Here is a 57,671-nt window from a genome sequence, read left to right as displayed (position 1 = left end):
TACCGAATTTAATCATGATCCCATCTTATGGATAAAGAAAATCAAGGCAGCAAGGAAAAGCGGGCTCGATACTTATGCCAATGAATCTTTAGAACTTTTGCAACAATGGGTAAGTCCAGAAGACCTTGCAAGCCTCCAAAACTCAAACTATTGATTCACATTAACGTTTTTTGTGTAGGCGGAAATTTATTTTCCACCCCAAAATATTAACTTTAGCAAAACCCCAGCCATGACGAAAATTATAGAAACTCACGAAATCAACAAAACATACAGAATGGGCTCTGAAATTATTCAAGCACTCAAATCAGTCTCCATTACTGTAGACAAAGGAGAATATGTAGCTTTCATGGGGCCTTCTGGTTCGGGAAAATCAACGCTAATGAATATTATTGGCTGTCTAGATACTCCTACATCAGGCACTTATGTCTTGAATAATAAAGATGTTTCTGACATGACCGAAAATGAATTGGCAGAAATTAGAAATAAGGAAATCGGATTCGTATTTCAGACTTTCAACCTCTTACCTAGAGCAAGTTGCTTAGAAAACGTGGCGCTTCCATTGGTTTATGCAGGTTTGAACAAATCCGACCGGGAAGAAATCGCTTTTCAGGCACTTTCAAATGTAGGGTTAGGGGATAGAACTAAGCACCGTCCAAATGAACTTTCTGGTGGTCAGCGTCAGCGTGTAGCTATAGCAAGAGCCTTGGTAAATACACCAAGTATCATACTTGCCGATGAACCAACTGGTAACTTGGATTCCAAGACCTCTCATGGTATCATGGAACTTTTTCATGAATTGCACTCAAATGGTAATACAATAATCATGGTTACGCACGAAGACGACATTGCTCATTATGCACATAGGGTCGTAAGATTGCGGGATGGATTGGTGGAATCGGACACAATAAATCCGAATCCTACCCGAGGAATTGCAATGCATGTCTAATCACACCTTATAATTTCAAATAGATTCTTATTTTTGTCCTAAGAGAATCCAGGGCAAAGAGATGAAAATCTATACTAAAACAGGCGATCAAGGAACCACATCATTGTTAGGCGGGGCACGTGTCTCTAAATCTAACTTGAGAATTGATGCCTATGGCACTGTAGATGAGCTCAACTCATACATTGGCTTACTTCGCGACCAACCAGTAAATGAAAAAAGAACTGATTTTCTTAAAGAAATTCAGGACCGTCTATTTACACTTGGTGCAGATTTGGCCACAACTCCTGGTAAAAACAAAGTAAAAAAACCAGATTTGCACCAAGAAGATATAGAGATTCTGGAACAGGAAATGGATCAAATGCAAGGATTGCTCCCACCTCTCACAGCTTTTATACTTCCCGGTGGACATCAATCCGTTTCATTTTGTCATCTTGCACGTACAGTTTGCCGTCGTGCAGAGCGAATTGCAGTGGAGCTGACTTCTATGGAACCTGTTTCTGAATTAGTCATTCAATACCTAAATCGCCTCTCCGACTTTCTTTTTGTACTTGGCCGCATAATGGCTTATGAACTGAAAGTGGATGAAGTAACCTGGAAACCCAGAAATTAATAATTAGCTACCTGGCTCAGCCAGATTAAAGGCAAAACCAATGAAGACACAACTTGCCCTACCGATAACTAAAGTTCAAAACTCTAGATTAGCGGAAATAGACTTTTCCAATTTAGTTTTTGGACGTACGATCAGCGATCACATGTTTGTAGCCGATTACAAAGATGGTGAATGGTGTGACCTTAGAATCGTCCCTTACGGCCCTCTTAGTATAAATCCTGCCAACGCCACACTTCATTATGGTCAGTCTATTTTTGAAGGCATGAAAGCCTATAGAAATGAAAATGGAAAGATCTTGGTTTTTCGTGCGGACGCAAACTGGAAGCGATTAAATGTATCGGCTGAGCGTATGTGTATGCCTGAGCTGCCTGAGGAGATTTTCATGGAGGGTCTTACCCAACTAATTGATTTGGATAGAAAGTGGGTACCTACAGCAAAAGGTGCCTCGTTGTATGTAAGACCATACATGTTTGCTACGGATGATTACATAGGAGTTAAACCATCCGATACTTACAAATTCATTATCCTCACTTGCCCCGTAGGAAATTACTACAACAAGCCTGTGAGTGTGAAAGTTGAAACGACGTTTACCCGAGCAACTGAAGGAGGCACTGGTGCTGCAAAAACAGCAGGAAACTACGCTGCTTCTCTTTACCCTGCACGCCAAGCTCAAAAGGCCGGATACGACCAGCTTCTCTGGACTGACGGCAAGTCGCACAGCAAAATAGAGGAGAGTGGAACAATGAACATCATGTTCAAAATCAACGGTAAGCTGATCACAGCGCCTACGAATACAGGAACAATTTTGAAAGGAATCACACGAGATTCAGTAATTCAACTTGCAAAAGATTGGAACGAACCTCTGGAAGAACGATTCCTGACAGTTTCAGAGCTTGAAGCAGCATTGATAGACGGAACACTAGAAGAAGCATTCGGAACTGGTACTGCAGCAACTATCGCACATGTGCAGCGAATCAATGTAAATGGTAAAGATTACATGCTTCCAGGAAAATCTGAAAATGCATTTTCACACAGAGTATTGGCGGAACTAGACGGAATTAAATATGGCGATGTTGCCGACCCACACGATTGGATTATTTCGATCTAAAAATTTAATTGCACTTCTCTTAAAAATGGCTGTCTAACCACAATAGACAGCCATTTTTTATTCAGCATAGTGAGGAGCGTGCACACTAAGTATTTTGAGCTTTTTCAGCCCTCCGGGCAAAGCCCATTCAATTTCCATCCCCTCTTGAAAGCCAATTAACGCAACTCCTAATGGAGAAAGAATAGATAGCCTCTTTTCAGCAATATTGCCAAACTTAGGCAAAGTCAATTGAAATTTTAATAGTTGGCCAGAAGCTAGTTCCTGAACTTCGAAATGAGAATTAATTCGAATCACTTGCGGTTCAATTTTATTCTCCGAAACTAGTTTGGCTTTTTCGATTTCTCTTGCGAGCAAAGCTATCTCCTTGGTAATCAAATGTGAAGGAGTATTAACAATCAATTCTTTAATTGTATTGTAGTCCGATTTTGTGAGTATTGGCTTCATAATTTTTAATAATAAATAAAGTGAACACGAGCTAAATGCTCAGATAAAGAAGTCTTGAAAAATTGCCCTGCTTAAGTAATAATCAAAATCACTGAGGGCTAAGAAATAAAGGCTTTGCTCTTTTGGATTGATACACATATCCTCCGACTACTGGACGAGGTAGCAGAAAAAGTATTGGAGACGATATGTACAATGTTTGAAGACAAAATGATCCAGTTTCAGGCAGAAAAATCAAACTATAGAAACAAGCATTTTTCTTCCTAGATCTTCATACGGATTACCACTATAGGGGTTCTTTGTATTCCATTTAAAAATCTCGTCTAATTGAAGATTATCATAAAATCGACATGCGCAGAAGATTAGTACTAGAAAGCGATAGATAATTATTTGATGCAAAATGAGCTACTCACTAAATTTCCGGAAATTCCAGCATGATTTTTCCTCAATTTGTTTTTATTTAGAGTAATGAAAAACCTAGTAGTCATTTTTCTCATGTTCTCCTCAACTCTATCTTCTTTTGCGCAGGGAACAGATTTCATACTTCTTAAGAGAGGGGCAAAACAAAAATCCCAAATTCGGTATTACCCAGGCGAGACTATTACCTACAAAAGCACAAAAATAGACTATTTCGTTACCGATGTAATCCAAAGCATTGACCAAAACTTTATTTACCTCAGTGAAAATATTCTGTCGCCAGAGACTATTACCGAGATAGACATTCGAGATAAAGATCGTAGAAATGGAACCTTGAGGGCGCTCAACGTCCTAACGCTCAGTGCCGGAATTATTCTACTTGGAGCTGAATCCATCAATAGTATTTACCACGACAACGAATTCTCAATCAGCAGTGGCGTAGGACTTACATCAGGGATCTTGTTGGGAGCAGGAGTAGCATTGCTTCCTTTGCGCTATAAAATATTTAAGAATACAGGACGAAATAAAATCCAGCTAATCCAAATGCGAATGGATTAATCAAGGATTATTGGTATAAGCAGATATTTTTTCGGACTTTTGCACCCTAAATTTTAACCTAGACAGATGACTTCAGAACAACTGAAAGACTTGAAAGCCCGCACATCGGCTTTGAGGAGGTATCTTTGACTACGATCGTAAGATTGCCGAAATAGAAGACCTAGAGGCCGTATCGGCCCAGCCTGACTTTTGGAACAATCCAGAAGAGGCAGAAAAAAGCATGAAGCAGATTCAGGCAAGGAAAGCTTGGACGAGTTCATTCGAAACGCTCAATAAAATAATCGAGGATCTCGACGTATTGTTTGAGTTCTACAGTGTAGATGAAGTTTCTGAAGAAGAAATGAAAGCCGAGTACATCAAAGCCGAGGCTGAGGTACAAGAGCTAGAGCTAAAGAAAATGCTCTCTTCGGAAGAAGATCAACTGAATGCAGTATTAGAAATCAACCCTGGTGCCGGAGGTACAGAAAGTAATGACTGGGCCTCAATCCTTATGAGAATGTATATCATGTGGGGTGAGAAAAACGGCTACAAAGTGAAAGAGGTGGATTTGCAGCCTGGGGAAGTAGCCGGTATCAAATCCTGTACGCTGGAATTTGAAGGGCCGCTCGCTTATGGATTTTTAAAATCCGAAACGGGCGTTCACCGCTTGGTTCGAATCTCTCCATTTGATTCAGGAGGAAGAAGGCACACGTCTTTTGCCTCGGTGTATGCTTACCCAGAAGTAGATGATTCCATAGAAATCGAAATTAATCCTGCAGATGTGGAGTTGCATACTTCTAGATCAGGCGGAGCTGGTGGACAGAACGTGAACAAGGTGGAAACTAAAGTTCAATTGACTCACAAGCCGACCGGGATCGTGGTGGTTTGTCAGATCGAGCGTTCACAACTTGCCAACCGGGAGAAAGCCATGCAGATGTTGAAATCGCGTTTGTTTCAAATGGAGTTGGAGAAGAGAAATGCTGAAATTGCAAAAATCGAATCTTCTAAAATGCGGGTAGATTTTGGTTCGCAGATCCGAAACTATGTACTCCACCCTTACAAGCTGGTAAAAGACAACCGGACTGGACATGAAACTTCAGACACACAGCATGTCTTGGACGGGGGATTAAATGAGTTTATGAAAGCTTTCCTGCTCGCGCAAAGTGAAGAGCAGGCAAGCAAAGACTAATATATGAGGCCAGGGTTGAAATCCTGGCCTTATTTCCTTTAAGGGTTCCGATGAAAACAACCACTTCATTTTTCACTGTAGATTTTTCCCTACTCTGTTTGAGTTCATTTTTGTTTTTCTCTTCTTTCAATATGATTATCCCCGAGCTACCAGCGTACCTAACTTCGCTAGGCGGGGAAGATTATAAAGGATTTATCATCGCTTTATTCACACTCTCAGCTGGACTTTCCAGACCATTCAGCGGCAAACTAGCTGACAAAATCGGAAGAATTCCCGTGATGATGATTGGGGCAAGCGTTTGCTTTGTGGTTGGAATGCTCTACCCCCTTATGAGCTTTGTTGGTGGATTTTTATTTTTACGATTTGCACATGGCTTTTCTACCGGCTTTACTCCTACTGGTGCTTCAGCTTATGTTGCAGATATTGTCCCTTATCAAAAACGGGGCGAAGCGATGGGACTATTTTCGCTTTTTGGATCGATGGGAATGGCAGCCGGACCAGCTATTGGCGGATGGCTAGCCACACTCTTCTCTATAGAAACTGTTTTCTATGTATCAGCCTTTACCGCAATATTTTCTATTCTGATTTTACTGAAACTCAAAGAAACTCTACCAAACAGAGAGCGGATTTCATGGAAAATGTTTCAATTGACAAAAGATGAAATTATAGAAAAAAGAGTGCTTGTACCCTCTGGAATACTTTTTCTATGTGCCTTTTCTTTTGGTGTGGTGTTGACAATTATTCCCGATTTCTCCACCCATCTGGGGATCGAAAATAAAGGGCTTTTCTTTGGAGTCTTCACGCTCTCTTCCTTAGGAATTAGACTGTTGGCGGGTAAAACTTCCGACCGCTACGGAAGAATCCCCGTAATGCAGGCTGCAAGTGTAACCCTTGTTTTTGCAATGATCTTAATTGCTTTTGCAGAAAGTAGATTTGCTTTATTAGGATCTGGTGTACTCTTCGGCTGTGCGGTCGGAATGTATAGTCCTACCACGGCTGCTTGGGTGGTAGATCTATCACTGGATCAGTTTCGAGGACGCGCTTTAGCTACGATGTATATAGCACTGGAAGCTGGAATAGGTATTGGAGCACTGGTTTCAGGTTTTCTTTTTGCGAATAGTCCCGAGAACTTTAGGCTGGTATTTCTTACCAGTGCTGGCTTTGCAGGACTTGCGTTTGTTTTTCTACTTTTCATCAAAAGAGAAAAGCGAAATTTAGAAACCACTTGATCAATATCCCAGATGCTTATTTACTCGTGGAATTGAGTAAATCTCCTTCTGGCGACCATTGTAATAAGTCACTTTTTGACCATCAAATAAAGCTCCCTCTTCCAGCATAATTCTCACATCTTTATTCCATTCGGGCACAAATACCACTGCATTCAACTCTATAGCATAGCCTGTATTTGCGTGAAGGGGAAAGTCACCTGCACCTGGGGTATCTCCTTGGTTATCCCACATCCCTATGGTAGGTCCGGCTGAATGTCCATAAAAGCCAAGTGGATGAGTATATATGCTACCACGGATTCCCTCAGCATCCAATACATTTCGGGAAGCCCGAAGAATTTCATTTCCTGTTTTACCTTCCACGAAATTTGAAGTCAAAATATCCTGAACTCTGTTCCCTTCACCAAAAGCTTTGTTCAAATAGTCAGGAACCTCAATTTCTCCTGCTTTCAGGACATATGCCATTTCCTGTGTATCTGTATTCAATCTAAGATAAGTAATCCCAAAATCCACATGAAGCAAATCACCTGGTAAAATCACCGATTCTGGAGACTTGGTAGCAAAGTTTCTGTTTTGCTCATTATTGGCAGGATCTGCACGTTGAATATCCACAGATGGGTGAAACCAAGTATCCAATTTCAGTTCTTTGATTTTTTCTCTATACCACCAGACTACATCTTCGGTCGTCGTCACACCCGGTGTGATTACTGCTTCAGAAAGCCCTTCACTTACAATCCCATGAGCAATTTCTTGAATATGCTTGTAAGTAGCCATTTCAGGCTCTGTTCTAGTTTCCAACCACCGGACAGCGAGAGTCTGTGCCGAAACAACATTTGACTGAAGATTTTGCGGTAAATATTCTAAAAAAATTTGGTACTCATTTGTTGTCAAACCATCAGCATGTCCATAATCTTTAGCATAATTCAATCCTATTTTTTTTGGGTTCTTTGAAGAGATTAATTCCATCAAAGCCTTCCATTGATCTGGCTGATCCTCTGGATCCCAGGCTTTTTTGAAAGCCTTGCCCACATCGTATCTTGCCACAGCATAGGTTTCCACAGGAGCATTTTCGGAAGACTGATACATCACCAAAATAGTTCTCCTCCTCGCGGCCATCCAAGTAGCTGGAAGCATGGTTCGGATCACTGGATCCTCATTGTATTCTCTGGAAATCACTACCCACATGTCGATTCCTGTCTCGGTCATTAACTGCGGAAGTAGATTTTTTATCCGGTAATCTAGCCAGCTATCTATTACATCAGCTTGTTCGCGCTGAGTCAGCACAGCCACATTTTGAGAATGGCTAACATTGGATGAAAGAATTAAAGAGCATACGAAGAATAGCTTTTTGATCATATTAGGATGGATTAATCCTGAATATATAACAAAAAGAAGAAATTGGAAGAGGGATTAGGATTGAGAATACTTAGGCAGTGACGGTCGGCTTATTTGCAGCAATCATCCGGTTACTCAACTTATGAAAGCGATAGAATAGTACTATCGCCGTTAAACTCAGGCCAATCAATAAACCATACCAAATGCCTTTTTCAGCCATTTCTAGTTCAAAAGCCAAGAAGTAACCTAATGGTAGACCGATAACCCAATAAGCCACCAACGTAATTACAGTAGGAAATTTGACATCCTCAAGACCTCTCAATACTCCCAAACCAGCAACTTGGATACCGTCAGAAAGTTGGAACATTCCGGCAATGATGAGCAAGGAAGCAGATAATGCCACCACCTCATCATTATCAATATATAGCGTAGGAAGGTATGATCTCATAAAAATGAATAGCAGTCCTGTAACTGCCATGAAAACGAGAACCATCCCAAAGACAACCATTCCTGCTTCACGCATTCCTTTGAAATTATTCCGGCCAATCTGATTACTCACACGTATCATCCCCGCAGTACTCAGTCCAGAAACCATCATGTAACTAATCGATGCCAAATTAATAGCAATCTGGTGGGCAGCAAGTGCGTTGACACCTATCCACCCCATCATTATAGCAGCAGCGCTGAATGCGCTAACTTCGAAAATATATTGGAAGCCGGTTGGTACACCGATTTTCAAGATCCTATTCAACAATAAAAATCTCAGCTTACCTATTCCCAGCTGGAGATTAAATACGCTGTATCTTTTTGATCTCATTACGTAGATCCCCATCATAATAGGCATTAATATTCTGGAAATTAACGTAGCCAGTCCGGCTCCGTTGAGCCCCATTTCTGGCGCACCTAGATTCCCATAGATCAGCACCCAGTTAAGGAATACATTGATTAGATTACAAAAAATTGTGACATACATCGCCTGCTTGGTCTGGGATAAACCCTCGGCAAATTGTTTGAATGATTGGAAAATCATAAAAGGCAACAGAGATGCAGTGATTATAAAGAGGTATGGAATCGTAAGGGATACCACTTCTTCCGGCTGATTTAAGAAATGTAAACCTTTTGATAAACCCACAACAACTACGGTAAGAAGCACTGCCGTGGCAATATTAATCCATAGTCCATGCTGAAAAAGATGGCCAATTCTCTTGAATTTCCCTTTGCCTTCGGCTACTGAAACCAGAGGGGTAATTCCAATCGAAATCCCCATTCCAAACATTAGAAGCACGAAAAATATACTATTGCCCAAAGACGCTGCTGCCAAGGGCACTGCACCCAAGTGACCTACCATCATACTATCCGCTACCCCTACAGACACTTGACCTAATTGGCTCAAGACTACCGGAAATGCCAGATTGAAAGTAATGTTAAAATGATCTTTGATCGTCATGTTATAAATTTAGAATCCTGGCAGCCTTAAGAATTCCAGCAATGCTGATTCCATCAGTGATTTCTCCATTCATTACCATTTCCAATGCTTCAGCAAAAGGCAATTTCTTTATTTTAAGAACTTCTGTTTCCTCAAATTCAGTTTCTCCTTGAATTAGGTTTTCTGCTAGATGAACATACCCTACTTCGTCTGTTACTGAATTTGAGGTATGAATCTTCATGATTTCTGTCCACTTCAACGCTGTTAATCCAGTTTCTTCCTTCAATTCACGCTTGGCACTTTCCAACAGATCCACATCTATTGGCCCTCCACCCATTGGAATTTCCCATGAGTATTCGTCCAGTGTATATCGAAACTGACCAATAAGCCAGGTATTGCCATCTTTGTCGATAGGAATGATGCCCATAGCTCTATTTTTAAAATGCACTCTGCCATAAATACCATCGTTGCCAGCAGGGTTTATGATATCATGGTGCTCTACTTTAATCCAGGGATTTTCGTAAATCGGATTAATCTTCTTGGTTTTCCAGGGATTTTGTTCCATTTGTTCAAAAAAAAAGGGTGACTTACGCCACCCTTTATAAATTAGTAAAGGCTGATTAAGCCGGGATAGGCATTACTTTAGAATCCTTGAAAGTAGATAAAATTACCATGGATTGCATGGAATCTACTTCTTTGATTTCAGACACTTTCTCAAGCATCAAATTCTGGTATGAGGTAATATCTTTTGCAATAATCTTTAGGATAAAGTCACCTGTACCTGTGATGTGATGACATTCAATCACTTCAGGAATAATATTGATTTCACGCATAAATGCATCAATATTTCCTTTATTGTGACCTATCAAGCTCACCAATACGAAAGTACTTACACCTAAGCCGATCTTTTCTGGATCAAGCTTAGCATGATAGCTTTTTATGATACCTGATTGCTCCAATTTCTTCACACGCTCTAAGGTAGGAGCAGGAGAAAGCCCAATATCTTTTGACAATTGAGCATTTGTGATTTTGGCATTGGCTTGGAGGATTTCCAGAATCTTCCTATCAATTTTATCGAATTTTATTCTTAAGCTATGATCCATGATCTCTTGCATTTACAAAATTTTATATGGTGCAAAGTTAATATATTTGATGATTGTTTTAAACCGTTCATCAGAATTTTAAAGAGGAAATTCGAAATTTTCTTAAGATTTCAAGGCCATTATGCTAACAATCCTTTCAAAATTGCTTGTGTCCTTTGAAAAATTCAAATTATCTCCTGTTACATTGGAGTAAAACGTCCCTTTTTCTATTAAAGTTTATTCTTTTTGATAAAATCCCTAGCTTCTTGATGAGCAGGGTGTTTTCGCTTGGCGTACTTCTTCACATCCTTAAAGTACTTTTTAGCTAAAGTCTTGTTTTTTTCCTCTGTCGCTATCTTTCCTAATTGTAATAATGAATGCAAATAATAACCACTTTCCTGAGACTCAGACTCCTCACCAAAGGATAACGTTTTAAGGTAATATTTCTTAGCTTCTGCCCGATTTCCCATACGCTCATTGAATTGAGCAATGTAAAATGCTGCATATCGCCCACTGTTAGATTCATAGCCGGGCATCTTTGAATCTATCCGCTCTAGAATTTCCATGGATTGCTGGACAGATTCCGTCCATCGCCCCACAGTGTAGAGATGCCGCGCATAAGACCTGTGGAAATATGGATTATTGGGAAATTTATTATGCAAATAATCTGAAATCTGAAGTGCTTTAAATGGCTCCTTCTCTTCAGAAGCATAAAGCCTAAATAAAAAATACTGCGCTTCTACTCGGGTATAGAATGCATTGGATGCAACCTGCTCCAGTTGCTGTAAGCCAAGGGCTTTGTCCCCTTTTGGAAAAAGCGCCATTACTGGCCTCAAAAGCGGATAATTTTCAGGAATCCATTCAGAGAAATAATTAAAAAGAGCATCTCCCAACAGCAATTCTGGATTAAACTCTTCCTCACCCCTACTCAAATTCATATACTTCAAAGCATTTTTTCCTGCCCAAGCTGCTTTGGTCCAGCTCTTTCTTTCAGAATATAATCGAGACTGAAATCCATATCCCGCTGCTAAAAAGAAAGCCGCCTCCTTATTAGTCTCATCATCGTCAAGCATCACCTCAGCTTTTTCGATAGATCTGTCCAAGTACTTGACAAAAGTTGCATCATATTTTTCATTGGACACATCAACTTCGATCCTCCACCAATAGCCCAAAGCAACCAAAAACTCTGGCAGGGGGTGATCTGGATACTGAATAGCAAGCACAGCAAAGTCCCGCTCAGCAGTCGGGAAATCAAAATTGTACATGCTGTTGATCGACTTGGTAATCCTAAACTGAAGGCCCCTGTCCAGCAATAAATACTTAGAAGGCGCAAAGATCATAGAATCCGATTCTGCCTCCTGCGCCCCAGCAACTCCAAGGCTAGTAAACCAAAAACAAAGAATCATCGCGATTCGTGCTAACATATATTTCTTCCTTTTTAACCCTCAAAATTAGAGGTATTCCCAAACAAAATTTTAGATTTGAGCAAGATTCATCACAATAATGGCTAAAATTTTAACTCCAGAAGGACAACGTCTGAAAGAACTAATTGATTTCGATAAACGAGTTTATTTTTTAGTATTGGTATTTTTGTTTCTGCTGATCAGATATCTAACCAACACGTTAATTCTTGAAGCTATTCCAGATTACAACAATTTGGAAGCCAGAGGTGATTTCATGATTTTCCACATTTTCAATGCCCTTAACTATCTCTGGACACCTTTTGCATTACTTTGGAAATTCACGGTTATTTCCTTTCTCTTCTGGCTGGGTGCATTTCTGATAGGCTACAAAGTACCCTATAAAGAATTATGGCAGTTTGCCCTTATTGCTGAAGTAGTATTTATTTTCCCAGAACTTGTTAGACTTTTAGTTTACATATCACCTTCAACTGGAGTGACTTACATAGAAATAGATGAATACAGAGCGCTTTCATTGCTCTCACTCCTATGTCCAGGAAATGTAGCGCCCCAATATCACTACGCTTTTGCCACTGTCAATATATTTGAGATAATCTACGGAATAGTATGGCTATATGGTTTTCATATGATCAGTCGTAGGCCATTTATGGAATGCGGTCTTGTCGTTTTTGTAAGCTATTATATCCCCTTGGCAATATGGCTCACTTGGTACATTATGGTTTACAGAGGTTAGTCAATTTACAATAAAAAATGGATCAGCAAATACTGACCCCTTTCCCTAATTTGTTACGTATTCAACTATTCAACTGGATTTCCAAATCGACTACTAGCTTTAATAAATGTAGGTTACAGAATATTCTATCAGCATTAAATTCAATAGTATATTCTAAATTGGGTATTACATTGACATCAACTCTGTAGCGATAATATAAACACCCATCACGAGTACAAACCAACCAAACCCTTTTTTGAGTGCTTTTTCATTAATTTTTTTAGATAAGGAACTACCGATGAATATTCCAACTATAGATAACCCAGTAAAAATCAATAGCAATTTCCAGTCGATTATTTGATTGGAAACATCTCCTAAAAATCCGATTAGTGATTTGGCTGCAATAATCAAAAGAGATGTCCCCACGGCCATTTTCATCGGAAGTTTAGCCAGAAGCACAAGTGCTGGGATAATTAAAAATCCTCCTCCTGCACCTACTATGCCAGTAATCAATCCCACTACCACTCCCTCCACTGCAATCAGTGGTATATTAAACTTAACTTCACTTTCGTCGTCAGCATCAGACTTTCCATTACCCTTAATCATGGAATAAGATGCCGCCAGCATAATCAACGCAAAGAATACCATGATGCCAATGCTTTTGGTTATCTCTGCACCTCCTAATTCAAATAATGGATCTGGAAGAGCTGGTACAATAAATTTCCTTGTTAAAAAAACTGCGATAAAAGAAGGTATTGCAAATACCAAAGCGGTCTTGTAATCCAACAGTTGCTTCTTCATATAGGTAAAAGAACCAATTAGCGAGGTGCTTCCTACCACAAAAAGTGAGTAAGCCGTGGCCAATACGGGATCAATACCTAAAATGTAAACGAGTACGGGGACAGTCAAAATAGACCCACCACCTCCAATAAGCCCCAAACTTATGCCTATGATAACTGCCGCTGCATAACCTACCAATACAATAATTTCCATTATAAATTTCTCAAATTTAACATTACAAAAGTACCAGTGATACTTCAGGCAAGAAGTGACAAATGTTACACTGGTTTTGGATAGATTAATGCTCAGGAAATATTTTCAAGAAAATTGAGAACCCTCTAGTTGCAGATTAATTCTGACTACATCTATAGAATAGGTAATATTCCTCTACAATTGACTAAATTAATATAAGTAAACCTGAGACCATGAAAATAATTATCCCAATTGATTTTTCTGACAATTCTACAAACGCATTAGAGTTTGCTTTAGCTCTCGCAGGAAAAAAAGATGGCGAAATAATTCTAGTTCATGTGATAGAGGCCGTTTTTGATTTTGCCTCACAGGCTTCTATTGCTATGGAAAGTATGCATAATGATGCTGAATCCCTGATGCAAAAGACATTGGAAAAATATCAAACCTCCAAACTAAAGTTCACTACAATTATCAAAGAGGGGACTGCTTCTATTTCTGTAGCTAGGATTGCAAGAGATATGAATGCTACCTTGATCGTGATGGGAACTCAAGGTTTAAGTGGTATTAAGGTTGCATTGATTGGTAGCACCACTATCAATCTTATTAGAGAATCGTCTGTCCCCGTTTTGGTTGTTCCCACAGAATCAAATGCTTCTGAAATAAGAAAAGTAGCGCTAGCCTTAGAATTTGCGACTCATGAAGAAAAGTTTATCGACTGGGTTATAGATATGAGCATAAGATGGGGACGAGGAATAGAATTCGTCCACGTGCAGACAGCTGCGGACTTTGAAGAAGAACCTGGAATCAAAAAATTAGAGGATTTCATAGCAACACATCATCCGGGATTACCCGTGAAAATCCACACTTTTTATGCTAAAACACCTGTGGAGGGGTTAGACCAATTTTTAGAAGAAAACGAAAAAGTAATTCTTGTAATGTGTCATGAACATAAAAACCTATGGGAACAGGTTCTCAGCCGCAGTCAAACCATACAAATGGTTTTTCATTCTAAAGTCCCTCTGCTTGTAATGCCTTGATTATTTACTAATCAACTCCTCAAAATCATCACGAATATAGATCACATTTCTCCCCAACTCAATCCATTTCTTTCTCTCCAATTGCTTCAAAAGTCGGGATACCACCTCTCTGGAAGTAGTTAGTTCGTTTGCAATTTCCTGATGTGTGGTATGCAGTTCATTGGTCTTAAGTTGCTTCATTCTAGTCACAATGTACCTCATCAAACGCTCATCCATCCGCTTGAATGCTACTGCGTCCAGTGCAACAAGCAATTCCTGGAAACGGCTTTGATAAGTATTTGATACAAATTCTTTCCATTGCTTAAAATCATTAGAGAATTGGTCAATAGCGGTAATAGGTATGGCGACAATAGTGGCATCTTCCTCCACCACTGCTTTAATCTCACTAGGTTTTGAAGAGGAGCAACATGTCAATGACAAAGCGCAAGTCTCTCCTGCATCCAAAAAATATAGGAACAACTCTCTTCCTTCATCGTCCATACGGGATATTTTGATTGAGCCATCCAGGACTATAGGAACCATTTTAATAAACTGTCCAGGCTCCATAAGCACTTTACCGGCCTCCAAATCTATGATTTGACCCTTAGCCAAAATCTGCTCTAGCAATGCAGGATCTGTAAAATTTGGTAAAGCTTCTTTTAATTCTTCTGTTGTCATATCATATATAAAAGATGGCGAATTTAAGAATCTACGGTTTTTCTCCGAGTGATTTATATCACAATCTCACAAATAAAATAGTCCAAAAAAAAACACCTTCCAATTGACTTGAAAGGTATTTTAAGTAATTAGTTTTTTGTTACTCACATGTTGGACAGCATACAAAGGGAACCTTAGTCAGGGGAGAAGTCCTCAAAATCCTAAAATGTCCTAAACCTCTACTCAATGGCTGAATATCTGACATGAGATTTGTTTCCGCTCTTTTAGCTTTTAATCCTTCAGCCATTCTTTCCGAAACTGTATTTGCTCTGGCATTTCTTAAATCCGACAAATGGTCATGAATGTTAGTAATGTTACCAAAAACCTCTACGACTAATACACTGAGGGGACTATCTTCTGGTAATCCAAAAGACTTTAATTTCTCAGCAATATCTTCCGATGTGACTATTGCTGTTCCTACAGGTTGTTCATCTTTTATACTTGCTATCAGATTTCCTAATTGCAACGCCGCTTTATTCAGCTTTATACTTCCAGTAGTGTAGTCTCCAAGGGTAGGTTTGAAATATACCTGCTGTGTCAAATCATTTATTTTCTTTAAACGCTTAGAATCAGTATTCACTCTCACTCCTATTTTCATTTCAATTTCACCTAATAAAATATTCCGATGATCTCTTCCGTCAGCTTGGAAAACTTGCGCATAAACCATTGTCCAAAGACTGGTTCTAGGAGGTTTTGAAGTTACATTTTTACCTTTATGTACTGCCTTGGCAAAAGGCGCACTTACATACAAATGATTCTCATTTCTATTGAGAGAGCAAAGTAAAGTTGGAGCAGGATGCTGGACCCCTGTTACTCTCAACGGTCTTCCAAATCTACCTTGGGCGGTAGACCAAAGATTATCCTCTCTATCTGGCCAATGGCCATGCCCTACTCTGAATTCATAAGTAAAGAAACCAAACATTTCTGCACTTTCAGCATGCAAACCTGGTGGTATGGGCATCATATAATGCCTGTCACTGTCAGTAGCTTGTATCATAGGCTGCATTGCTCCAATACCAGCTTTATCATCACTTTGGCCAGGAATGATCTGCCTGGTAAATTCCGGGTCTAAACTAATTGGAGTTTCTTCTGGAGGTAATAATTGTTCTCCCTCATTACTAGCAATCAATTGATCAGGAGCATTTCCGAGCACCCTGCAGTAGTACGTATCATCAGGATTCTCTACGGGTTGATCAAATTCTACCCATAGATATCTCTTCCTAGCTTCTGACGAGCTGTAATCATCAGTACGTTCATAAAGAGAAAAGGCAATTCCCACACTAACTAGCTTAGGGATCTGAACAGGCGGAAGGACTGTTGGCAATGTCAGTTGATCAGTCTCTACCGTTTCCGCTTCAGCGTGTCCTTCCTTTGTTTTTGGTTTGATTTTGTACTCAGCCCAGAGTTCATCCGGAAATCTCAAATCTCCATTACCTTGCTTCAATTCATTTTTAGGATCAAGAGCATCTATATACACTATCCTAGTATAATTCCTGTTTACTCTATCGAATCGGTCTGCTTGCAGGGCCTCAAAAGAGACAGTATGCTTTAATTCTATATCACCTAAATAGGTGTTTTTTCTGGTCTCTGAAATACTATCTTTTCTAAACTTAAACTCTCTTTCAATTACAAAAGCAACATCTTCCAACGTATCCCATGCCCAATCTCTATTTATTTTGTAACTCAAGGTAGCAAGCCAATGATTGTAGAGATCTGCCTTAGTGGCAAAAGTTATAGAACTTCCATCAGGAGCTAGCGTATGTCTGATTCTTGAATTACAGCCAAAAGCAACCCGTTCTCCTTTCGGAGCAACCAAGGTTAATCCTTTTGCTTCTAATCCAAGCGCATTCGCGAGTCGCTCTACTACTCCTGATTGTTGTTCTTCAGAATCCCTTCGTAATAAAGATGATAAGATGTTTTCCTTAATTGTGGGTACCCTATCAGGTTTTAAAAACAGTGCCTGAACCGGCTGAATTGCCTCAAAAGGTTGTAACAAATCCAGTTCAGCAGTCGGCTCCTTGTAAAACATAAATTGCTGGACTTTCCCAAACCGGCTATCCTTATCCTCATTGTCATCGATAAAACCAAAATAACTTTCAGGCGCTCCATCTGAACTAGCTTCTGCCCTAAGTGAAATTCGAATATGTCTTCCTGTTGGCAAAGTTAATTGCTCCATCTCATTGATATCATCAATGAGCAGGTCTTCATTCAAAAACGGATTAGCCAGCTCGCCCAGATTCAAAACAGGTACGTCAATAAATTCTATTGGGACATTCAGTGTCCCTGCAAAGTCTGCAGGAAATGCTCTTGTCGTTTCATAAAGTGTAATAAAACTATCACGTCCATTTTGACTCAATTGAGTATCCATCCGAAGCGACTTCACCTCTACCCGTATCTTGACTTGCTGCACATCCGGATCGGGTAATGCAGGTTTAAGACCATCTTCCTGAAATGTCAATTCTTTTAATAATTGGACTGGATCCTGACCTATACTTTGATATTTATTTGTGAAAACAACAGCAGGATACTCCAATAATGGTCTCTGAATCACTAAGCTTGGATTCGGATCAAATTGCGTTTCCTCTTCATTCGTGGCATTAAAATAAGTCCTTAGATTACTCCTGATTTCAATTGGCTTTTCTATTCTAAGCATACCAGGATTCACATAGCGCTTGAATGAAACACTGGTTTCCGGACTCGGTGCAGCATTAAGTGGAGCATCATTTAAGTTAGGGCCCCCGCCTGAAATATCCGTCATCCGAATTCTAAACTCGTATGAATTACCATAACGAAGCTCAGTTGCCAATGGAGAAGGGATTAATGCCCTATTTTGGGAAACTCTTTTATCCTGCAACTCATTTTGCTGCCCCCCATTGTCCTCATGGTTTCTGTAAATCTCAAGAGCATCCTGATCTTCAGTTACCAAACTTTTGCCTATCCAATGAGCAAAATACATGGGCAACCAATAATGATCGCTATTTGGGCCGCTGATCTTATTGGGGTAGACCTGATATGGGAGTTCTGTGCTGCTGGAGTCCAGTTGTCCGGCAAACATATTTTCAGACTCGTTGATTTCAATACTGTTAAGACTTTCCCACTGATTTCCTTCAGCAATTTGCCTAACGTCAATATGATACCCCATTACCCCTAATGGAGCATCTATTCTGCTTAAAGAGCCAGGATCAGAGGGATTTTCAATCATCTGACGTAGGTACCAAACCAGTATTTGCTCATCATCCCAACCTAACCGAATACCTGCGTCAGATTGAGGTGGTAGTTCGTCTTGGCTTTCTTCCAATAAATTGCCACTAACTGGCTGATTCGCATGTACTATTTTGGCAAATCCATCATTGTAGGTTTGCGCTTCCATAAATAGCTCATCCCATGGCCCCAATGGAACTGGCTCACTCCCATCTGAAACTTTCTTATAAAGTACTGGAAATAAAACAGGAGCAAATACAGGTCTTGGTGTCCCCGCAGTCAATGCAGGAATCTTTGCAGCATATCTCTTAATCAGCGGTCCATCCACTTCCTCCAATAAAGCAGTTTGAGCTAATGCATAAGGATCATTGGTAATATCCGTATATAGATAGCCTCCCTCTTCAAACCACCCAGCTTCAACTTCCAATTGAACTTCATAGATCATCCCACAAGCTTTGGCCAATAGCGGTTGTCGTAAGATATTCGCAAAGACTTTACCCCAGCTCAAGCTGGTTCTTGGCTGATAGTTTATAGTAGGTATTTTGTCCCGAACAGCACAGTGATAACTATCATCCGTGACTGCATTCGGATGTCTGGGTTGGGTGAAATTAAATTTCTCCCGGTAAGATCTAGGCAGGTATGTTTTAATGCTTTTCTCCACGGGAACAGGATCTGGCAGCTTGTCAGTATTGTCCGTAATCGGCAGTGGCATAGCATCTGCAACTTTTTGAATTATTGCAGCCTTATCTGCGGCTGGCACCACATTTACCGATCTTACAATTGGGATTCTGCTTGGAGCCGTTGCATTGGCAAGCGGAAAATCATCTGTCCCTCTGACAATAGAAAAGCTAAATTCAGGTTGAAAATTTGCAAATCCTGGGACATTTGCCGGATTAGGCAAACCCGATGCCCAATCCGAAAATGGATTCGCGTTTCGTGGGACAATCACTATGTTAACTGTCAATATATTTCCGTCAAAACGTTGAGGAAAAGTCATTAAGGAAATTAATCTTCTAGGTTCCATAATTTGATTTTTGAGGTAAAAAATTAAGCTATCTGACGGCTTTCTTGCCAGGTTTCTTCAAAGTTGATATTGATAACAAAGCAGATGCTGATATCTAGCCCGAAGGTCACTGAAGCTGTACAATCCGTCCTTTCTGGACTTGATATTCGCTTCACTGTACCACTTGCTTCGATATATATAGTAACGCTGACAATACCTCCCAATAGGTTTGCGTGCCCTTTGAATAGCATAAAAGCTGTGATCTCAATAGTATTGGCATCTGCGTACATTTCGCAACCTACCATGTAAGTCACACTGACATTTCCTACTACTGGTAGTCCCACGGAGATATTGGCACCAAAGCCAAATTTCAACCTCAGACTAGGTCCAATCTTAGTATCACAGGCTATCTTTACTTCTACTGATCCTACTGCGTAAATAGTAGCTGCGCCGACCGTCACACACATGACTTCTAAACCTCCGTTGAATTGGACAAATCCTCCGGCCGTTGGCAAAAGTTGTGAAGGATCAGTGGTTACTTTCAATGCAGCATTGAAATACACACCTAAAGCAAGTCCTGCTTCCAATCTCAACGGACATTGAGGAGAGTTATAAACAGAATCTTCTGGTGGGAAGCGGATAAGCGGAATCTCTTTAGTTGCTTCGAACTTATATTCCCAAATCTCACCTGCATTACTCATGGCTATTTGAAGCCCCTTTCTCATCACTGCTCCATAATCCCCAGTACTCAAGGCTGCCAATATTTGTAATAATTCAATGACAGGCTGCAAAGCGTCACTAAACTCTACTTCAGGAAGTGGTATCCCATCTAGTGGGCCTGCGTTATCTTTATCCCCAGCATACCCTGATTCTTTACCTTTAGCAGCATCAAAATTGCCTTTGATTGTCATGAGGCGTTTAAATGAACCCAAATCAACCACCATGGCCACATTATTGACCTTACTTTTCCATGTATCCGCTAAGTCACCAGCAAAGGAATCAACATCAAAATTGAGCTTTGAATCCACATATTGCTTAGAGCCATTTTTCATTTGCTCAGCCTTATACTCAATATAGATTTTCAAAGCATCCATATCGACCAGATATAGCGGATCAAAATTTGGAATGTCAAATGCCAAGGCTTTATTCAGAGCACTATTTGCTTCTCCAGAAAGTAATTTAAACCCTTTATCAACTATTTGTCCAGCTTCTTCTTTGGCGGTAATCTCCATCAACTCCAACACTTTCCTGCCTCCATCGGTAGCAGCATTTTCTATAAAAGCTGCCACGCTATTACCATCTTCATCTATCCCATCTAATAAAGCAATGGCTTTTCCAAAATTAGAATAAGCATCTCCGACATTTGGAAAAATGCTGCTGCCATTCATCAATTTGTAAGCATCAGAAAAAATCGGTGGCGTCTTACTCATCATTTTTCCAATTCCCTTTTTATAGCTAGGAGTTAGGAAAAGCGCTTTTTGAGTAGCCGTACTTTGGAGAAAGCCATAATTGATGGTGGCAGCTACTGGATTTCTAAGAACCTCATTAGGATGGGCAAGCCTTAACAGATTGTTATTTACTTGTGCTTGGCTTACTACCGTCTCTTTCACCCAAGTTCCAATTCGAATTAATGGAATAGGTACATGTTCAGGCAGAGGCGTTACCTCTCCAGAGCCGGTTTCGTGCTGTACCATACTCCAACTACCATCTTTTGGAAGTAAGACTGATCCGCGAGTTGAAGCTACAAAGATTGGGGTAATAGAAGGATTTCCAGGTTTTTCTGATGGCGAAATATCAAAGCGGTTGATTTGCATCAATTGACCGGAACCGCCCACATCCATTACGCAATTTATATCACCTCCCATCAAACCACCCTGACTATCCAATAGTGCTTTTTGCTGGGCAGGAGTCAAAGGAATACCTGGCGGTGACAATTGAACAAAGCCTAATATTTTCTTAGCTGGAGTTCTACCATTTTTATGGCCTTGAACTAAGTTCTCTACAGCTACATCAGCGTCAAAATAAACAGCGACACATTTGACTTGTTGTTCGAGGTAAGATTTATCTTCTGAAGTTTCACTATTAACTATTATATCCCCGCTTTCATTGATGTATTTTTTACCTATGGCAATATTATTTGAGGTTACAAAATCTGCAACACTACCATCTTCTTTAATATTGGTAATATTGAATAAGCCTCTCAACGTGCCAGGATGCAATTCATACCTCGCTTCCTCTTTCAGAACACCAGGGAAAGATTCATCAATAAATTTTGCCCTAAAATCAAAAATACCATCTGATTCCGGTTGCCATCCACTATCTGTACGATATATAAAGCCAGAACTAGTCCTAAAAATAGTGATGGTACGAACTACCCGGATTCCCCAAGGATATATTAAACTTTTAACCTGAATAACTTCATGCGCTGTTCTACCTAACATGATGTCAAACCTAGCCTGACTTGTCTGAGCGATTTCTGCAGATGGACTCAACCAATTACTAAACGTACTTGCGCCATACCCGGTAAAGTCAATTTTACTGACTGGCACCCCCCTTTCATTAATTTTGGTAGGATTACCCTGATTGACAAAAAACTCCCCATTGAATATTTGTGTCACGCTATCACCTAGGGTGCTTGCGCCCGTGGCAGTTCCATTTGCTTTAAATACATTAGCTAGTTGCACAGTAAATCCTGCGAACATTGGTAAATCATTCTTATTGGCTTCATCTAGGAACTTCTTTCCATAATTACCTGCCGTAGCTCTAATCTGAATCCCACCCTGCAAATCATTTGGAAATTTTGGACTTACTTGGTCAAGCTGTGGTTTAATACTCTCTTTATTATTAGTATGAGAAAGCTCTGCCATCGCCTTTAGACCAAAAGGAAGAGTAAACAATGCTGATACAGGAGTTTGCTTCTGCCGATATTTTTCTAATATAAAATCAACAAGAGGTTTAGGTGAAATTGCAATTCTTTCTTGATGGTTATTTACCAATCTGGTAGGGCCTCCATCATTGGGATAGTAATTGAAATAAACCGGGGGATCCCCAGGTTTATTGTCACCAGGAGGAGTCAAATTAATGACGGGCTCCCAAGCTACCTGAGGCATCATAAATAGTCGTGTCATCGCCCCTTGAGCGATTACTTCCATTCCTTCCACAGAAATTAACTGATTGTCTGTTTGAGAAATAGTTGCCTCTGACTCATTGACGCTACTTGCAACACCAGTTGTCACGCGCCCACCTCTAGATAAACCTAAACTGACACCCAATTGATTGGCATTGGAACTTACATCTAGTAAGGCAAAGTAATCGGTTTCAAAAGGTCTGGTAAATGGTAGAAGCTGATCTTCATAGGGTGGTAAAGAATTGTCTTTAGTTGCAGCTGTCGATTTTAAAGTTTCTACCCTGACTGCCGATGATTTCAATTGTTTCACTGCCATTAAGCTTGGTGAGGAAACAACCGAGGTGGCAGCTGCTGCAGTATTGGTACTAGCATTACCAGGTCCAAAATGAAAACTAACCTTCACCTCGTCAACTTTTTCATTTGCTGGTTCTTGAGATATCTGACATATCAACCAACTTTGGATACTTTCAATACCTCTAGTATCTCTACCAAACTGTCTACTAAGTATCCCCAAATTCGCTACGTAAGGATCTGGTAGAGTTGGCATATAGCTTAACATGCCAAATACTAGGAAAGTCTGACTTTTAATAATCCTACTCCAACTAGCATCACATTCTCCAAACACTAAAGCGCCATTAACCGGCGAAAGGGTAAAAAGTGCATTTTCAAGTGCTATAGCAATGCTTTTAAAATCAGGAACTTTATCAAACGGTAACTTATTATCCCATAGGATATTATCATCGAGTATATAAATTAAATTCTTATCATCAGTTCCAGCCATTACTACTGCCGAATTCTTGGTTTTGACAGCTACCGGAAGACCATTTACTTGAAGAGGTCTATCTACTTTGATCTGGGTATTTGCCAAAGAAATTAGCATCTCTGTACCCTCCGCTAGTGAGTTGTACATAAACATAGCTGCCTTATTCAGTGCAAATGAAATAGAGGTTCCGTATGTATTAAGATCATCCTTCCAATGATCAATTTCCTGAAAAGCTCCTTCTCCATTAGAGACCAAATCCGTAATTCCTATTCTACTGTTTTCAACAAGAACCTGTGGCTTCTCCAATTTCAGATTTTTACCCTGAAGACCTTTCCAACTAAACTTCAATCCAGTTTTCAATTCTTGCAGCATTCCCCCAGAACCTGCTACTTCTAAAGGAGCCGTTACGTCCAGTTCTGCCGCAGGAATTGCCCACCATGAACTACTAACCGGAGCCGATTCCTGTATTTCAACAAATGGGCTTTGTTGCTTTTTTGGAATAAATTCTGTTGCAGAACAACTATAAGGAATCAATAATCTGGATAGCTGGGTGCTGTAGGTCGGAACTTTATTAAGACGGCTAAAAGATGCCTTTTGCCCATAAACAGACCATTGAGCTGGACCACTATCTGCAATTTGTGCTTTGGATGCTCCTGTAAATGAAAATTTTAAACTGCCGGGGTTTTGCACCTTTGCTTCAAAAGCATCTTTACCGTGTTTCTTTTTAGAATCTACTGCATCAGGAGTCTGATCCACATCCAATTGTACCTGAACTGTTGTGTTGGCCGCCAACACTAGTTTTTCTCCTTGCAAGACTGGATTTGCACTTAACTGTATTTTACCGTCTTTGACTTTCAGCCCTGCATACCTCGTATTTGGAGCATTGGATGCAAGCATGTCAGCACGTATATAAAAACTACCGGCTACTACATCATAGTTTTTCGAAACCTCTATTGGCGGAGCATTGACGGGTTGAATTTTTGAATATTGGAAAGATGCCTTGAACAACAGGACTGGAAGGTTACTATTTTGCTGATAAATACCGATGAGTTTGGTGACTTTGTAGAAATCAATAATTATAATCCTGCCATCTTTTTGGATCAAAGGACCAATTGATTTTTCTACTTTAGCCCCAGCCGCCCATGCCGGAACACTGGCACGAATCTGAGTACTTCTTACGGGGACTTCACGTACAAACGCCTTTAATTTGGGCTCCTCTACTATTGCGGGCTTAGGTTTACGAGCCCCCCCAGCAGAAGGTCTTTCACTAGTGGGATCAATGGCCTCTTTGGCAGGCGTACTTGTAGATCCTTTATCATTGGCTATTGCTGCTTCTCTACGGATTAGCTCAATTTTCTCCTTTGGAATTCGATCTTGAAAAAAAATTTCTGATCGCTCGAAACTAAATGATTCAGCTTGGATTTCAGAGCTGTCTTGGATAAGAAGTGATTTTGCCAATAGAGATATTCCTTCCTCCCATTGATTTTTATCCTTCGTCTTGTCTGTACTAAGATGTCCAAAAATGCTGGACAATAGAGATTCGAGTTGATCCTTTTCCATAATAAAAAGTGTTTAAACTTGTGATGCCCTTTGAGACAAAAATTGCTATCCTCACCTACGTAATAAAAATCAACTTCAAACAATTAAAAGTTAAAAAGGGCTCATGAAGTTAAAAAAATATTCAAAAAAAAAACCAGTATAATACATTGAAAATCTATTGATTAGACCTAGAATTTTAGTAAAATTTATTATTTTTTACCATTATCTACTCCAATTAAGTAACTAGGGCAAATACTTCAGCCTGCCTTATAATTGTTATTCCCTAACTGAATCAGCTCATCAGCTTGATCTTTTGAATTCAATGATAGACGGCTAGGAAATATGTCTGAATCACGAGGAGCTATTCGTTAAATGAATTAGGGGATTAAAAACATGATAAAAATCTTCTTTATTTTTCTTTAGATTCATTCCAAATAATTCTATTTTTGCATTCGGTCAAAAGACCAGTACAAACCTATGTTCATAACAGCTGATTCTATCCCTGTCACCCGGGCAGCAATTATCCAAGAAATCTTAGATTCTCCGTTGAAAATCAATTTGATGGAACTTGGGTTTTTGCCTGGAAAAACAATCATTCTTCAACACGCTGCACCTATAGGAGGACCTATGGCATTCAAACTTGATGAAACCATACTTGCTTTAAGAAAAACCGAAGCTTCACTCATAGAAGTACAATTGCTCTGAATTTCATGAATGAGTCCACAATTCCTTCCCAAGTAAAATCACCAAAAATAGCTATCATCGGAAATCCGAACGTTGGGAAATCTACCATTTTCAACCAGCTCACTGGGCTGAACCAAAAAATCGGAAATTATCCAGGAGTAACAGTTGATAAAAAGACTGGTTCGATGCAATACCATGGGAGCAGTTATGAAATTATTGATCTGCCAGGCACCTATAGTCTCTATCCAAATTCCGAAGACGAAATCATTGCACACCGGGTATTGAACCAGCTGAGCGATGAAGAAAAACCGGATTTTGTATTAATGGTAATCGATTCCTGCCAACTTTCCCGAGGTCTTTTCTTGGCTACTCAACTGATCGATTTAGGGCTTAATCTGGCTTTGGTACTCAATATGGCTGATATAGCCACCAGAAAGAACATCGCGATCAAAAGTTTCGAAATATTCAAAGCACTTGGTGTCCCCATTCTGAGTACGGATGCCCGCGGAGAAAAAGGATTGGATCAAATTCGTGAGTTAATTCATCAACAAAATTTCAGCAAAAAATCATCTTTCATCAACATCGAAGAGGTTGTCTCAGGAACCTTACTCGCTGAAGTGAAAGCCAAATTTGGATTTTCTAATTCCTATCAGGCATATCAAATGCTCCGATTTGGAGAAAAAGACAAGAGCATCTCATTGGATGACAGGAATTGGATAAAGGCAAAACTTGCCGAAAGTAATTTTGATTTAGAAAAAGCACAGCTTGAGGAGACTAAGATTCGATATAGACTCATAACCACAATAGTTGAAAAAGCCGTAGTAAAAACCCCAGATGTAAAAAAGGAATTTGGAATTGATAAAATCTTACTGCACCCAGTCTTTGGATATCTAATCTTTGGAGGTATTCTCCTCATTATCTTTCAGGCAATATTTGCATGGGCTTCTGTCCCTATGGATCTGATTGATGGTTTTTTCGCAGAGCTTGCAGGCTCAGTTTCAAATCTTCTTCCTGAAGGCCCCTTGTCTAGCTTGGTTACTGAAGGAATAATACCGGGTATAGGAGGTGTGGTGATTTTCATTCCTCAGATAGCTATGCTTTTCGGATTCTTGGCTATTCTCGAAGACACTGGATACATGTCCAGAGTTGTGTTTCTGATGGATCGATGGATGCGCCCCTTTGGACTTCATGGCAAAAGTATTGTTCCACTAGTATCAGGTGTAGCATGTGCTATCCCGGGGGTAATGGCTGCCAGAAATATTGGAAACTGGAAGGAAAAAATCATCACCATCATGGTAACTCCTTTGATGAGTTGCTCTGCGCGTTTGCCAGTCTATGTGATACTAATTGGGTTAGTAGTACCAAATGAGCGAATATTTGGTATTGTGAACCTTCAGGCCCTAGCACTGCTATCACTTTATTTATTAGGAGTAATAGGTGTATTATTTACAGCATTGCTCCTGAAAAACATACTAAAAACCAAGGAGAAAAGCTTTCTGATGGTCGAGCTTCCGACTTATCGTGCACCTCGATGGCTGGATGTTATAATAACAATGTATAGCAAATCAAAAACTTTTGTTTTCGAAGCGGGCAAAGTAATCCTTGCAATTTCGGTAATACTTTGGGTATTGGCATCTTATGGGCCTCCTGAAAGAATGGATGCGATCCGTGCAGAGAGTGAAGTAAAACTAACTCAAGCTTCTCCTGAGGAAATTCCAGTAATTGTGAATGAGACGTCATCCCTTCTACTTGAAAACTCCTTTATTGGTATTATGGGAAGAGCGATTGAGCCTGCAATTCGACCTTTGGGATACGACTGGAAAATCGGAATTGCTTTAATTACATCGTTTGCGGCTCGCGAAGTATTCGTCTCGACTATTGCAACCATTTATAGCATAGGTGCAGACACTGAAGACGAACTCACGATTCGGGAAAAACTCAATCAACAAATCAACCCAGCCACAGGAGAGAAAGTATATAATAAAGCAACTGCCTTTTCATTAATGGTTTTCTATGCCTTTGCTATGCAGTGTATGAGTACACTTGCTGTAGTATATAGGGAAACTAAAGGATGGAAATGGCCGTTGATTCAAACAGTGTACATGACCGTTCTGGCATACGTATCAGCGCTTCTGGTCTATCAAATTCTATCGTAATATGTGGCAGGAAATCCTAGTTGGTGTAATAGTTTTAGCAGCTTTGGCCTATTTAGTGAAAAAGTATTTTTTCAAATCAAAGACTGAAGCTGGCTGTGACAAATGTGCCAAACCCTGAATTTTGTCTGAAACAATCTCTTAATGCTAGTTTTTTGATACTTTTAAGCTCATGGGCAAAGTAGCCAAGCAGAGTATTCAAACCACCATTTTTTCTTATCTGGGCGTCGTCATAGGATATGTTAATGTCCTTTGGCTTTACCCTTATGCGTTAGATGCCTCCCAGCTAGGGACTTTTCGTACGATACAGGATCTAGGTTTACTCTTCGTGCCCTTTGCTCAGCTTGGAGTTGGGCATGGTATCACTCGCTTTTTTCCTCAACTCAAATCCAATCAATCAGCTTTTCTGAGTTATGGCTTGGCCTTTTCGCTTATCGGTTTTGCTGTAGTGAGCTTGATATTTTTAGGGTTCAAAACCCAAATCATTGACTTATTTGCAGCTAATTCTCCTGAAGTGATTGACTTTTTAGGGATCGTATTGCTGATCACCATATTTGCTTTACTAAGTAGCATTTTAGATGCTTATAGTCGCTCATTTTTGAAAGTAGCCGTCCCTACCCTCGTTCGGGAAGTGTTTCTGCGCTTACTCACAGGGGTTCTTGTTGGAGCCTACTTATTAAAATGGATCACTTTCCCACAAGTAATGCAAGGCTTAGTGGCAGTGTATGGATTCGCCTTATTGGGAGTTTTGGTCTATTTGCTTTGGCTTGGAGTTTTGAAACTAGACTTCCGTTGGAATACTTTTCCAAAAGGTTTGCGAACATCCTTTATTCAGTTCAGCCTTATTACCTTCTTAGCTACAGCTGCATCGACCTTAATTATGAAGATTGACAGCATCATGGTGAGCTCCATGATCAGTTTAGAGGCAAATGCTATTTACACAATTGCTTTTAGCATGGCTCTGGTAATCGAATTACCTAGAAGAGCCATTTCCCAAGTGGTGATGCCAGTAATTGCGGATCACTTTGCCAAAGGCAATCACGAGGAAATCAATAAGTTATATAAGCAAGTTTCAAACCGTCAACTCTATATCTGTTTGCTTCTATTTATAGGACTTTGGTCAAATCTCGATTCTTTATATCACTTCATTCCAAATCGGGAAATCTATGAAGCAGGCAAATATGTGGTCGTATTGATTGGTTTGGGAAAGCTCTTTGACGTGGCATTCTCAGTAAACGGCGAAATCCTGGTTTTCTCCAAGCATTACCGCTTCAATCTGATCGCTACAATCGGTATGAGTGTCTTAATTGTTGGATTGAATTACCTACTAATTCCAATTTATGGAATCGAAGGAGCTGCAATGGCTTCGGTAGCGGTGATGTTTTTATTCAATCTGGTGAAATACTTGTTTCTCAAAATCAAACTTGGCTTTGATCCTTTTTCAAAAGAAACAGCGAAGATAATCTTCGTCGGTATTACGGCTTGCGGTCCTGGATATCTATCATTCTTTTCGCTTTCTCCAATTTTAAACATCATAGTAACCAGCTTATTGGTTCTTGGATTGTACCTATTTTGGTCAAAAATAATAGGTGTGGGAAAGGAAGAATGGGAATGGGTGAAAAATAGAATAAAAAAATCCGGGCCTTAGAGTGTTGCAAACCTCCTATAAGACAAGATTTGAGCTGCCTGTTAACCGCAAACTTCCACCGTTATCCTGACTCTTGCGAATCGAGGCCCCGATATGCATCGGGGTGAGGCCTGTTTTTGGGAAGGGCTTCACTCGGTAAATTGATAATTGTGAAGTTTGAACATGTCAGCGGCCCGGACTCTGCAAATATACGATTTATTACACGGTGAGTTGGCAAATCTGGAGGATGATTCCGATAATGTATCCTGAAGAAGATGAAAAATTTTGAAGTTCAATAGTTTATCTCAGAATAATATTTCAGATTAATATCTACCTCAAAGCTAGATAAGCAACAATTAAATGAAATACCGATTTATTCGAAATTTTATTTTACTTAATACCCAGAGTTTTACTCGTATTACTCGTAAATTTGCATTTCTAAAATCAATGGCGCTTTATGTATTTGATTAAAAAAATGGTTGTTTGCCTGGATCAGACTTCATTGGATCAAACCTTGATTCAGCATGCAGCTTTTATAGCTCAGGTCAATCAAACCAAAAAAATCTATTTCGTAAATGTGATTAAGAACCTTAGCATCCCAAAAGAGGTGCTGGAAGAATTTCCGAATTTGGTTGAAAACATGGTCAACGAAAGACAGGAAGCCATGGAAGCAATGGTCACAGAGCATTTCAAAAATCCCAAAGGAATTTCTTTCAACTACATAGTGAAAGAAGGTTCTCTTTCAAAGAAAATATTAAAACTTGCCGAGGAAAAGTCAGCAGACATGATCCTAATTGGCAGAAAAGTACACCTACCAGGTACTGGGGTGGCTTCCACTAGACTAGCAAGGAGAGCAAGCTGTTCGCTACTGATTGTACCGGAAGGATCTGCCACCAAGATGAAGCGTTTGCTGGTTCCAAGTGATTTCTCAGATTATTCTAAAGATGCCCTAGAGGAGGCAATAATGATTGCCGAGAAGCATGGAGGACTTGAAATTGTATGTCAGAATGTATTCACTGTGCCATCCGGCTACCATTATACCGGAAAAACCTACGAAGAATTTACCCAGATCATGCGCATGCACGCGGAGATCAATTACAAAAAATTCATCCGTAAAATAGATACCAAAGGCAACAAGATCATTCCCGTCTATACCCAAGATGTCAACGATGATCCTGTGGAGGAAATAGTAGCAAAAGCCAAGGAAATTGATGCTGACGGGATTATTATTGGGGCAAAAGGAAGGACTGCTGCCACTGCTCTCTTCATAGGAAGTATGGCTGAACGTTTGATTCAGTACAATGACAGCATTCCACTGTTAGTGACTAGACCAAAAGGCAAGAATGCAGGTATCCTGGATTATATCCTCGAAATTTAATTACCAGTCAAACCATAAAATATTTTTCCTACTGTAAATCAAGGCTTAAGGCTTATTTTTTCAGTTCCTATAAACCCTTTTCTCTAAATTGGGTCTAAAAGGCTAATGAAGAAAAATGGTGATCAGGAAATCCTCGAACTCATACAAGATCCCAAAACTAGGGACATGGGTTTCAGGCAGCTAATCCTGACTTACCAAAAGCGAGTATACCATGTAGTTAGAAGAATGGTTTTGATTCATGAAGATGCGGATGATATCACCCAAAACACCTTTATAAAGGCTCATCACCACATCGGCAAGTTTCAAGGGCAATCAAGTCTTTTCACTTGGCTGTATAGAATTGCGACAAATGAATCGTTGAGTTTCCTAGAAAAGAAGAAAAAGCGATTCTTCTTCTCTATTGATGATCATCAGGAGAAACTGGAATCCTATATTGATCAGCCAGGAAATATCGACGGAGACGAAATCCATCGGTTACTACAAAAAGCTTTGCTAACGCTACCTGATAAACAAAGACTGGTATTTCATCTGAAATATCAGGAAGAGCTTACTTACGAAGAAATGTCTGAGATTACCGGTACCAGTGTAGGAGCTCTTAAGGCCAGCTATCATCATGCTGTGAAAAAAATCGAACATTCCTTATCTAAAGAATAAACTATTGACTCTCAACCCAGTCTAAACTTATACCATGCAAAAACTTCCGAAAATTAAGGATTTCAAGGCACCAGAAGGTTATTTCGAAAGTCTACCTGACCAGATATTAGAAAGGACACAGCCTCATAGATCTATCTATTGGATAAAATATGCAGCAGCTGCCGCTATACTGGTCGTAAGTTTAGGAGTCTGGCAATTCAATGCTTCCAATTCACAGGTTGAATCACTATCCATGGATGAAGAAGTCAATTTCTATATTGACAGTCAATATTGGACTGCAGAAGATGTACTTGCCATGGTAGATAATCCAGAAGAAATTCTGGATCAGATCATTGCGGAAGAAATGGTTTATGAAGTGGATTTTGTGGATGAAAATGATCAAAATTGGTATTAAGAATATGAAAAAATATACATGTTTAGCACTCTTGCTTTTCTTAGCTATAGGGACTGCTGTTGCCCAACGCACAGAAGGAGGATATGACCGAGAAAAACTAGAAGCTGCCAGAGTAGCATTTATTACGACTAGATTGGATTTAAAACCGGAACAGGCACAAAAATTCTGGCCAATATTCAATGTTTATAACGATGCTAGAGAAAAAAATCTCAAAGAAATGTTTGAGTTGGGCAGAGTTAAAGACATTCAACTATCGGAGTCAGAAGCAAAATCCAGGATCGCAAGAAAATTCGAGATTGAGCGAAAAATGATTGTGGACGAAGAAAAGTTTGTCGAAGATTTATCCAGTGTTATCACTTATAATCAAATTATCCAACTGAATGGTTTGTCAAGGGAATTTGCCAGACATATATACCAACGGCGAAGAGATAATGACAGAAAGTAAAAAAGCGGCTTAAGCCGCTTTTTTTATATTTTATCTTTTTTCAGGAGATCTCTGATTTCTTCTAACAAAACTTCCGATTTGGAAAGTGCAGGTGGCGGAGGGGTTGGAGCTGCAGCCTCTTTCTTCTTCAACCTATTGATCCCCTTCACAGCTATGAAAATAACCAAAGCAATGATGACGAAATCGACAACATTTTGGACAAAAATACCATAGGTAAGCAATACAGGGCCCTGTTCTTCGCCAGCGGGGCCCACACTACTTTCCCTTAACACGATAGCCAAATCAGTAAAGCTGACTCCTCCAAGCAGAACTCCAATTGGTGGCATTACGATATCTTTCACAAAAGATGCGACAATCTTACCGAAAGCTCCACCTATAATCACAGCAACTGCCAGATCGATTACATTGCCTTTGACAGCAAACTCTTTAAACTCTTTCAGAAATCCCATAGAAATTTGGTTAATGGTTGAATTATTCACTGAATATTTCAAAAAAAACATTTCTATCCAAGACCTACATCTATTTCCAATACATTTTTAATGGACAAAACTGCAATTGAAGTGTCTTTTTCCTCCAAAAAATAGAACTCAACGCCCAATTTTTTCCTTAACATTGCAAGCTTAAATACTCTAGAAAATGAAGGCACCCAAAGCCAAAAAGATAGCTCAGCTCTTAGAATCACATGGTCATCAGCGCACTGACAATTATTACTGGATGCGCGACAGGGAAAATCCTGAAGTCATAGAATACCTAAATGCTGAAAACGAATACTTAAAATCAAGCCTAAAATCAACTGAAGAATTTCAGGAAAGGTTATTTCATGAAATGAAAGGACGAATCAAGGAAGACGACGAAAGTGTTCCTTACCTCAAATCCGGCTATTACTGGTATGTTAAATACGAAACAGGTGGAGAATACCCATTGTACTGTCGGAAAAAAGGAAGTTTGGATGCCAAGGAAGAGATCTTTCTTGATGTCAATTTACTTGCAGCAGGCAAAGCTTATTATCAGGTAGGCGGCACAGCAGCTTCTTCCGATCTGAAAACGCTGGCTTTTGCAGCAGATGAAGTGGGAAGAAGAATCTATGAGATTCATTTCAAAGATCTTGAAACAGGTGAAATCCTCTCTGATCATATTCCTGCCATCACAGGAAATTTTGCTTGGGCAGCTGATAATCAAACGCTCTTTTACTCCAAGCAAGATCCTGATACACTTCGCTCCTATCAGATTTATTCGCATAAATTGGGCACTTCTACCGCAGATGACATTCTTATTTTTGAGGAAAAGGATGAGGAATTCTCCTGTGTAGTCCATAAAACAAAATCCGAAAAATACATCCTCATCCATTCAGAAAGTACCATTTCTTCAGAAATGAGATTTCTTGATGCAGCCAATCCCAGTGGAGAGTTGACCCTACTTCAAGCTAGAGTTCCATTTTTGGAATACGCTGCAGATCATTATCAGGATCACTTTTGGATCAGAACCAACCATGAGGCTCAGAACTTCAAACTGGTAAAAGCCCCAATCACTTATCCAACTTTAGAAAACTGGGAGGATGTGATTCCACACCGCGAGACTGTGCTTTTAGAAGACTTTGATATTTTCTCCAATTTCCTAGTTGTGCAAGAACGATCAAATGGGCTTTGCAATATCAACATCAAACCATGGGATGGTACTGCTGGGCACTCCTTGGAATTTGACGATGAAACATACACCGCCTGGATCAGTACCAATCCCGAGTTTGACACTTCCATACTTCGCTTTGGATATAATTCATTGGTAACTCCTGCCAGTACCTTCGATTACCATATGGTGACTAAGGAAAAGACTTTGCTCAAGCAGCAAGAAATCGTTGGAGGATATGATGCCTCTGAATACACTTCTGCCAGGATATGGGCTAAGGCTCCAGATGGAGTTATGGTACCGATTTCTCTGGTTTACAAAATCGATAAGTTCTCTCCCGATGGTTCAAATCCTCTCCTACTCTATTCCTATGGATCATATGGCTTCAGCATGGATGCATATTTCTCCAGCAGCCGCTTAAGTTTATTGGACAGAGGCTTCGTCTTTGCGATAGCACATATCCGTGGCGGAGAAGACTTGGGACGCATCTGGTATGAAGATGGGAAAATGCTGAGAAAGCGCAACACCTTCACTGATTACATCACTTGTGCAGAACATCTGATCGCTGAGAAATATACTTCATCAGAGCATTTGTATGCCATGGGTGGAAGTGCCGGTGGTTTGTTGATGGGAGCTGTAATGAATATGCGGCCTGATCTATTCAATGGTCTGATTGCGGCTGTGCCTTTCGTAGATGTGGTAACTACTATGCTTGATGAAAGCATTCCGCTGACTACCGGGGAATTTCAGGAATGGGGAAATCCCAAGGAAAAAGAATATTACGAATACATGCTTTCCTACTCACCATATGATAATGTGGAAGCAAAAGATTACCCAAACCTGCTGATCACTTCTGGACTTCACGACAGCCAGGTGCAGTATTGGGAACCCACCAAATGGGTAGCAAAACTCCGTGAAATGAAAACTGATTCTAAACTTCTTTTCCTCCATACCAATATGGATGCTGGACATGGAGGAGCTTCAGGAAGATTCAATTCCCTGAAAGAGTTGGCCTTGGATTATACCTTCTTGCTTTATTTGGAAAATCTAATTTGAACCTAACATGTAAGTAGCCTTTAAATAACATCAGTCGACCAATCAGGGAAATATTTTTTCCTAACTTTGGCATGAACCTATTACCCTAAAACTCGATGAAAATAGCTCTTATAGCCCATGATGGTAAAAAAGCCGACATGGTTCATTTTTTAAGTGGATTCCGCGAAAGACTGCATCAGGCAGACGTAGATTTGGTGGCTACTGGCACCACTGGTTCTCATATTGAAAAAGCTGGATTTGAAGTTCAGAAATTGCTCTCAGGCCCGTATGGAGGTGATGCTCAGATTGCGGCAATGGCAGCACAGAAAGAACTTGCAATGGTTGTTTTCTTCAGAGACCCTCTTGATAAGCATCCTCACGAGCCAGATGTTCAAATGCTAATGAGGATTTGTGACGTGCACAACATCCCTTTGGCAACAAACCCGGCTTCTGCCGAACTTATGTTTAAAGCCTTCACCCAAACCTAAAAAATGGAACCTAAAACCATTAAAAAAATTGGCGTTCTAACTTCTGGAGGAGACTCCCCCGGAATGAATGCAGCAATCCGTGCCGTAGTACGAGCGGGATTGTATTATGACATAGAAATGTATGGAATCTACCGCGGCTACGAAGGTATGATCATGAATGATATCAAAAAGCTAGATTCAAAGCATATTACACATGTACTTGAGCGTGGCGGAACATTTCTGAAATCCGCTAGAAGTGCTGAATTCCGAACCCCAGAAGGCAGAAAAACTGCTTTTGAAAATCTGAAAACACATGGGATAGATGCATTGGTAGTGATTGGTGGTGACGGGTCGTTGACTGGAGCTCACTTATTCTATAAGGAATATGGAGTTCCTGCGATTGGCCTCCCAGGCACCATTGATAATGACCTTTCGGGTACAGATTCTACTATCGGTTTTGACACCGCTTGTAATACTGCCATAGAGGCGATAGATAAGATTCGTGATACAGCCACTTCTCATGATAGACTTTTCTTCGTGGAAGTAATGGGAAGAGATGCAGGGTTCATTGCGATCAATGCAGGCATAGGTAGTGCGGCAGCAGCTATTTTGATTCCTGAGAAAAAAATGCCTATCGAGCATTTGGTAGACAAATTAAGAATACGAACAAAAGCTAAAAAAGCATCCAATATTGTGATCGTAGCAGAAGGCGGAAAAAGCGGTGGAGCTACTGAAATTGCTTCTCTGGTGAAAAAGCACCTTCCTTATTACGATATCAAGGTAACTATTCTTGGGCATTTGCAGCGTGGTGGCTCCCCTAGTTCTTATGATCGCCTACTTGCCTCCAAACTTGGAGTAGCGGCTGTAGAAGGCTTGCTTCAGGGCAAATATGATGTGATGGCAGGGTTGATCAATAACAAAGTAGTCTACACTCCTATCAAGAAAGCGATTGTCGATGATAAATCGGTGGATGAGGATGATTTCCGTGTAGCGAAGATCCTATCTACTTAATTGACCCAAAAATTAGAAAAATTAAAGTCCAAGTTCATCAGCTTGGACTTTTTGCATTATTTTAGATTTTTGTTCAGTTCCAATCTTATAATACCTCATGAAGAACTATTTTCTAATCACGCTATTTTTATTTCTTTCATCCATTCTATTGGCACAAACCCCAAAGACTTATATCAATGCTGCCGGAGATAAACATTTGGCAGGGGAATTTAAGCTAGAAACCCTTAAATCTGATAGCTCTTATCAAACTTGGTATGTTGAGAATGAACGTTTATTCAACCTTTCTGGAAAAAATACAGATTGGAAAAATGCATTTGAAAATTCAGAAGTTGAAATATTTCTCGGGACTTGGTGTGGGGATAGCAAGCGCTGGGTACCACAGTTTATCAAACTTTGGAAAGAGCTCGGTCTTGAGGAAAGCCAGTTAAAATTCACTGCACTTTATGATGGGGAAGAACTTTATAAACAAGGGCCAAACGGAGAGGAAAAGGGAAAATTAATTCATCGAGTACCAACTTTCATTTTCAAAAAAGAGGGAAAAGAGTTCTCAAGGATTGTCGAGTTCCCAGTCAATGATCTGGAAACAGATTTAGCTCAGATTGCATTAGGCTATGCATCTGAACCTAATTACAGGGCTGCTACATACCTTCTTGAATTATTTGAGTCAGAACCACTGGATTCGGTTTATAGACATGTACAAACTCACTTCAACAATGTTTACAGGTTGGTTGGGAAAGAAAAAGAATTAAATACACTAGGCTATGTATTTAAATATTCTGGTCGACTGCCAGAGGCATTACTGACATTTGAGATCAACTCGGCGATATTTCCTTACTCACCAAATGTGCTTCATAGCTATGGTGAAGCTCTTATGGCTGATAACCAAAAAGATCGTGCTATTCAACTGTTTAAACGTGTCATAGAACTGGAACCAGACAATGAAACCGCAGCCAATCAATTGAAACAATTGCAAGATGAAATCGAGAACGTCAAAGCAAATAACTAATCCTGGATAGAAGCTACAGTTTTTAAAGATTAATAAGATGGCATCCGTCCTTGACTCTAGGCTAAGTTTGTTTTAATTCCTGTAGAGTTAAAAAATACAGAAATTTTAAAAACCAATGTCACCAACTATTTTCGACCACATTGTCCACAACTAAAAAGTCACCCTTGCAGGTGACTTTTTAATTCTTAAGATAATGAAAGTTTAATTCCTATTAACGGCATTAAGCATGTCAAAAGCAAGCTCAAGGCGTTTTACAAAGTTCTCTTCCCCTTTACGAAGCCAGTTTCTAGGATCGTAATATTTCTTATTTGGACTATCTGCTCCATCTGGGCTACCCAGTTGAGTTTGAAGATAAGCCTCATTCTTTTTGTAGTTATTCAAGATACCCTCCCAGAATGCCCACTGCATATCTGTATCGATATTCATTTTGATAGAGCCATAGCTGTTTGCTTCTCTGATCTCCTCTACGGTAGATCCCGATCCTCCATGGAATACAAAGTTCAATGGCTTTCCAGTCAACCCATGCTTTTCTTTGATGAAATCCTGAGAGTTCTTCAAGATGATTGGCTTCAAGCTAACGTTGCCTGGCTTATATACACCGTGTACGTTACCGAAAGCAGCAGCGATAGTAAATAGATCATCGATTTCTTTCAAATGCTCATAGGCATAGGCCACTTCTTCAGGCTGAGTGTAAAGTTTAGAAGAATCAATGTCTGTATTATCTACACCATCTTCTTCACCACCCGTTACTCCCAATTCAATTTCAATAGCCATTTCCAGCTTTGCGAATTCTTTAAAGTAGTTGCATGAGATCTCAACGTTTTCTTCCAAAGGCTCTTCTGAAAGATCAAGCATGTGAGAGCTATATAATGGTCTTTTATGAGTAGCATAATAAGCTTTACCAGCGTCTAAAAGGCCGTCAATCCAAGGCAACAATTTCTTCGCAGCATGATCTGTATGCAAAATAACAGGTACACCGTATGCCTCAGCCATCAAATGCACATGATGTGCACCGGAGATACCGCCAGCTATACTTGCCTGCTGTTTGTCGTTGGCTAGGGATTTTCCAGCAAAAAATTGTGCTCCACCATTTGAGAATTGGATGATCACAGGAGAATTAAGCTTCTTAGCTGTCTCCAATACCGCATTCACCGAGTTGGTGTTGATCACATTTACTGCCGGCATTGCGAACTCATTCTCTTTTGCATAAGCATAAAGATCTCTAAGCTCTTCACCGTATTTTACTCCAGGTTTAAATTTCATATCGTATTAGGTTTGTTTAATTCAATTCATTGTACCCGAAAAGGGTTCGATTTCTATCTTAGGCTTCAAAGATATAAATCCCTTACTTATAATTACCCACAACCAATTCTAAAATATACCTCACTAAAGCATTTCTTTGCCCGCAATCGATTTCAACATAGTGGAATATAATTATCCGCAATGATGCCAGTCCCCTCAAATCCTTTCCTTAAGGAGTAGAAGACCGATGACGTCCCTATGAAGTGTGGATTGTAGGCTTTAGTGATCGGCAAATCTTCTCACTGCCAGAGCCACAACTTTCCACTGTTGCACTGCATAGATTTATGATGTGTGCTAAGCCTCGAAAATTTTTTTGATATTATTGAGAATAAGCTTGATCGAAAAACCAATAAAAATTTATGATTTTGGAAACACAACTGATAGAAATAGATTCTTTAAAAGATTTTGAATAAAAGTAGATTCAAATTTTGCATATACGGCACATTGTATTTTTGTTTAGCATCAAATTCCAGAAGCTTTGAGTAATCGCCTTTTTTTATGATCCGATTTTGGTTCTAAATTGGGGAGCATTCCCTAGCTTAAGAGCAACAACTTCATGTCCCAGAACTTCCGAGAATCACCCCAGCAACCTTCTTCTTCCCGATATACTCCATTAGGGAAAATAGAAAATTGGTCAAAAACTAACCAAGGATTCAGCGCTCATAGCTCAGCAGCCCAAATCAAAATCAGTGTCATCAGAGAAGGAATTATCAGAATTCAGGCATCTAGAAAACAGACTTTTGATCCCAATCCATACTCCATTGTAGCCCAAGCTGAGTCAGTGGATTTTGAGCTAGAAGAAAAGGATGATACAATTCATCTCAGCACCTCATTGATCCAGTTACAATTCAGTTTTACGAATGGCATTTGTACTTTTTACGATGCTGACGGCACTTTATTGAATAAAGATGACTCCCTTGGGATCTCTTGGCTGGGTACTGAAGTCACTTGCTACAAAGAACTCCTGCCTAATGAGAAGTTCATTGGATTGGGAGAAAAAACCGGAAATCTAAACCGCCGGGGAAGAGCTTACACTAACTGGAATACGGACTATTTTGGATATGGAATTAATGACGATCCGTTATATACCAGCATTCCATTTTACATAGGTTTACATGGGGAAAAAGCCTATGGTATCTATTTTGACAACACCCATAAGACAGTTTTTAACTTTGGTGCTTCCACCGATCGGTTTACTTATTTCAATGCTGAAGATGGGGATATGGACTATTATTTCATTCATCAACCAAGTGTCTCAGCGATTATCAGTAGCTATTCAGAATTGACAGGAAAAATGAAACTACCGCCTAAATGGGCGCTTGGGTATCAACAATGCCGGTATTCCTACTATCCTGACAAGGAGGTTCTGACCTTAGCAAGTACATTTAGAGACAAAAAAATGCCTGCTGATGTGATCTACTTAGATATCCATCACATGGAGCACTACAAAGTATTCACTTTTGATGGGCAGAAATTCTCAGATCCAAAGGGACTTATAGCCAAACTTAAGGAGAAAGGTTTTCGGGTAATCGTAATTTTGGACCCTGGTATCAAAACTGAGCCTGGCTATATTCCTTACGATGAAGGGAAAGCGCAAGGTCTTTTTATTAACTATCCAGATGGCAAAGAATATATTGCTCAAGTCTGGCCTGGCTGGTGTGCTTTTCCAGATTATACTAATCCCAAAACGCGCGCGTGGTGGATGGAAAAAATGGCTTTTTACACAGAAGCAGGAGTAGATGGATTCTGGACAGATATGAATGAACCTGCCTCCTGGGGTCAGTTTACACCGAATTTGATTGAATTTGATTTTGATGGAAATCCATCATCCCACCGCAAATCCCGAAATATATATGGAATGCAAATGGCCAAAAGCACCGAAGAAGGTTCTCTTAAAAACCTTCCTAATCAGCGCCCATTTGTATTGACCAGATCCGGTTTTTCGGGTGTACAACGCTATGCGGCAGTATGGACTGGCGACAATCTCTCCACCGAAGAACATATGCTAGCTGGAATACGATTGGTCAATAGCATGGGGATCAGTGGGCTTGCTTTTACCGGCTATGATGTTGGAGGCTTTGCTGGAGAGGCCACCAAAGCCTTACATGCTCGCTGGATGAGCATAGGTGCATTTTCCCCGCTGTTCCGAGCACATTCTATGATCAATAGCAATGATGCCGAACCCTGGGCTTTTGGGGAAGAAGTGGAAGAAATATCCAGAACCTACATGAAGCTACGCTACAAGCTTCTTCCCACTTTGTACAGCAACTTTCGTAAAAGTAGCCAAACGGGCTTACCTATTGCAGCTAGCCTAGCAATTGGATATGCTACTGATCCTCTGATCTTTCTGCCTGCTTACCAAAACCAATATTTATTCTGTGATGCCTTGTTAGTAGCTCCTGTAGAAAGCTTCCGTGAAATCATGAAAGTTTACCTACCAAAAGGCAATTGGTATTATCTATTTACTGATCAATCTTACCATGGCGGACAAGTTATTTACCAAGATTGCCCATTAAATAATCTTCCCCTGTATGTGAAAGCAGGGAGCCTACTTATGCTGCAGTCGGATATCCCGCATACCTCCGCAAAAAACGATGGTATTCTCAGAATTCATCTGTATGCCGGAAGTGAAGGAAGTACATTCGTACATTACGAAGATGACGGCTTGAGTTATGATTTCGAGTCGGGTGTATATCATGAGCGTACATTTACTTACTCACCACAAGAAGAAAAGCTAAACATCAGTGAATCTGCTGGTAATTTTCTTAGTGAATTTGATACATACAGAATTTATTTTCATGGATTTACTACTACTTCTGTCAAGGTAAAAAATGAAAATTTGTTATTGAAAGAAGAGAGTTTTGCATTTTTGGATAAATTGAGTTCATTCGATCCTTTACCCGAATTAAATTATCCCCATCTGTCTATCCCAAAGTTGAAGTATTTAGAGATGGGAAATGAACCTGGAATAATAGAAATCGGTGGATTAGTTTGATTTATAGGATTTCCATTCTTTAAATGACCCGAATGCCCGATGCCCGATTTTAAAAAAAATTATGCGGACCCTTCTGAATTCACTTACTAGAATTATGCCTTGTGCTAGCCTGAAAAATCCCCTTTGCCCTCCGCCGCGGTGGAGGAAATTGCCAAACTTGAACCTCTAGTATAATTCAAAGCAACTTCGGGAAATTAAGCGGATACTCAAAAAAAAGGATCTCTAACAAATCCGGAACTTGGGTATTGGTATGCTCGGGATCCAATTTTGCTCTTGCTATTAAACGAACGGTTAATTTCTTTAAGCGGAAAATTCTTTTGATCCAAGCTTCTTACCTTTGCCCTAAGTCACTTCCTCACTTATGAAAACCCTTAGAATTACCGGAGTTCCTGAGCATTTTAATTTCCCTTGGAAAAAAGTAGTCGCAGCACAACCCTTTGAAAAAATGGGAATTACCCTAGCTTGGAAGGATGAGTCTAGGGGTTCCGGCCAGATGAACAAGGATCTGAGAGAAGACGAAACCGATATCGCTATTGTGTTGACAGAGAGCTTTCTAAAGGATTTTGAAGTAGGAAACCCTTCTAAAATGATTGGCTTTCATGTCAAATCTCCTTTGAACTGGGGAGTACATATATCTGGAGATTCAACAGTAAATTCATTGGATGAAATTACTACCCCCTCTTTTCTAATCAGTAGAATAGGATCTGGATCACAGCTAATGAGCTATGTACTTGCCAAACGAGAAGGATGGGATTCAGAAAAACTGGAATTTAAAATTGTAAATAATCTTCATGGTGCTTTGGAAGCGATGAATCCAGAAATACCTGAGATGTTTCTTTGGGAAAAGTACACAACCAAACCTTGGGTGGACACCAAACAGATGAAGCGAATCGGTGAAGTCTCAAGTCCTTGGCCATGCTTCGCAATAATTGCCAGCGACAAAGCATTAGCTGAATTCGGCGAGATAGTATTCCAATTGAGAGACCTTGTCTATCAAACGTCAAAAAGCCTCCAAACCAGTCTCACTGCAATTGAAGACATTTCAAAAAACTATGAGCTAAATGCTCCCGATGTAAAGGAATGGTTTGCTCAAACTACCTGGGCGACGAATGCTGAAATAACCAAAACTCAGCTGATAGAGTCGATGAACACGATGAAAGAATTAGGAATTATATCTAAAGAAATCCCAATTGAAGATTTCCTTACCTACAAGCACATCTTAATTGCTGACTAAAACCTTACTGGCAGGAATCTTAACACACACCTTGGTCCCTTCTCCTTCTTTGCTTTTGATATGTAAATCGCCGCCGTTCATTCGTGTAAATTCCTTACAAATCTGAAGACCTAGACCAGAACCTTTTTCCATTTTGGTGCCTAATTTAGAATTAGAGATGACATAATCTTCCGAAAGTAATTCCTGGATTTGCTCTTCTTCCATGCCGATCCCTTGATCTTTTACACACCAGGTAATCATATTGTTATCTCTTTCTACCGAAAGCTGGATAGTATCGCCTGGTTTAGAGAATTTTACTGCGTTATTCAAAATATTACGCACCACCACCTCTATCAGATTCCGATCTGCATAAATTTCTAAGTCAGTTGTTGAGGATAAATCTTCTATTACAAGTGACTTCTCTTTTAACTGTGGCATAATCAGCTTAATGGTAGACCCTACCAACTCGGAAAGATTAAAGTTTACTTTATGAAGTTTAAATCCTTCCATCTGAGCTACAGACCACTTCAGCGTATTATTTAAAGTGAAATACACTGAGTCTACACCCTTTTTTAAATATTGGATCAATTCGTCAAATTCCTCCTGATTCAGTTGTCCATTAATCATTAAATCTACAATAGATTTCACTTGACCTACTGGACCTCTTAGATCATGTCCTATTATAGAGAAAAGTTTATTTTTAGTCTGGTTGATTTCTTGAAGCTGCAGCGAATTGGCTGCCAAATCCTCATTTTGCTTCCGGATTTGCTGCTTTTGAGATATCAAGTGCGCGTTATATTTCCTAATTCTTTGATTTAGGAAAAACAGCCAAATCACGAGACCACAAATCAAAAGAGATCCAATTCCCACTAGAATCATTACTCTTCTATTCATAGCCAACCTCGTTGCCTGGTACTCATTTTGTGCTAGGAGTAATTCAAGCTCCGAGTGCTCCAAATCATCCTGAAACATCCCCTGCATCAGTGCTAATCTATCTCTGCTGGATTTATTGACCAAAGAATCATTCAAGGCAACAAATTTGGACTGCTGACTGAACGCTTCCTTATAATCTCCAATTTGTCTGTAATATTCAGCAAGGTATTTATGGCTTTTTGAAAGCTCATCAAGCAAGCTGTTTTGACTAGATAACTCCTCTCCTTCAAGCAATACTTTCTTTGCTTTTTCTAGTTTCCCATTCAGTAGATATGTATTACCAAGCCGATGCAGAATACTGGCTTGAAAAGTAATATGACCCTGCACTTGTCCATTAGCCAGAGCTTCTTCATAGATAATCTCTGCTGAATCAGTTTGATTTCTTTTCAAGTAAATGTCACCTATTATGCGATTGGAAAAAGAAAGTAAATAGGGAGATCCTGCAGTCCTATTAGCCTCAATAGCTTTATGGGCAAAAAACAACGCGGAATCAAGCTTATCTAGATGTATAAAGTTGAAGGCAACGTTATTGAGACTTCTAATCATCGTATAGAGATCATCTGCTTTGGCACTAATTTCATAGGCTGTTTTAAACTGATTAATAGCCATCTGATAGTTATTCTGCTCATAGTATAGTGCTCCTATACTGTTAAGAACTCGTGCAGCTTCCTCCAGATTATTTGATTCAATAGAAAGTTCGTATGCTTCCTTGGAGTGATTGAAGGATTTTTGCCATTGACCTCTACGGTAGTATATCCAGCCAATATTTTCTTTGGCTTTTGCCTCTGCAGCTTTATTTTTAAGTGTTTGTGCTAGTTTTTCTGCTTCCAAAGCATAATCAAACGCTACTTGCTGCTCAATTTCTCGAAGGTAGAATGACAATTCATTTAGAATGGTCAACCTTTCCTCCCCCTTAGCTGTAGGCAAATGGTTTTTAAGACTATCTAAATTCGGGATTTGAGCAAACACTCCGAATGGAGCGTTCAGGCTGAAAACCAAAAGGAAAAATAATATTCTTTTCAAGCGGTTTATACGACTTTAAAATGTTAAAAATAACAACTAAAAAACAATCTCAATAGATAAAAGAAAACCGTTAGAACTTTACTTTTTAAGTACCTCCCAGTCCCAATCTTTGTTCATCTGAGTAATTGCATGATGAGCTGTAAGGTCATATTGACATGGAACTATCGAAATATAGTTATTTGCGATCGCCCATTCATCATTATCTTCTCCTTTATCAAAATTCACAAAGTTACCCGCTAACCAAAAGTACTTTCTTCCATTTGGATCAAAACGCTCATCAAACTCTTCTTGCCATTTGGCTTCAGCTTGACGACAAATTTTAATTCCTCTAATTTCCTCATTTTGCTTTGGGGGGAAATTTACGTTTAAAGCTACCCCCTTTGGAATCCCTTTCTCAAGAACCTGACGTGTAATTTTCTCTACCCATTCTTCCACGTGTGCGAAATTAGCATTAGAAGAAAAATCACACAAACTAAACCCGATAGAAGGATATCCCTCCAATGCACCTTCAATAGCCGCAGACATAGTCCCAGAATAAAGGACTGAGATCGAAGTATTGGATCCATGGTTAATTCCGCTCACAATCAAATCTGGACTTCTATCCTTCATCACATAATGCTTAGCCAACTTCACGCAATCGGCAGGAGTTCCACTTGACTCGTAAGCTTTTACACCATCGAAAATATCAACTTCTTCCAAACGGAGCGTTTCTCCAATTGTAATTGCATGGCCCATTCCCGATTGGGGACTGTCTGGAGCTACTACGACCACATCTCCAAGTTTCTTCATAACAGACACGAGTACACGTATCCCTTTGGATGTGATCCCATCGTCATTTGAGACGAGAATTAAAGGTTTGGACATTTAGTTTCGATTCAGTTCGTTGTAATAGGCCGTGATTCGAAGGAGATCTCCTCTTTTATCATAGTCTAAGCGATTTTTTCGCATGAAAAGTGAAATCTGATCATCGTGACCAGGAAGCATTTCAAAAAGATCTTTTTTCTTAAGGCTATATTGTTCAATCTTACCATTTTTCAGAAAGTAATATTTGAATGCCAATTTATAGCCCACCATTGATTGAGGCCCATAAAATGGATTCATACCATATCCTCCCATCATACCATATCCTCCCATACCTCTGGAGTCAGTAGCCACGTACTCTCTGCATAACAATGCAAGGTCATCTCCTTCGGTTAATACTTCAAAAAAGATTGGGGTTGCATAATCATTACCTTGAGCGTAAGGTAAGCTATAAAACTTGCGTATGCCACCATACACCTCATCATACAATTCAAAATAGGTGACATTGGTCGAAGTGAATGTATTGACAGTTTGATCCTGAAGCTGAACTACGTTGTTTTCCAGATCGTACTTGATCTCTCCTCCATAGACTTGTCCATCTGTGGTATAGATATTTCCCTTATGCCAGACTTGGGAAGGAAATTGATTCTGAGCAAATGATGTAGCTATGCCCAGAAATAATAAGCTAAAGGAGAAAATTGCTTTTTTTACGGTTTCCATCATGACTTTATTTACGCAATAATGAGAAACAGGTTGAAGCTCATTATCGATATTGACAAATATCAAGATTAGAACAGGATTTTACTTCAAAATATTGTGTCCCATTTTATCTCGTTTGGTTTGAAGATACTTGGCATTATGCACGTTAGGAGCGATTTCAATAGGAACTTGCTCTACGATTTCCAGACCATATCCTAATAGACCGACACGTTTTTGTGGATTATTAGATATCAAACGCAATTTGCTCACATCCAAATCTCTCAAAATCTGAGCTCCTACTCCATAATCTCTGCTATCCGAAGGCAATCCTAATGCAAGGTTTGCCTGCACAGTATCCATTCCTTCTTCCTGGAGTTTATACGCTTTCAATTTATTGATCAGGCCAATCCCCCTGCCTTCTTGATTCATATAAAGAATCACACCTTTTCCTTCTTTTTGAACCATCTGCATGGCGCCATGTAGCTGCGGTCCACAATCGCATCTGCATGAGCCAAAGATATCTCCAGTCATACAAGACGAGTGAACACGAACCAACACAGGCTCATCTTTTTCCCATTTGCCTTTGAGTAAGGCTAAATGTAGTTCTTGGGTATTGGTCTGACGAAAAGCAATCAATTCGAAATCACCAAAATCAGTAGGTAAATCCACCCCGATTTCACGCTTGATCAGCGATTCATGCTTCAATCTAAAAGCGATCAGATCCTTGATGGAGATCAACTTCAAATTAAATCTCTTAGCAACTTCAACCAAATCGGGAAGTCGGGCCATAGTCCCGTCTTCATTCATGATTTCCACAAGTACTCCTGCGGGAGAAAAGCCAGAGAGACGGGCTAAATCAATAGCCGCTTCGGTATGACCAGCTCTTCTAAGCACTCCACCTCTTTTGGCTTTGAGAGGGAAAATATGTCCAGGTTTACCCAATTCACTGGGATCAATAGAATCATCTACGAGGGCTTTGATGGTTTTGGACCTGTCTGCAGCAGATATTCCTGTGGTGCAACCATGTCCAATTAAATCAACAGACACGGTAAAAGGCGTTTCAAAAGCAGCAGTGTTATTTCCCACCATGAGTTCTAGTCCCAATTTTTCGCATCGATCCTCGATCAGTGGCGCACAGATCAAACCTCGTCCATGAGTTGCCATGAAATTGATAATCTCTGGAGTCACAGTCTCAGCTGCACATACGAAATCACCTTCATTTTCTCTATCCTCGTCGTCCACGACGATAATTACTTCCCCATTTTTGATTGCTTCTATTGCATCTTCTATAGGATCCAGAATATATTTTTCCACGAAATTTGTGTTTGAATTAGGTTTTAGAAAGGCAAATTTACACGCTTTCAAATCTTAAACAGGATGAGGCCAAATAAAGTTTGGTTTAACCAATGACTATTCCAAGCTCTTTATCAATCTCAAGTTGTACTTTCTTGAGTTCGAAGTAGATCACCTGAAACTCATGTACTTTGTCATCATCAAGGTGCTCTGACTCAGCATTTTTTATTTTCCCCTTGGCCTCTTCCATGAGCTTTTGCACCATCTTTCTCTTTAATCGTAAAATAGATTTAAAGCCTGTAAGCGTAAGATCATCTGATTCTGTATTGATAATAATCTGATGTGTATCCGCCCAATGATGTGACACTTCATGACGAACAGTTACTAAATCTATCACCTCTTTTTGCACTTCCTGATCACCTAGACCAATAAAATATTCAGAGGTTGGAATTTCTCCCTGTAACAGACTATGCCGATAGAGATCTAAAATTTTATTATAAATAGGAGTAGTAAAATCAAGCTCTTCAGTCTCCGAAAGCAAATATTGACACAAATGCATCTCTTCATCACTAAGTTTCTGCCAGCCATAATTCACTAAAATCCGAACCATCTCACGTTCTTGAATTCTCAGAATTTCGGAGAAAGAGGTAGCAGTCTCATTAGGAATCAGTTCATCCACTGCCTCATCGGCAAAAATATCATCCTTCTGATTATTGTAATGATCCTTCTGACTCCTTAGAAGTATTTTATTCAGTTCTGCATGGATGACATCCTCTTCTATCCCCAAAAGTCCCGAAGCTTCTTTTGCATAAACTGAGCGAATAATCGGATCAGGGATTTTCCCAATACTTTGAACTACCTCACGGATCACTTCGGCTTTTCGAATCGGATTCTTAGTAAACTCCTCCTTATACAAGCCAATTTTAAACCCAATAAAATCGCGGCTATTATTCTCCAGATAGTCCTGAAATGTCTGCGATCCGACCTTTCTAGAATAACTATCCGGATCTTCCCCATCCGGAAAAACTACAGCTTTTACATTCAGCCCACCTTCCAACAACAAGTCAATACCTCTAAGTGAAGCTTTGATCCCCGCAGCATCGCCATCGTAAAGTACCGTGACCTGATCCGTAAATCGCTTAATCAGTTTGATCTGACCCTCCGTAAGAGAAGTGCCAGAAGAAGCTACCACATTCTCAATTCCTGAGAGATGCATACTCACCACATCAGTGTAGCCCTCTACCAGGTAGCAATTATCTTTCTCACGAATCGCCTTTTTCGCCTGAAACATCCCGTAGAGCACATCACTTTTGTGATAAACCGGTGTCTCGGGTGAGTTGATATACTTAGGTTGATTTTTGTCTTTGGTTAGAATCCGTGCACCAAAGCCCAGTGGCTTACCACTGATATTGTGAATAGCGAAAATGACCCTGTTCCTGAAGCGATCGTAAACACGGGAAGCATCGCCTTCTTTCTGGAGAATCAACCCTGCTTTCAATAGGATATCTTCCTTAAATCCAGCTGATTTGGCTTCCTTGAGGAGATTGTCCCAGCCTTCAAGAGCATAGCCCAAGTCAAACTTTTCAATAATTGCAGGTGTAAATCCGCGTTCTTTGAAATAGCTCAGACCGATTGATTTTCCTTCATCAGTTTGAAGGTTTTTCACAAAAAAGTCACGAGCAAAGCCTAAAGCAATCAGTAAGCTTTCTCTCTCATTTTGTGCTTCATTCTGTTCAGGAGTCCGCGCTTCATCCTCTTCTACTTCGATACCGTATCGCCCCGCGATATGCTTGATCGCCTCTTGAAAGCCAATTCCCTCAATATCCATCACGAACTGTATTGGGTCACCTGCTTTGCCACAGCCAAAGCATTTATAGATTTGCTTAGCTGGCGAAATCGAAAATGAAGGTGTTTTTTCCCCATGAAACGGACAATTCGCCCAGAGATTCTGGCCTTTCTTTTTCATAGGTAAATAATCACCGATCACCTCTTCGATGTCCATGCGTTCTTTGACCCTGTCCGTTGTAAGTTTGCTGATGCCCATTGGAGAATGAATGAAGCAAAGTTAAGCGCTCAATCCAAAAAAAAATAAGAACTTTTAGCAGTTTCACGTAGTTCACATCTACAATACATCTTACTTCGTATTTTATTTAGAAGCCTTTAAGCTCTAAATTGCCGGAAATTACAACATTTACCTCATGCAGTTAACTAAGGATAATATCCTGAAAACACTTTCCCGAGTACAAGACCCTGATTTAAAGAAAGATCTTGTGACACTGGGAATGATACAGAAAATTGAAATCAACGGTACCAAAGCCAGCTTCAACGTAGTTCTTACTACTCCAGCTTGCCCTCTCAAGGAGGTGATTAAAAATAATTGCTTAGAAGTGCTGGAGGAAGACTTTGGGAAAGATTATGAGTGGGATTTATTCATGACTTCCCAAGTCACTACAATTAGAGATGCGGCACCGGTTTTACCCCAAGTGAAAAATATCATTGCGATTGCTTCAGGGAAGGGTGGTGTCGGAAAATCAACTACAGCAGTGAATTTGGCTGTTTCTTTGGCAAAAACCGGCGCAAAAGTTGGATTGATAGATGCTGATATTTCTGGTCCTTCGATTCCCACCATGTTCAATGTGGAGTCTGAGCAGCCGGCTGTGAAAAAAGTCGGAGAAAAAAACGTAATTATTCCAATAGAACAATACGGCGTAAAGTTAATGTCAATCGGGTTTCTAACACCAGTAGACAGCGCCGTTGTTTGGAGAGGTCCAATGGCCAGTTCAGCATTGAAGCAGTTTATCTCTGATGTGGAATGGGGAGAGCTAGATTACCTTTTGATTGATTTGCCTCCGGGGACTTCAGATATACACCTGACTATGGTGCAAACTGTACCGGTGACAGGTGCTGTGATAGTAACCACACCTCAGAAAGTCGCTTTAGCAGATGCTAACAAGGGATTATCTATGTTCAGACAGCCACAAATTAACGTACCCATCTTAGGTGTTATTGAAAATATGGCTTATTTTACACCCGCAGAACTTCCCGATAATAAGTATTACATATTCGGTAAAGAGGGAGGAAAAAAATTGGCAGAGAAATACGAGGTACCATTTTTGGGGGAAATTCCAATTGTACAAAGCATTAGAGAAAGTGGAGATTCAGGCTACCCTGCTGTATTGAAAAACGGAATCACTCAAGAATCTTATATGAGACTAGCTGAAGAAATAGCTAGACAAATTGCTATTAGAAATGCCTCAAAGAATAAAACCGAGGTGGTAGAAATCAAAGCTTAATGAATATGCAACCAGAACTTAGAGAACAAATAGAATTTGCACTAGACACAATTCGCCCATATCTGGAAGCAGATGGCGGAAATGTTAGGATCGTAGAGCTTACAGACGATATGGTTTTAAAACTGGAATTATTGGGCTCATGCGGTACATGCCCTATGTCCACCATGACGCTAAAGGCTGGTGTAGAAGAAGCAATCAAACGTGCAATTCCTGAAATCATACGAGTAGAAGCCGTCAACCTAACTGTTGCTTAATTAGAATTTGAATGAAAAAAGGTTTACGGGTTATTGACAAAGCCAGCATGCTCCTTTTGGGAGCGTTTTTTGTGTTTTCATCAGGCTTTGCGCAGCAATTCCAAACCCTTGATATCACAGATCAACTAAACCAGACTAATTCTCATACACATAGAGAAAAATGTGGTCATGTGATTTTAGAACAAAAAATGGAAAAGGAATTGGGCTACTTTGGTTCAAAGCCGTTTTTTGAAAGTTGGATTAATGATAAAATAGAGCATAAAACGGATCAACCTCAACTATTTAGAATTAATGCTGATCCAATCCTTATTCCCGTGGTAATTCATGTGATTCATAATGGAGAATCTATTGGGCAAGCTAGCAATGTCCCAGTTTCGCAAATAGAGGAGCAAATCAGAATTTTAAACGAAGATTTCCAGCGGCAAAATGCCGATGCCGTCAGTACTCCTTCCGAGTTTTTACCGGTTGCTGGTCTTATCAATATAGAATTTGTGCTCGCCAAACAAGATCCTTCTGGATTACCTTCAAATGGGATAACACGTACTATTGGACCTAAATCATCTTATGATCCCAATACTGATGCCAGCATAATCGGACAGCTGATTCAGTGGAATCCAGAGGAGTATATGAATCTCTATGTGACTCCATTAGTTAATCCCTACATAGGCTATTCATCTTTCCCTGTTTCTGATTTACCTGGCCTCAGTGGCGCCCCATCATCAGCCATTACAGACGGAGTAGTTATAGACTATAGGTATTTCGGCATTGGAGGAAGTGCAGTACCATCATCGCAAGGAAGAACGGCTACCCATGAAGTAGGGCATTTTTTTGGTTTGCGGCATATTTGGGGTGATGGAGGCTGTGGAGTGGATGATTTCGTAGATGATACGCCACTGCAAGATAATTCCAATACTGTTTGCAGTCCTAATGCTACCCGCTTCAGTTGCGACTCAAATGATATGATTCAAAACTACATGGATTATACACCTGACGCCTGTATGAATTTATTCACAAGAGGTCAGGTAGAGCGATTTGAAGTAGTATTGGCCAATAGCCCTAGAAGAGTCACTTTGATCAACAACAGAGCGACCATAGAGCCTGTGCTTGCTGAAAATGATTTGGCAATAGCGAGAGTAATAGAACCTAGTGACTTTGAGTGCGACCCTTCTATTAACCCATCTGTAGAGATCCTAAATGCAGGGAAAAATACTTTGACTTCAGGAAGAGTAGAACTTAGACGAAATGGAGCACTAATAGAATCCAAGAGAGTTACTTTTAATCTAATGACTGGAGAAAGATTTGTAGTGAATTTTAATGAGTTCACGCTTCTCCCCAACACCAATACTGTTGAATTCAGAATCACTCAAGCAAATGATGCTACAGACAATGTTTCTACAAATAACAGTCAAATTGTCACCCCTATTCTTGAGCAGCCAGTAAGTCTTCCCCTTACGGAAGATCTCAGCTCCTTCCCTACTCCATGGTCGATTTCTAATCCAGATAATCTAATGACTTGGGAAAAGGAAAGCCTAACTATTTCGGGTACTGCACAAGACTTGGTTTATGTAAGACACTACGAATACGAAGCACAAGGACAACTTGACTTTTACATTTCTCCTATCATCAACTTGGCTCAATATCCCAATGCGCAACTTGTATTTGAAATGGCATATGCTCAATATGATCAGAATGGATTTTCAGATGAATTGATTATAGCTATATCGGCAGATTGTGGAAATATATTTGACATCCCAAATGCCCCGTATAGGAAGAGCGGTCAACAATTAGAAACTAGCTCAGCTACCCTCGATGAATTTATTCCGACCAATAACAATCAATTCAGAACAGAATTAGTGAATCTATCAGAGTTTTCTGATCTAGGATCTGTTCGGTTGGCTTTTATCACAGAAAACACTTACGGAAATAATATTTATATCAAAAACATCAGAATCCTTCCAAATGAGGAGTATAAGTATGATGTAAGTGTAGACTCTCTTGTATCTCCTTCTCCAATTTCCGACGGTACACATGAAGCTGAGATAGTAACATTGACTAACACTGGCAATCTGCCTTTTTCAAGTTTCTTGTATTCAACAAGTGCAAATGATGGCGCAACTCAAACCTATGTAGCAAGTGGCAGTACAGTGCAGCCTGGGGAAAGTTTTAACGTCAGCACTCCTAAATCCACCTCCTCAGGAAAAAACAAACTTGAATTCGTAGCTTCTGAACCTAACTTCGATCAGAATGGGGACAATTCAGGAAGTCTTACACGATACGTGATAGAAGATGCAACTACTATCCCCGTCCCTTGGAGACAAAATTTCAACAACTCCGGTGCACTCACTCCTTGGCAAACTGTAAATCCTGAATCAGATGCTCAGGCATGGTCAGTTTCTTCTTTATCTGCAGGTGATGGCCCAAATAATGTAACCGAACTATCTACTCACGCTGATGGTCAAACTTATTGGTTGGGCACTCCTATTTTCGATCTTTCTGTAAGTCGTCAGGCGAGTATCTTTTTTGACTTATCAGCTGGGCAAGTCAGCTCTACGACCACCCTAAAAGTACTGGCCAGTGAAAATGGCGGGATCGATTATACAGAAGTTTGGACAGCTAGTGGAACAGAACTATCTACGGTTACTGTAGGAGAATCCAATCCAAATAGTGCGGGAGATTACGTACGCAAATATGTCAACCTAAGTGAATTTGCTGGGGCAGAAAAAACTCAGGTACGAATTGCATTTGTAATAGAAAACGGTGAAGAATCCGACGCACCTATTTATTTGGATAATATTGAGCTCTTCCTAAATGCAAATCCTGAACCTGTGATCCCAGCAGTTGGCATGACTCGGCTATATCCTAATCCAGCACGTGAAATATTTAATATCGCTTTCAATTTGCCTGATTATGAAGATGTGACCATTCAAGTAATTTCTAGTACCGGAGCTCTAGTTCAAGAAATTAAATACCCAGGTACACTTAACCAGACTTATTCGTTTAGCACCCAATTGTTCTCTAAGGGTGTATTTATTATACAAATATCCAGCAACACAATACGGGAAACGAGAAGGTTAATTATAAATTAACTAGAAATAGGCTGAAGAAATCCTCTTCGGCTTATTTTTTGCCCTAGGTTTTCACCAGTTTTAGAGGAATCCTTCGTTGTAAGGATTGAATTTCCCGCTTATCTTTAACTATTAAAATTTCTCAGGCATTTCATTCAACGTCTCTTTTGAAAAAGATATTAATTAACCTCCTAGTGATTATCGGAATTTCAGTTTTACTGGGCTTCCTTTTTTTGAAAATTTACCTTCCCATGTACACCAATCATGGTGAGTCCGTCTCTGTTCCTGATTTATCAGGCTACACGTTCGATGAAGGTGTAGATATCCTAGATCGTGCAGGACTTCAATACGAGGTATCGCTTGACTCAGGATTCAATACTGATCTTAAGACCTTTGCTATTTTGAAACAAATCCCAGAAGCAAACTCGCAGGTAAAAAGCAGTAAAACCATTTACCTCACGTTGAATGCCAAGAATCCTCCGATGTTAAAAATGCCAAATTTAGTCAATTCTCATTTGAAGAACGTGCAGGAGATTTTGGCAAATATGGGTCTTGAGCGAGGCGATATCGTATATGTTCCAGACATAGCTACCAATGTAGTGCTAGAGCAAAAATACAGAGGTGTCTCTGTCTCCGAAGGATTTGAAATTCCCAAAGGTGCGAGAATAGACTTGGTAGTGGGTGACGGATTAGGAAATCAAATACTTGCTGTCCCTGATTTGAAAGGAATGGACGAGGTGGAAGCTGAATTCTTGATTTTGGGTTCGAGCCTAAGAGTAGGCAACAAATACTATCTTGACACTGATTCAGTGGGAGCAGGAAAAGTATTGAGACAAACTCCTACAGCAACTACGCAAGTGAAAACCGGTGAATTAATCGATCTTTGGATTGCTAAAGATAATTTATAGGCTACATGCTCAAACCCCTCCATATTCTTCGAATGGTAGGGCTGTTTACAGCTCTATTCATCTCGACTTTGGCTCATGGCCAATTGATGGAGCTAGCGCCAATCCAGCATCTCAAAATCAGAAGTCACACGCTTTCTGAAGAAAATTCGCGAATTTCTCAAAGCAATACACTCCCCTTTTGGGATGATTTTTCTCAAGGTATAGATACGCTGAAATGGATTGTTTCAGGAGCGTCTTACACAGAAACCATCGGCTTAAATGCTCCATCCATTGGAATGATTCTATTTGATGGTGTGGATGCAAATGGCAATCAATATTCATTATCGCAATTTGATCAAGGTGAAACAGACGTACTGACTTCTAAGCCTTTTGATTTGGGTTCTTTAACTACTTCAGATAGCGAAAGTCTGTATTTAAGCTTCTTTTGGCAGGCAGCGGGAAGAGCTGAGCTACCTGATGAAAGTGATCACCTGACTTTACAAATCCTGAATTCTGAAGGAAACTGGATTACTGTTTGGAGCCAAGTTGGTGGAGTCGGGCTTGACACTGATGTTTTCACTCAAGAAATAGTCAAGATTCTTCCTACTTGGCAACATGACGCTTTCCAGTTTCGATTCTTTTCCGAAGGAAGGCAATCTGGACCATTTGATAGCTGGTTGCTTGATTACATTTACTTGAATGATGGTCGAACAAGCACCGATCTTGCCTACAGAGACAGAAGTCTTACCAGAACGAATGAACTTAGAATCGGGGATTATGGCGCATATCCATTTGTACTGTTGGAAGCAAATCAAGAAGGACTTTGGAGCACTGTACAAAATGAATTCTACAATTTGGAGAACCGCTTTCGGGCAATGGAATACTCCATCGTTATCAATGATTCTTCTACGATGACCAAAACATCAATCAATCTCAATACACCTTTCAACCCAGTTCCAAATGCGCTGGAGCGAAGAGAATTTGAGAGTAATGGATTTGAAGAAATCCCTATCCCGGAGAATGAAACCAGCTTGGAAATCATTTCTTCAATCACCTCAGGAGATGAATTATTTTACGAAGTGGTAGCTGGAGACACTACCTTTTTCTCAACTGTAAATTATGAGCTGAACGATACAGTAAGAACCTCACTCCCACTACTTGACTACTTTGCATATGACAATGGTTCTGCTGATTATGCCGCCGGAATCAATCAAAGATCCGGTCAATTGGCGGTGAAATACAATACCCCAAAGGAAGTTTACATCAAGGGAATTTCGATCAATTTCACCAACCCTATGCAAGCCAATCAAGCTATAGATATCAACGTATGGAGTGATCTGGAAGAAGCTCCCCTTTTTACCAGAGAAGATCTGATTCCTGTAAAAGAAGCCGGTCAGGAGTTTCTATATTATTCTCTCGATACGAACATAAGAGTTGATGGCGATTTTTACATCGGCTTTACTCAGTTTAGTAATGACTTTATCCACGTAGGCCTGGATAAGGTAAATGACAATGGGGACAAGCTGTTTTACAATGTAGTAGGTGCTTGGGCTCAAAATGATGAAGTCCGTGGATCGCTGATGATCAGACCACACATCAGCTTGGTCGCACCGTTTGAGGAAGCATCTGTTCCTGAGGAAGGCATACGAATTTATCCAAATCCAGTGGAAACGCTGCTCAACCTTGAAGGAAAATTTAGCGAGGCAAGAATCTTTGATTCTTTCGGAAGAGAGATTTTTCTTGAGCACCAACTTTCATCCAAGGGAGAAATTGTTAATTTTATTGGACAGCGTCCGGGAGTATACGTACTAAACTTGACTACTGAAGCTGGAATGCTATCATATAGAATTTTAGTTAAATAAAAAAAATGGAAGATATAACTGTAGAAGACCTGAAATCCAGATTGGATAAAAATGAAAAATTTGTGTTTCTAGACGTTCGTGAAGAATGGGAATACGATGATGACAACTTGGGAGCTATAAATATCCCTTTGGCAGATTTGCCTACTAGACTCGACGAAATAGAAGCGTATAAAGACAATGAAATCATCGTTCACTGTCGCTCTGGCGCCAGAAGTATGAATGCTAAGAAATTTCTAGAGACCAAAGGCTTTTCTAAAGTCCGGAATACCACCGGTGGAATTTTAGCTTATAGAAATCTTTAACCCGCATGCATTAGCAAATCTACTACGGCTTCAAACCGCCTCAAAATCAGTCGCTATGCTTCACTTTTCGCTCTCACCGTCCCGTACGTACGGGACGACTCGATCTCCAAAGTGACTGATTTTCTTGCAGTTTGAACCCTCGTTACGAATCCTAATTCATAGTCCGGGTTTAACACTCACTCCCTTCGGGGAGTTTTTCGTTTAAACTATAGCCACACAGAGCACTGAGGGTGACACGGAGAGCACAATTTATTATTATTTTGGTCGTCAGTAATTGGTCGTAATATTTTCTTTTACCGCCGCCGTTCGTGTCACACAAATGGCTTTTTTCTGAAATGACTACAATTAGTCCCTGAGTTCCCGCAGTACTGGCTACCGCTAGGCAGATAAAGCCCAAAAGGACGCTGATTTCCTTTGATCTTACTCAATGAAGGACGCTCCTTCATCCGATTTGTGGAGTCTTATTCTTGAATGTTTTTATTTA

General features: G+C 40.0%; 46 protein-coding genes (1 of these 46 running past the window's edge). 29 read left to right on the top strand and 17 right to left on the bottom strand.

Annotated features, from left to right (window positions below):
• The 4 genes from SYJ56_RS17670 to SYJ56_RS17655 all read left to right on the top strand — a co-directional run.
• A protein-coding gene (locus tag SYJ56_RS17670; protein ID WP_323836390.1) for a tetratricopeptide repeat protein crosses the window boundary here: on the top strand, positions 1–154 show its end. The gene continues 2,618 nt to the left of window position 1, outside the view; only the last 154 of its 2,772 coding nucleotides appear in the window; its start codon lies beyond the left edge, outside the window; its stop codon occupies positions 152–154.
• Between the two features lie 75 nt (positions 155–229).
• Positions 230–946, top strand: coding sequence for an ABC transporter ATP-binding protein (locus SYJ56_RS17665; protein ID WP_323836387.1), 717 nt, complete (start codon positions 230–232; stop codon positions 944–946).
• Between the two features lie 61 nt (positions 947–1,007).
• Positions 1,008–1,556 carry a cob(I)yrinic acid a,c-diamide adenosyltransferase gene (locus SYJ56_RS17660; protein WP_323836385.1) on the top strand — a complete coding sequence of 183 codons (549 nt, stop codon included), beginning with the start codon at positions 1,008–1,010 and terminating at the stop codon, positions 1,554–1,556.
• 40 nt (positions 1,557–1,596) lie between these two features.
• Positions 1,597–2,664, top strand: coding sequence for a branched-chain amino acid aminotransferase (locus tag SYJ56_RS17655; protein ID WP_323836383.1), 1,068 nt, complete (start codon positions 1,597–1,599; stop codon positions 2,662–2,664).
• A 57-nt stretch (positions 2,665–2,721) separates the two neighbouring features.
• On the opposite strand, the gene SYJ56_RS17650 is transcribed toward SYJ56_RS17655, so the two are convergent.
• A complete protein-coding gene (locus tag SYJ56_RS17650; RefSeq protein ID WP_323836381.1) occupies positions 2,722–3,108 on the bottom strand; it encodes a GreA/GreB family elongation factor in 387 nt (128 codons plus the stop codon).
• A gap of 465 nt (positions 3,109–3,573) precedes the next feature.
• Here SYJ56_RS17650 and SYJ56_RS17645 point away from each other — a divergent pair, with 465 nt between their 5' ends.
• From SYJ56_RS17645 to SYJ56_RS17635, 3 genes are all read left to right on the top strand, one after another.
• Entirely contained in the window at positions 3,574–4,080 is a 507-nt protein-coding gene (locus SYJ56_RS17645; RefSeq protein WP_323836379.1) for a hypothetical protein, read from the top strand.
• A gap of 66 nt (positions 4,081–4,146) precedes the next feature.
• Positions 4,147–5,248 (top strand): peptide chain release factor 2 gene (gene prfB, locus SYJ56_RS17640; protein WP_323836377.1). Its coding sequence is split into 2 segments (ribosomal slippage): positions 4,147–4,206 and positions 4,208–5,248, totalling 1,101 coding nucleotides; the frame shifts between segments, so codons are not numbered across the junction.
• A gap of 50 nt (positions 5,249–5,298) precedes the next feature.
• Positions 5,299–6,477, top strand: a complete 1,179-nt coding sequence (locus tag SYJ56_RS17635) for an MFS transporter (RefSeq protein WP_323836375.1) — start codon at positions 5,299–5,301, stop codon at positions 6,475–6,477.
• On the opposite strand, the gene SYJ56_RS17630 is transcribed toward SYJ56_RS17635, so the two are convergent.
• The 5 genes from SYJ56_RS17630 to SYJ56_RS17610 all read right to left on the bottom strand — a co-directional run bounded on the left by SYJ56_RS17630 (position 6,478) and on the right by SYJ56_RS17610 (position 11,741).
• A complete protein-coding gene (locus SYJ56_RS17630; protein ID WP_323836373.1) occupies positions 6,478–7,830 on the bottom strand; it encodes a M24 family metallopeptidase in 1,353 nt (450 codons plus the stop codon).
• A gap of 70 nt (positions 7,831–7,900) precedes the next feature.
• A complete protein-coding gene (locus SYJ56_RS17625) occupies positions 7,901–9,256 on the bottom strand; it encodes an MATE family efflux transporter (RefSeq protein WP_323836371.1) in 1,356 nt (451 codons plus the stop codon).
• Between the two features lies 1 nt (position 9,257).
• Positions 9,258–9,800, bottom strand: coding sequence for an NUDIX hydrolase (locus SYJ56_RS17620; protein ID WP_323836369.1), 543 nt, complete (start codon positions 9,798–9,800; stop codon positions 9,258–9,260).
• Positions 9,801–9,855: 55 nt separating this feature from the next.
• Positions 9,856–10,338: an Lrp/AsnC family transcriptional regulator gene (locus SYJ56_RS17615; protein WP_057936775.1), complete on the bottom strand. Its 483-nt coding sequence runs from the start codon at positions 10,336–10,338 to the stop codon at positions 9,856–9,858.
• A 209-nt stretch (positions 10,339–10,547) separates the two neighbouring features.
• The gene (locus tag SYJ56_RS17610) at positions 10,548–11,741 is read right to left on the bottom strand and encodes a tetratricopeptide repeat protein (RefSeq protein ID WP_323836368.1); all 1,194 of its coding nucleotides are present in this window, start codon (positions 11,739–11,741) and stop codon (positions 10,548–10,550) included.
• A gap of 79 nt (positions 11,742–11,820) precedes the next feature.
• Between SYJ56_RS17610 and SYJ56_RS17605 the strand changes: the two genes are divergently transcribed.
• Entirely contained in the window at positions 11,821–12,471 is a 651-nt protein-coding gene (locus SYJ56_RS17605) for a sulfate ABC transporter permease (RefSeq protein WP_323836366.1), read from the top strand.
• Between the two features lie 165 nt (positions 12,472–12,636).
• Here the strand turns inward: SYJ56_RS17605 and SYJ56_RS17600 are convergent, their stop codons facing one another.
• On the bottom strand, positions 12,637–13,443 hold the full coding sequence (locus tag SYJ56_RS17600) for a sulfite exporter TauE/SafE family protein (protein WP_323836364.1): 807 nt from the start codon (positions 13,441–13,443) through the stop codon (positions 12,637–12,639).
• Positions 13,444–13,655: 212 nt separating this feature from the next.
• On the opposite strand from SYJ56_RS17600, the gene SYJ56_RS17595 reads away from it, so the two are divergent.
• Positions 13,656–14,459, top strand: a complete 804-nt coding sequence (locus SYJ56_RS17595) for a universal stress protein (protein WP_323836362.1) — start codon at positions 13,656–13,658, stop codon at positions 14,457–14,459.
• On the opposite strand, the gene SYJ56_RS17590 is transcribed toward SYJ56_RS17595, so the two are convergent.
• The 3 genes from SYJ56_RS17590 to SYJ56_RS17580 all read right to left on the bottom strand — a co-directional run bounded on the left by SYJ56_RS17590 (position 14,460) and on the right by SYJ56_RS17580 (position 24,809).
• Positions 14,460–15,116: a Crp/Fnr family transcriptional regulator gene (locus SYJ56_RS17590; RefSeq protein WP_323836360.1), complete on the bottom strand. Its 657-nt coding sequence runs from the start codon at positions 15,114–15,116 to the stop codon at positions 14,460–14,462.
• Between the two features lie 139 nt (positions 15,117–15,255).
• Positions 15,256–19,380 (bottom strand): hypothetical protein, encoded by a 4,125-nt coding sequence (locus SYJ56_RS17585; RefSeq protein ID WP_323836359.1) that lies wholly within the window; start codon positions 19,378–19,380, stop codon positions 15,256–15,258.
• Positions 19,381–19,403: 23 nt separating this feature from the next.
• Positions 19,404–24,809, bottom strand: coding sequence for a hypothetical protein (locus SYJ56_RS17580; RefSeq protein ID WP_323836357.1), 5,406 nt, complete (start codon positions 24,807–24,809; stop codon positions 19,404–19,406).
• A 456-nt stretch (positions 24,810–25,265) separates the two neighbouring features.
• Between SYJ56_RS17580 and SYJ56_RS17575 the strand changes: the two genes are divergently transcribed.
• From SYJ56_RS17575 to SYJ56_RS17545, 8 genes are all read left to right on the top strand, one after another.
• Positions 25,266–25,493 (top strand): FeoA family protein, encoded by a 228-nt coding sequence (locus SYJ56_RS17575; protein ID WP_323836355.1) that lies wholly within the window; start codon positions 25,266–25,268, stop codon positions 25,491–25,493.
• 5 nt (positions 25,494–25,498) lie between these two features.
• The gene (feoB, locus tag SYJ56_RS17570; RefSeq protein WP_323836353.1) at positions 25,499–27,628 is read left to right on the top strand and encodes a ferrous iron transport protein B; all 2,130 of its coding nucleotides are present in this window, start codon (positions 25,499–25,501) and stop codon (positions 27,626–27,628) included.
• A 1-nt stretch (position 27,629) separates the two neighbouring features.
• A complete protein-coding gene (locus SYJ56_RS26065) occupies positions 27,630–27,746 on the top strand; it encodes a FeoB-associated Cys-rich membrane protein (RefSeq protein WP_465038395.1) in 117 nt (38 codons plus the stop codon).
• A 51-nt stretch (positions 27,747–27,797) separates the two neighbouring features.
• Positions 27,798–29,273 (top strand): lipopolysaccharide biosynthesis protein, encoded by a 1,476-nt coding sequence (locus tag SYJ56_RS17565; RefSeq protein ID WP_323836351.1) that lies wholly within the window; start codon positions 27,798–27,800, stop codon positions 29,271–29,273.
• A 436-nt stretch (positions 29,274–29,709) separates the two neighbouring features.
• A complete protein-coding gene (locus SYJ56_RS17560; protein ID WP_323836349.1) occupies positions 29,710–30,630 on the top strand; it encodes a universal stress protein in 921 nt (306 codons plus the stop codon).
• A gap of 105 nt (positions 30,631–30,735) precedes the next feature.
• The gene (locus SYJ56_RS17555) at positions 30,736–31,284 is read left to right on the top strand and encodes an RNA polymerase sigma factor (RefSeq protein WP_323836347.1); all 549 of its coding nucleotides are present in this window, start codon (positions 30,736–30,738) and stop codon (positions 31,282–31,284) included.
• A 34-nt stretch (positions 31,285–31,318) separates the two neighbouring features.
• Positions 31,319–31,678, top strand: a complete 360-nt coding sequence (locus SYJ56_RS17550; RefSeq protein ID WP_323836345.1) for a hypothetical protein — start codon at positions 31,319–31,321, stop codon at positions 31,676–31,678.
• A 4-nt stretch (positions 31,679–31,682) separates the two neighbouring features.
• Positions 31,683–32,123, top strand: a complete 441-nt coding sequence (locus SYJ56_RS17545) for a hypothetical protein (protein ID WP_323836343.1) — start codon at positions 31,683–31,685, stop codon at positions 32,121–32,123.
• 23 nt (positions 32,124–32,146) lie between these two features.
• Here the strand turns inward: SYJ56_RS17545 and mscL are convergent, their stop codons facing one another.
• A complete protein-coding gene (mscL, locus tag SYJ56_RS17540) occupies positions 32,147–32,572 on the bottom strand; it encodes a large-conductance mechanosensitive channel protein MscL (RefSeq protein ID WP_323836341.1) in 426 nt (141 codons plus the stop codon).
• 187 nt (positions 32,573–32,759) lie between these two features.
• Here mscL and SYJ56_RS17535 point away from each other — a divergent pair, with 187 nt between their 5' ends.
• The 4 genes from SYJ56_RS17535 to SYJ56_RS17520 all read left to right on the top strand — a co-directional run bounded on the left by SYJ56_RS17535 (position 32,760) and on the right by SYJ56_RS17520 (position 37,265).
• Positions 32,760–34,802 carry a S9 family peptidase gene (locus SYJ56_RS17535; RefSeq protein WP_323836340.1) on the top strand — a complete coding sequence of 681 codons (2,043 nt, stop codon included), beginning with the start codon at positions 32,760–32,762 and terminating at the stop codon, positions 34,800–34,802.
• A 95-nt stretch (positions 34,803–34,897) separates the two neighbouring features.
• Positions 34,898–35,269 (top strand): methylglyoxal synthase, encoded by a 372-nt coding sequence (locus SYJ56_RS17530; protein WP_323836338.1) that lies wholly within the window; start codon positions 34,898–34,900, stop codon positions 35,267–35,269.
• Positions 35,270–35,272: 3 nt separating this feature from the next.
• The gene (gene pfkA, locus SYJ56_RS17525) at positions 35,273–36,259 is read left to right on the top strand and encodes a 6-phosphofructokinase (protein WP_323836336.1); all 987 of its coding nucleotides are present in this window, start codon (positions 35,273–35,275) and stop codon (positions 36,257–36,259) included.
• Between the two features lie 97 nt (positions 36,260–36,356).
• Complete coding sequence (locus tag SYJ56_RS17520; protein WP_323836334.1) at positions 36,357–37,265, top strand: hypothetical protein; 909 nt, start codon at positions 36,357–36,359, stop codon at positions 37,263–37,265.
• Positions 37,266–37,466: 201 nt separating this feature from the next.
• Here the strand turns inward: SYJ56_RS17520 and fbaA are convergent, their stop codons facing one another.
• Positions 37,467–38,528 (bottom strand): class II fructose-bisphosphate aldolase, encoded by a 1,062-nt coding sequence (gene fbaA, locus SYJ56_RS17515; protein ID WP_323836332.1) that lies wholly within the window; start codon positions 38,526–38,528, stop codon positions 37,467–37,469.
• A 595-nt stretch (positions 38,529–39,123) separates the two neighbouring features.
• Between fbaA and SYJ56_RS17510 the strand changes: the two genes are divergently transcribed.
• Both SYJ56_RS17510 and SYJ56_RS17505 read left to right on the top strand, forming a co-directional pair.
• On the top strand, positions 39,124–41,562 hold the full coding sequence (locus SYJ56_RS17510; protein ID WP_323836330.1) for a glycoside hydrolase family 31 protein: 2,439 nt from the start codon (positions 39,124–39,126) through the stop codon (positions 41,560–41,562).
• 361 nt (positions 41,563–41,923) lie between these two features.
• Positions 41,924–42,796: a type 2 periplasmic-binding domain-containing protein gene (locus SYJ56_RS17505; protein ID WP_323836328.1), complete on the top strand. Its 873-nt coding sequence runs from the start codon at positions 41,924–41,926 to the stop codon at positions 42,794–42,796.
• On the opposite strand, the gene SYJ56_RS17500 is transcribed toward SYJ56_RS17505, so the two are convergent.
• The 5 genes from SYJ56_RS17500 to dnaG all read right to left on the bottom strand — a co-directional run bounded on the left by SYJ56_RS17500 (position 42,782) and on the right by dnaG (position 49,568).
• The gene (locus SYJ56_RS17500; protein ID WP_323836327.1) at positions 42,782–44,731 is read right to left on the bottom strand and encodes a tetratricopeptide repeat-containing sensor histidine kinase; all 1,950 of its coding nucleotides are present in this window, start codon (positions 44,729–44,731) and stop codon (positions 42,782–42,784) included. The two genes, SYJ56_RS17505 and SYJ56_RS17500, sit on opposite strands and share 15 nt — an antisense overlap.
• A gap of 78 nt (positions 44,732–44,809) precedes the next feature.
• Positions 44,810–45,595 carry a 5'/3'-nucleotidase SurE gene (surE, locus tag SYJ56_RS17495; RefSeq protein ID WP_323836325.1) on the bottom strand — a complete coding sequence of 262 codons (786 nt, stop codon included), beginning with the start codon at positions 45,593–45,595 and terminating at the stop codon, positions 44,810–44,812.
• On the bottom strand, positions 45,596–46,252 hold the full coding sequence (locus SYJ56_RS17490) for a hypothetical protein (protein WP_323836323.1): 657 nt from the start codon (positions 46,250–46,252) through the stop codon (positions 45,596–45,598). It abuts the gene before it with no gap.
• An 81-nt stretch (positions 46,253–46,333) separates the two neighbouring features.
• Positions 46,334–47,545, bottom strand: a complete 1,212-nt coding sequence (locus SYJ56_RS17485) for a bifunctional 3,4-dihydroxy-2-butanone-4-phosphate synthase/GTP cyclohydrolase II (protein ID WP_323836321.1) — start codon at positions 47,543–47,545, stop codon at positions 46,334–46,336.
• Between the two features lie 85 nt (positions 47,546–47,630).
• Positions 47,631–49,568: a DNA primase gene (dnaG, locus tag SYJ56_RS17480; protein ID WP_323836319.1), complete on the bottom strand. Its 1,938-nt coding sequence runs from the start codon at positions 49,566–49,568 to the stop codon at positions 47,631–47,633.
• A 154-nt stretch (positions 49,569–49,722) separates the two neighbouring features.
• On the opposite strand from dnaG, the gene SYJ56_RS17475 reads away from it, so the two are divergent.
• The 6 genes from SYJ56_RS17475 to SYJ56_RS17450 all read left to right on the top strand — a co-directional run bounded on the left by SYJ56_RS17475 (position 49,723) and on the right by SYJ56_RS17450 (position 57,187).
• Complete coding sequence (locus SYJ56_RS17475; protein ID WP_323836317.1) at positions 49,723–50,817, top strand: Mrp/NBP35 family ATP-binding protein; 1,095 nt, start codon at positions 49,723–49,725, stop codon at positions 50,815–50,817.
• Between the two features lie 5 nt (positions 50,818–50,822).
• Positions 50,823–51,071, top strand: a complete 249-nt coding sequence (locus tag SYJ56_RS17470; protein ID WP_323836315.1) for a NifU family protein — start codon at positions 50,823–50,825, stop codon at positions 51,069–51,071.
• An 11-nt stretch (positions 51,072–51,082) separates the two neighbouring features.
• Entirely contained in the window at positions 51,083–54,157 is a 3,075-nt protein-coding gene (locus SYJ56_RS17465) for a M43 family zinc metalloprotease (protein ID WP_323836313.1), read from the top strand.
• 230 nt (positions 54,158–54,387) lie between these two features.
• Entirely contained in the window at positions 54,388–55,044 is a 657-nt protein-coding gene (locus SYJ56_RS17460; RefSeq protein ID WP_323836312.1) for a PASTA domain-containing protein, read from the top strand.
• Between the two features lie 5 nt (positions 55,045–55,049).
• Positions 55,050–56,885, top strand: a complete 1,836-nt coding sequence (locus SYJ56_RS17455; RefSeq protein ID WP_323836310.1) for a T9SS type A sorting domain-containing protein — start codon at positions 55,050–55,052, stop codon at positions 56,883–56,885.
• A 5-nt stretch (positions 56,886–56,890) separates the two neighbouring features.
• Complete coding sequence (locus SYJ56_RS17450; protein WP_323836308.1) at positions 56,891–57,187, top strand: rhodanese-like domain-containing protein; 297 nt, start codon at positions 56,891–56,893, stop codon at positions 57,185–57,187.
• Positions 57,188–57,671: the final 484 nt, after the last annotated feature.

It is taken from the genome of Algoriphagus aurantiacus, from assembly GCF_035156405.1.
GTDB lineage: Bacteria > Bacteroidota > Bacteroidia > Cytophagales > Cyclobacteriaceae > Algoriphagus > Algoriphagus aurantiacus.
Note: the sequence above shows the minus strand (reverse complement) of the source record. Positions and strands in the feature narration are given on the sequence as shown.

Excerpts from the sequence above, each read along its gene's own strand:
- SYJ56_RS17665 (WP_323836387.1), top strand. The coding sequence starts at position 230 with ATGACGAAAATTATAGAAACTCACGAAATCAACAAAACATACAGAATG.
- SYJ56_RS17660 (WP_323836385.1), top strand. The coding sequence starts at position 1,008 with ATGAAAATCTATACTAAAACAGGCGATCAAGGAACCACATCATTGTTA.
- SYJ56_RS17655 (WP_323836383.1), top strand. The coding sequence starts at position 1,597 with ATGAAGACACAACTTGCCCTACCGATAACTAAAGTTCAAAACTCTAGA.
- SYJ56_RS17650 (WP_323836381.1), bottom strand. The coding sequence starts at position 3,108 with ATGAAGCCAATACTCACAAAATCGGACTACAATACAATTAAAGAATTG.
- SYJ56_RS17645 (WP_323836379.1), top strand. The coding sequence starts at position 3,574 with ATGAAAAACCTAGTAGTCATTTTTCTCATGTTCTCCTCAACTCTATCT.
- SYJ56_RS17635 (WP_323836375.1), top strand. The coding sequence starts at position 5,299 with ATGAAAACAACCACTTCATTTTTCACTGTAGATTTTTCCCTACTCTGT.
- SYJ56_RS17630 (WP_323836373.1), bottom strand. The coding sequence starts at position 7,830 with ATGATCAAAAAGCTATTCTTCGTATGCTCTTTAATTCTTTCATCCAAT.
- SYJ56_RS17625 (WP_323836371.1), bottom strand. The coding sequence starts at position 9,256 with ATGACGATCAAAGATCATTTTAACATTACTTTCAATCTGGCATTTCCG.
- SYJ56_RS17620 (WP_323836369.1), bottom strand. The coding sequence starts at position 9,800 with ATGGAACAAAATCCCTGGAAAACCAAGAAGATTAATCCGATTTACGAA.
- SYJ56_RS17615 (WP_057936775.1), bottom strand. The coding sequence starts at position 10,338 with ATGGATCATAGCTTAAGAATAAAATTCGATAAAATTGATAGGAAGATT.
- SYJ56_RS17610 (WP_323836368.1), bottom strand. The coding sequence starts at position 11,741 with ATGTTAGCACGAATCGCGATGATTCTTTGTTTTTGGTTTACTAGCCTT.
- SYJ56_RS17605 (WP_323836366.1), top strand. The coding sequence starts at position 11,821 with ATGGCTAAAATTTTAACTCCAGAAGGACAACGTCTGAAAGAACTAATT.
- SYJ56_RS17600 (WP_323836364.1), bottom strand. The coding sequence starts at position 13,443 with ATGGAAATTATTGTATTGGTAGGTTATGCAGCGGCAGTTATCATAGGC.
- SYJ56_RS17595 (WP_323836362.1), top strand. The coding sequence starts at position 13,656 with ATGAAAATAATTATCCCAATTGATTTTTCTGACAATTCTACAAACGCA.
- SYJ56_RS17590 (WP_323836360.1), bottom strand. The coding sequence starts at position 15,116 with ATGACAACAGAAGAATTAAAAGAAGCTTTACCAAATTTTACAGATCCT.
- SYJ56_RS17585 (WP_323836359.1), bottom strand. The coding sequence starts at position 19,380 with ATGGAACCTAGAAGATTAATTTCCTTAATGACTTTTCCTCAACGTTTT.
- SYJ56_RS17580 (WP_323836357.1), bottom strand. The coding sequence starts at position 24,809 with ATGGAAAAGGATCAACTCGAATCTCTATTGTCCAGCATTTTTGGACAT.
- SYJ56_RS17575 (WP_323836355.1), top strand. The coding sequence starts at position 25,266 with ATGTTCATAACAGCTGATTCTATCCCTGTCACCCGGGCAGCAATTATC.
- feoB (WP_323836353.1), top strand. The coding sequence starts at position 25,499 with ATGAATGAGTCCACAATTCCTTCCCAAGTAAAATCACCAAAAATAGCT.
- SYJ56_RS26065 (WP_465038395.1), top strand. The coding sequence starts at position 27,630 with ATGTGGCAGGAAATCCTAGTTGGTGTAATAGTTTTAGCAGCTTTGGCC.
- SYJ56_RS17565 (WP_323836351.1), top strand. The coding sequence starts at position 27,798 with ATGGGCAAAGTAGCCAAGCAGAGTATTCAAACCACCATTTTTTCTTAT.
- SYJ56_RS17560 (WP_323836349.1), top strand. The coding sequence starts at position 29,710 with ATGTATTTGATTAAAAAAATGGTTGTTTGCCTGGATCAGACTTCATTG.
- SYJ56_RS17555 (WP_323836347.1), top strand. The coding sequence starts at position 30,736 with ATGAAGAAAAATGGTGATCAGGAAATCCTCGAACTCATACAAGATCCC.
- SYJ56_RS17550 (WP_323836345.1), top strand. The coding sequence starts at position 31,319 with ATGCAAAAACTTCCGAAAATTAAGGATTTCAAGGCACCAGAAGGTTAT.
- SYJ56_RS17545 (WP_323836343.1), top strand. The coding sequence starts at position 31,683 with ATGAAAAAATATACATGTTTAGCACTCTTGCTTTTCTTAGCTATAGGG.
- mscL (WP_323836341.1), bottom strand. The coding sequence starts at position 32,572 with ATGGGATTTCTGAAAGAGTTTAAAGAGTTTGCTGTCAAAGGCAATGTA.
- SYJ56_RS17535 (WP_323836340.1), top strand. The coding sequence starts at position 32,760 with ATGAAGGCACCCAAAGCCAAAAAGATAGCTCAGCTCTTAGAATCACAT.
- SYJ56_RS17530 (WP_323836338.1), top strand. The coding sequence starts at position 34,898 with ATGAAAATAGCTCTTATAGCCCATGATGGTAAAAAAGCCGACATGGTT.
- pfkA (WP_323836336.1), top strand. The coding sequence starts at position 35,273 with ATGGAACCTAAAACCATTAAAAAAATTGGCGTTCTAACTTCTGGAGGA.
- SYJ56_RS17520 (WP_323836334.1), top strand. The coding sequence starts at position 36,357 with ATGAAGAACTATTTTCTAATCACGCTATTTTTATTTCTTTCATCCATT.
- fbaA (WP_323836332.1), bottom strand. The coding sequence starts at position 38,528 with ATGAAATTTAAACCTGGAGTAAAATACGGTGAAGAGCTTAGAGATCTT.
- SYJ56_RS17510 (WP_323836330.1), top strand. The coding sequence starts at position 39,124 with ATGTCCCAGAACTTCCGAGAATCACCCCAGCAACCTTCTTCTTCCCGA.
- SYJ56_RS17505 (WP_323836328.1), top strand. The coding sequence starts at position 41,924 with ATGAAAACCCTTAGAATTACCGGAGTTCCTGAGCATTTTAATTTCCCT.
- surE (WP_323836325.1), bottom strand. The coding sequence starts at position 45,595 with ATGTCCAAACCTTTAATTCTCGTCTCAAATGACGATGGGATCACATCC.
- SYJ56_RS17490 (WP_323836323.1), bottom strand. The coding sequence starts at position 46,252 with ATGGAAACCGTAAAAAAAGCAATTTTCTCCTTTAGCTTATTATTTCTG.
- dnaG (WP_323836319.1), bottom strand. The coding sequence starts at position 49,568 with ATGGGCATCAGCAAACTTACAACGGACAGGGTCAAAGAACGCATGGAC.
- SYJ56_RS17475 (WP_323836317.1), top strand. The coding sequence starts at position 49,723 with ATGCAGTTAACTAAGGATAATATCCTGAAAACACTTTCCCGAGTACAA.
- SYJ56_RS17470 (WP_323836315.1), top strand. The coding sequence starts at position 50,823 with ATGCAACCAGAACTTAGAGAACAAATAGAATTTGCACTAGACACAATT.
- SYJ56_RS17465 (WP_323836313.1), top strand. The coding sequence starts at position 51,083 with ATGAAAAAAGGTTTACGGGTTATTGACAAAGCCAGCATGCTCCTTTTG.
- SYJ56_RS17460 (WP_323836312.1), top strand. The coding sequence starts at position 54,388 with ATGTACACCAATCATGGTGAGTCCGTCTCTGTTCCTGATTTATCAGGC.
- SYJ56_RS17455 (WP_323836310.1), top strand. The coding sequence starts at position 55,050 with ATGCTCAAACCCCTCCATATTCTTCGAATGGTAGGGCTGTTTACAGCT.
- SYJ56_RS17450 (WP_323836308.1), top strand. The coding sequence starts at position 56,891 with ATGGAAGATATAACTGTAGAAGACCTGAAATCCAGATTGGATAAAAAT.